Origin of the sequence: Streptomyces sp. enrichment culture, assembly GCF_964273255.1 — a bacterium.
Classification (GTDB): Bacteria; Actinomycetota; Actinomycetes; order Streptomycetales; family Streptomycetaceae; genus Streptomyces.
Genome location: NZ_OZ186835.1, coordinates 6,345,330 through 6,401,190, shown reverse-complemented (window position 1 = coordinate 6,401,190; position 55,861 = coordinate 6,345,330). Strand labels below are relative to the sequence as shown.

At 74.1% G+C, this 55,861-nt stretch carries 49 protein-coding genes and 3 pseudogenes (2 of these 52 only partly in view); 19 read left to right on the top strand and 33 right to left on the bottom strand.

The genetic code is table 11. From position 1 onward, the window contains the following. Positions 1–1,088 carry the 5' portion of a TerD family protein gene (locus ACSU53_RS27970; protein WP_437033452.1) on the bottom strand. 181 nt of this gene lie to the left of the window's left edge, so 1,088 of the gene's 1,269 nt are visible here — the first part of the coding sequence; its start codon is at positions 1,086–1,088; its stop codon lies off the left edge, out of view. Between the two features lie 295 nt (positions 1,089–1,383). Here ACSU53_RS27970 and ACSU53_RS27965 point away from each other — a divergent pair, with 295 nt between their 5' ends. The 3 genes from ACSU53_RS27965 (at position 1,384) to ACSU53_RS27955 (ending at position 5,460) form a co-directional block, all read left to right on the top strand. Continuing rightward, positions 1,384–1,818: a DUF6643 family protein gene (locus ACSU53_RS27965; protein WP_437032169.1), complete on the top strand. Its 435-nt coding sequence runs from the start codon at positions 1,384–1,386 to the stop codon at positions 1,816–1,818. 56 nt (positions 1,819–1,874) lie between these two features. Beyond that, on the top strand, positions 1,875–2,720 hold the full coding sequence (locus ACSU53_RS27960) for an MOSC domain-containing protein (protein WP_437032167.1): 846 nt from the start codon (positions 1,875–1,877) through the stop codon (positions 2,718–2,720). Positions 2,721–3,003: 283 nt separating this feature from the next. Further along, complete coding sequence (locus ACSU53_RS27955) at positions 3,004–5,460, top strand: right-handed parallel beta-helix repeat-containing protein (RefSeq protein ID WP_437032165.1); 2,457 nt, start codon at positions 3,004–3,006, stop codon at positions 5,458–5,460. On the opposite strand, the gene ACSU53_RS27950 is transcribed toward ACSU53_RS27955, so the two are convergent. Then, on the bottom strand, positions 5,430–7,913 hold the full coding sequence (locus tag ACSU53_RS27950; protein WP_437032163.1) for a hypothetical protein: 2,484 nt from the start codon (positions 7,911–7,913) through the stop codon (positions 5,430–5,432). The two genes, ACSU53_RS27955 and ACSU53_RS27950, sit on opposite strands and share 31 nt — an antisense overlap. Before the next feature lie 290 nt (positions 7,914–8,203). On the opposite strand from ACSU53_RS27950, the pseudogene ACSU53_RS27945 reads away from it, so the two are divergent. Beyond that, positions 8,204–9,028, top strand: a pseudogene (locus ACSU53_RS27945) (DeoR/GlpR family DNA-binding transcription regulator); the annotation flags it as partial. Positions 9,029–9,430: 402 nt separating this feature from the next. Here ACSU53_RS27945 and ACSU53_RS27940 read toward each other — a convergent pair. Continuing rightward, a complete protein-coding gene (locus ACSU53_RS27940; protein ID WP_437032161.1) occupies positions 9,431–10,555 on the bottom strand; it encodes a PLP-dependent cysteine synthase family protein in 1,125 nt (374 codons plus the stop codon). Positions 10,556–10,880: 325 nt separating this feature from the next. Between ACSU53_RS27940 and ACSU53_RS27935 the strand changes: the two genes are divergently transcribed. Both ACSU53_RS27935 and ACSU53_RS27930 read left to right on the top strand, forming a co-directional pair. Beyond that, positions 10,881–11,204, top strand: coding sequence for a hypothetical protein (locus tag ACSU53_RS27935; RefSeq protein ID WP_362100624.1), 324 nt, complete (start codon positions 10,881–10,883; stop codon positions 11,202–11,204). 195 nt (positions 11,205–11,399) lie between these two features. Then, positions 11,400–11,951 (top strand): ATP-binding protein, encoded by a 552-nt coding sequence (locus ACSU53_RS27930; protein ID WP_437032159.1) that lies wholly within the window; start codon positions 11,400–11,402, stop codon positions 11,949–11,951. Positions 11,952–12,431: 480 nt separating this feature from the next. Here ACSU53_RS27930 and ACSU53_RS27925 read toward each other — a convergent pair whose 3' ends face one another. The 5 genes and pseudogenes from ACSU53_RS27925 to ACSU53_RS27905 all read right to left on the bottom strand — a co-directional run bounded on the left by ACSU53_RS27925 (position 12,432) and on the right by ACSU53_RS27905 (position 16,346). Further along, positions 12,432–12,704 carry an SHOCT domain-containing protein gene (locus ACSU53_RS27925; RefSeq protein ID WP_437032157.1) on the bottom strand — a complete coding sequence of 91 codons (273 nt, stop codon included), beginning with the start codon at positions 12,702–12,704 and terminating at the stop codon, positions 12,432–12,434. A gap of 172 nt (positions 12,705–12,876) precedes the next feature. Then, the gene (locus ACSU53_RS27920; RefSeq protein WP_437032155.1) at positions 12,877–13,299 is read right to left on the bottom strand and encodes a PPOX class F420-dependent oxidoreductase; all 423 of its coding nucleotides are present in this window, start codon (positions 13,297–13,299) and stop codon (positions 12,877–12,879) included. 83 nt (positions 13,300–13,382) lie between these two features. Continuing rightward, positions 13,383–14,270 (bottom strand): annotated as a pseudogene (locus ACSU53_RS27915) (NAD(P)-dependent oxidoreductase); the annotation flags it as partial. A 150-nt stretch (positions 14,271–14,420) separates the two neighbouring features. Then, positions 14,421–15,659: an ROK family protein gene (locus ACSU53_RS27910; RefSeq protein WP_437032154.1), complete on the bottom strand. Its 1,239-nt coding sequence runs from the start codon at positions 15,657–15,659 to the stop codon at positions 14,421–14,423. A gap of 36 nt (positions 15,660–15,695) precedes the next feature. Continuing rightward, positions 15,696–16,346, bottom strand: a complete 651-nt coding sequence (locus ACSU53_RS27905; RefSeq protein WP_437032152.1) for an alpha-ketoglutarate-dependent dioxygenase AlkB family protein — start codon at positions 16,344–16,346, stop codon at positions 15,696–15,698. Positions 16,347–16,413: 67 nt separating this feature from the next. On the opposite strand from ACSU53_RS27905, the gene ACSU53_RS27900 reads away from it, so the two are divergent. Beyond that, complete coding sequence (locus ACSU53_RS27900; RefSeq protein ID WP_437033449.1) at positions 16,414–17,547, top strand: methyltransferase; 1,134 nt, start codon at positions 16,414–16,416, stop codon at positions 17,545–17,547. A 36-nt stretch (positions 17,548–17,583) separates the two neighbouring features. On the opposite strand, the gene ACSU53_RS27895 is transcribed toward ACSU53_RS27900, so the two are convergent. Together ACSU53_RS27895 and ACSU53_RS27890 are read right to left on the bottom strand one after the other, a co-directional pair. Continuing rightward, complete coding sequence (locus ACSU53_RS27895) at positions 17,584–18,453, bottom strand: class II fructose-bisphosphate aldolase (protein WP_437032150.1); 870 nt, start codon at positions 18,451–18,453, stop codon at positions 17,584–17,586. An 82-nt stretch (positions 18,454–18,535) separates the two neighbouring features. Beyond that, positions 18,536–19,417, bottom strand: coding sequence for an SIS domain-containing protein (locus ACSU53_RS27890; protein WP_437032148.1), 882 nt, complete (start codon positions 19,415–19,417; stop codon positions 18,536–18,538). A 400-nt stretch (positions 19,418–19,817) separates the two neighbouring features. On the opposite strand from ACSU53_RS27890, the gene ACSU53_RS27885 reads away from it, so the two are divergent. Together ACSU53_RS27885 and ACSU53_RS27880 are read left to right on the top strand one after the other, a co-directional pair. Further along, entirely contained in the window at positions 19,818–20,597 is a 780-nt protein-coding gene (locus ACSU53_RS27885) for a DeoR/GlpR family DNA-binding transcription regulator (RefSeq protein WP_437032146.1), read from the top strand. An 82-nt stretch (positions 20,598–20,679) separates the two neighbouring features. Further along, positions 20,680–22,629, top strand: a complete 1,950-nt coding sequence (locus tag ACSU53_RS27880) for a glycoside hydrolase family 15 protein (protein ID WP_437032144.1) — start codon at positions 20,680–20,682, stop codon at positions 22,627–22,629. 134 nt (positions 22,630–22,763) lie between these two features. Here the strand turns inward: ACSU53_RS27880 and ACSU53_RS27875 are convergent, their stop codons facing one another. Then, on the bottom strand, positions 22,764–23,813 hold the full coding sequence (locus ACSU53_RS27875; RefSeq protein ID WP_437032142.1) for a hypothetical protein: 1,050 nt from the start codon (positions 23,811–23,813) through the stop codon (positions 22,764–22,766). A 268-nt stretch (positions 23,814–24,081) separates the two neighbouring features. On the opposite strand from ACSU53_RS27875, the gene ACSU53_RS27870 reads away from it, so the two are divergent. After that, complete coding sequence (locus ACSU53_RS27870) at positions 24,082–24,756, top strand: phosphatase PAP2 family protein (RefSeq protein ID WP_437032140.1); 675 nt, start codon at positions 24,082–24,084, stop codon at positions 24,754–24,756. A 372-nt stretch (positions 24,757–25,128) separates the two neighbouring features. On the opposite strand, the gene ACSU53_RS27865 is transcribed toward ACSU53_RS27870, so the two are convergent. Next, complete coding sequence (locus ACSU53_RS27865) at positions 25,129–25,833, bottom strand: class F sortase (protein ID WP_437032138.1); 705 nt, start codon at positions 25,831–25,833, stop codon at positions 25,129–25,131. Between the two features lie 118 nt (positions 25,834–25,951). Further along, complete coding sequence (locus ACSU53_RS27860; RefSeq protein WP_437032136.1) at positions 25,952–26,491, bottom strand: hypothetical protein; 540 nt, start codon at positions 26,489–26,491, stop codon at positions 25,952–25,954. 328 nt (positions 26,492–26,819) lie between these two features. Here ACSU53_RS27860 and ACSU53_RS27855 point away from each other — a divergent pair, with 328 nt between their 5' ends. After that, the gene (locus ACSU53_RS27855) at positions 26,820–28,043 is read left to right on the top strand and encodes an MFS transporter (RefSeq protein WP_437032134.1); all 1,224 of its coding nucleotides are present in this window, start codon (positions 26,820–26,822) and stop codon (positions 28,041–28,043) included. Between the two features lie 144 nt (positions 28,044–28,187). After that, entirely contained in the window at positions 28,188–29,069 is an 882-nt protein-coding gene (locus ACSU53_RS27850) for an SDR family oxidoreductase (protein ID WP_362100655.1), read from the top strand. A 169-nt stretch (positions 29,070–29,238) separates the two neighbouring features. Here the strand turns inward: ACSU53_RS27850 and ACSU53_RS27845 are convergent, their stop codons facing one another. The 4 genes from ACSU53_RS27845 to ACSU53_RS27830 form a co-directional block, all read right to left on the bottom strand. Then, positions 29,239–29,628: a MarR family winged helix-turn-helix transcriptional regulator gene (locus ACSU53_RS27845; protein ID WP_437032132.1), complete on the bottom strand. Its 390-nt coding sequence runs from the start codon at positions 29,626–29,628 to the stop codon at positions 29,239–29,241. 241 nt (positions 29,629–29,869) lie between these two features. Next, on the bottom strand, positions 29,870–30,535 hold the full coding sequence (locus ACSU53_RS27840) for a response regulator (protein ID WP_437032131.1): 666 nt from the start codon (positions 30,533–30,535) through the stop codon (positions 29,870–29,872). Beyond that, complete coding sequence (locus tag ACSU53_RS27835) at positions 30,532–31,668, bottom strand: sensor histidine kinase (RefSeq protein WP_437033447.1); 1,137 nt, start codon at positions 31,666–31,668, stop codon at positions 30,532–30,534. The genes ACSU53_RS27840 and ACSU53_RS27835 overlap by 4 nt, the downstream gene beginning before the upstream one ends. 557 nt (positions 31,669–32,225) lie before the next feature. Beyond that, positions 32,226–32,951, bottom strand: coding sequence for a TetR/AcrR family transcriptional regulator (locus ACSU53_RS27830; RefSeq protein ID WP_437032129.1), 726 nt, complete (start codon positions 32,949–32,951; stop codon positions 32,226–32,228). Positions 32,952–33,378: 427 nt separating this feature from the next. Here ACSU53_RS27830 and ACSU53_RS27825 point away from each other — a divergent pair, with 427 nt between their 5' ends. Next, positions 33,379–33,837 (top strand): nitroreductase family deazaflavin-dependent oxidoreductase, encoded by a 459-nt coding sequence (locus tag ACSU53_RS27825; RefSeq protein ID WP_437032127.1) that lies wholly within the window; start codon positions 33,379–33,381, stop codon positions 33,835–33,837. A gap of 316 nt (positions 33,838–34,153) precedes the next feature. On the opposite strand, the gene ACSU53_RS27820 is transcribed toward ACSU53_RS27825, so the two are convergent. Beyond that, positions 34,154–35,410 carry a geranylgeranyl reductase family protein gene (locus ACSU53_RS27820; RefSeq protein ID WP_437032125.1) on the bottom strand — a complete coding sequence of 419 codons (1,257 nt, stop codon included), beginning with the start codon at positions 35,408–35,410 and terminating at the stop codon, positions 34,154–34,156. A 213-nt stretch (positions 35,411–35,623) separates the two neighbouring features. Between ACSU53_RS27820 and ACSU53_RS27815 the strand changes: the two genes are divergently transcribed. Beyond that, positions 35,624–36,985, top strand: coding sequence for a dipeptidase (locus ACSU53_RS27815; protein ID WP_437032123.1), 1,362 nt, complete (start codon positions 35,624–35,626; stop codon positions 36,983–36,985). Positions 36,986–37,331: 346 nt separating this feature from the next. Here ACSU53_RS27815 and ACSU53_RS27810 read toward each other — a convergent pair whose 3' ends face one another. The 3 genes from ACSU53_RS27810 to ACSU53_RS27800 all read right to left on the bottom strand — a co-directional run bounded on the left by ACSU53_RS27810 (position 37,332) and on the right by ACSU53_RS27800 (position 39,998). Next, positions 37,332–38,375 carry an NUDIX hydrolase gene (locus ACSU53_RS27810; protein ID WP_437032121.1) on the bottom strand — a complete coding sequence of 348 codons (1,044 nt, stop codon included), beginning with the start codon at positions 38,373–38,375 and terminating at the stop codon, positions 37,332–37,334. 142 nt (positions 38,376–38,517) lie between these two features. Next, positions 38,518–38,712 carry a hypothetical protein gene (locus ACSU53_RS27805; RefSeq protein WP_437032119.1) on the bottom strand — a complete coding sequence of 65 codons (195 nt, stop codon included), beginning with the start codon at positions 38,710–38,712 and terminating at the stop codon, positions 38,518–38,520. 332 nt (positions 38,713–39,044) lie between these two features. After that, the gene (locus tag ACSU53_RS27800) at positions 39,045–39,998 is read right to left on the bottom strand and encodes an ROK family protein (protein ID WP_437032117.1); all 954 of its coding nucleotides are present in this window, start codon (positions 39,996–39,998) and stop codon (positions 39,045–39,047) included. Between the two features lie 218 nt (positions 39,999–40,216). Between ACSU53_RS27800 and ACSU53_RS27795 the strand changes: the two genes are divergently transcribed. Beyond that, on the top strand, positions 40,217–41,311 hold the full coding sequence (locus tag ACSU53_RS27795) for a LacI family DNA-binding transcriptional regulator (RefSeq protein ID WP_437032115.1): 1,095 nt from the start codon (positions 40,217–40,219) through the stop codon (positions 41,309–41,311). A 13-nt stretch (positions 41,312–41,324) separates the two neighbouring features. Beyond that, positions 41,325–42,119: a hypothetical protein gene (locus ACSU53_RS27790; protein WP_437032113.1), complete on the top strand. Its 795-nt coding sequence runs from the start codon at positions 41,325–41,327 to the stop codon at positions 42,117–42,119. Here ACSU53_RS27790 and ACSU53_RS27785 read toward each other — a convergent pair. The 4 genes from ACSU53_RS27785 to ACSU53_RS27770 form a co-directional block, all read right to left on the bottom strand. Beyond that, positions 42,065–43,765, bottom strand: coding sequence for a serine/threonine-protein kinase (locus ACSU53_RS27785; RefSeq protein WP_437032112.1), 1,701 nt, complete (start codon positions 43,763–43,765; stop codon positions 42,065–42,067). The two genes, ACSU53_RS27790 and ACSU53_RS27785, sit on opposite strands and share 55 nt — an antisense overlap. Positions 43,766–43,814: 49 nt before the next feature. Further along, complete coding sequence (locus tag ACSU53_RS27780; RefSeq protein WP_437032110.1) at positions 43,815–44,063, bottom strand: helix-turn-helix domain-containing protein; 249 nt, start codon at positions 44,061–44,063, stop codon at positions 43,815–43,817. After that, positions 44,063–44,560: a DUF2975 domain-containing protein gene (locus tag ACSU53_RS27775; RefSeq protein WP_437032108.1), complete on the bottom strand. Its 498-nt coding sequence runs from the start codon at positions 44,558–44,560 to the stop codon at positions 44,063–44,065. The genes ACSU53_RS27780 and ACSU53_RS27775 overlap by 1 nt, the downstream gene beginning before the upstream one ends. Before the next feature lie 105 nt (positions 44,561–44,665). Next, positions 44,666–45,997 carry a DUF6986 family protein gene (locus tag ACSU53_RS27770; RefSeq protein WP_437032105.1) on the bottom strand — a complete coding sequence of 444 codons (1,332 nt, stop codon included), beginning with the start codon at positions 45,995–45,997 and terminating at the stop codon, positions 44,666–44,668. A gap of 257 nt (positions 45,998–46,254) precedes the next feature. On the opposite strand from ACSU53_RS27770, the pseudogene ACSU53_RS27765 reads away from it, so the two are divergent. Beyond that, positions 46,255–47,194, top strand: a pseudogene (locus tag ACSU53_RS27765) (endonuclease/exonuclease/phosphatase family protein). A gap of 24 nt (positions 47,195–47,218) precedes the next feature. On the opposite strand, the gene ACSU53_RS27760 reads toward ACSU53_RS27765, so the two are convergent. From ACSU53_RS27760 to ACSU53_RS27745, 4 genes are all read right to left on the bottom strand, one after another. Then, positions 47,219–48,181 carry an electron transfer flavoprotein subunit alpha/FixB family protein gene (locus tag ACSU53_RS27760; protein ID WP_437032104.1) on the bottom strand — a complete coding sequence of 321 codons (963 nt, stop codon included), beginning with the start codon at positions 48,179–48,181 and terminating at the stop codon, positions 47,219–47,221. Between the two features lie 63 nt (positions 48,182–48,244). Beyond that, positions 48,245–49,033 carry an electron transfer flavoprotein subunit beta/FixA family protein gene (locus tag ACSU53_RS27755; protein WP_437032102.1) on the bottom strand — a complete coding sequence of 263 codons (789 nt, stop codon included), beginning with the start codon at positions 49,031–49,033 and terminating at the stop codon, positions 48,245–48,247. A gap of 214 nt (positions 49,034–49,247) precedes the next feature. Continuing rightward, positions 49,248–49,760 (bottom strand): flavin reductase family protein, encoded by a 513-nt coding sequence (locus tag ACSU53_RS27750; RefSeq protein ID WP_437032100.1) that lies wholly within the window; start codon positions 49,758–49,760, stop codon positions 49,248–49,250. Between the two features lie 201 nt (positions 49,761–49,961). Next, positions 49,962–50,267 carry a TlpA family protein disulfide reductase gene (locus ACSU53_RS27745; RefSeq protein ID WP_437033445.1) on the bottom strand — a complete coding sequence of 102 codons (306 nt, stop codon included), beginning with the start codon at positions 50,265–50,267 and terminating at the stop codon, positions 49,962–49,964. Between the two features lie 388 nt (positions 50,268–50,655). Between ACSU53_RS27745 and ACSU53_RS27740 the strand changes: the two genes are divergently transcribed. Then, complete coding sequence (locus ACSU53_RS27740) at positions 50,656–51,384, top strand: lysophospholipid acyltransferase family protein (RefSeq protein ID WP_432058847.1); 729 nt, start codon at positions 50,656–50,658, stop codon at positions 51,382–51,384. 150 nt (positions 51,385–51,534) lie between these two features. On the opposite strand, the gene ACSU53_RS27735 is transcribed toward ACSU53_RS27740, so the two are convergent. The 3 genes from ACSU53_RS27735 to ACSU53_RS27725 are packed head-to-tail and all read right to left on the bottom strand — an operon-like array spanning position 51,535 to position 54,787. Further along, entirely contained in the window at positions 51,535–52,608 is a 1,074-nt protein-coding gene (locus tag ACSU53_RS27735; RefSeq protein ID WP_362099423.1) for a threonine aldolase family protein, read from the bottom strand. Continuing rightward, positions 52,605–53,351, bottom strand: coding sequence for an SDR family NAD(P)-dependent oxidoreductase (locus tag ACSU53_RS27730; RefSeq protein WP_437033443.1), 747 nt, complete (start codon positions 53,349–53,351; stop codon positions 52,605–52,607). The genes ACSU53_RS27735 and ACSU53_RS27730 overlap by 4 nt, the downstream gene beginning before the upstream one ends. Positions 53,352–53,389: 38 nt before the next feature. Continuing rightward, a complete protein-coding gene (locus ACSU53_RS27725; RefSeq protein ID WP_437032098.1) occupies positions 53,390–54,787 on the bottom strand; it encodes a DUF6421 family protein in 1,398 nt (465 codons plus the stop codon). 253 nt (positions 54,788–55,040) lie between these two features. Between ACSU53_RS27725 and ACSU53_RS27720 the strand changes: the two genes are divergently transcribed. Beyond that, positions 55,041–55,724, top strand: coding sequence for a glycerophosphodiester phosphodiesterase (locus ACSU53_RS27720; protein WP_437032096.1), 684 nt, complete (start codon positions 55,041–55,043; stop codon positions 55,722–55,724). Positions 55,725–55,727: 3 nt separating this feature from the next. On the opposite strand, the gene ACSU53_RS27715 is transcribed toward ACSU53_RS27720, so the two are convergent. Next, positions 55,728–55,861: the 3' portion of a GNAT family N-acetyltransferase gene (locus ACSU53_RS27715; protein ID WP_437032094.1), read on the bottom strand. 409 nt of this gene lie beyond the right edge of the window; the window shows 134 of its 543 coding nt (coding positions 410–543); the start codon falls outside the window, past its right edge; the stop codon is at positions 55,728–55,730.

The following is a 55,861-nucleotide window of genomic DNA, read 5'->3' as shown; positions in this document are numbered from 1 at the left end:
AGCGAGAAGTCGATCGGGGCGCCGTTCTGCGGCCGGAGGGTCACCGTGGCGTTCAGGTCGGCGAAGGAGCGCGCGCCCTCGTAGATGGTGACGAAGACCAGGATGCGCCGGAAGGCCTGCTTGTGGTCGAGGTTGACCGTGAGGTTCTCACCGCTGGAGACGGCGCCGGTGCGGTCGTCGCCGTCCAGGTGGATGTACGGGGGCTGGTGCAGCGAGCCGAAGGCGTTGCCGAGGGCCTGGACGACGCCCTTGCGGCCGTCGGTGAGCTCGTAGAGGGCGCACAGGTCGAGGTCCAGGTCGGAGTGGGTGGCGACCGCGCGGCCGAGCTTCGCGGCCCAGCCCGAGAACTGCTTGCGCACTTCCCAGTTGAGGTTGACGTGCAGGGCGCCCGAGGTGCCGCCCTGCTTGGTGAGCGAGACCGAGGGGGCGGCCTTGGTGAGCGTCACCTTGGTCAGCCGCACGGGTGCCGCGGCGGGCGCGGCGGGCGCGGGCGGCGGCGTCACCGGCCGGGCCGCGGCGGGCGCCGGGGCGGCGGGCGCGGGCTGGGGCGAGGGCGCGGGCGCGGCCTGCTGGGGTTCGTCGACGGTGATGCCGTAGTCGGTGGCGAGGCCCTCCAGGCCGCTGCTGTACCCCTGGCCGACGGCACGGAACTTCCAGGCGCCCTGGCGGCGGTAGAACTCGCCCAGGACGAACGCCGTCTCGGTGGTGGCGCCGGTGCTGTCGTACCGGGCAGCGACGGTTCCCCCGGCGTCCTGCACCTCGATGTAGAGGCCGGGGAGCGCTCCGAAGGTGCCGCCGTCGCAGGAGGCGGCGAGGATGACGGTCTCGATGGCGGGTTCCACCCGGGTGAGGTCCACCGAGAGGGTGTCGGTGACGCGGTCCCCGGCGTTCCGCTTGCCCTCGTGCCGCACGGCGCCCGAGGCGTGGGCCGGCTGGTTGTAGAAGACGAAGTCGTCGTCGGAGCGGACCTTTCCACCGACCAGCAGGAGCGCCGAGGCGTCCGCGTCCGGCACCCCCGGGCCGGAGCGCCACCCCAGCTCCACCCGCAGCGCCGCGGTCGGCACCGGTGTGTTCGATCCCTTCGGCATGGACATGTGCGCCCCCATCACGGGTCATCACGCCAGGTCGGGCCCCGGCACGCGTGGTCTTCTCGTCCGCCCCCACTATGCCCGGTGGGCCGCGGACGTGAGGAGCGGCCCGTCATGACCGGGAGTCAACCGGCGGTAACACGCCCGGAACTCGGGCTTTACCAGAATGTCAGCCGCCCGGACGCCCCTTTTCGGGGAGTTCACTCCCATTAGTGCTGCCACGCCACTGCGGGCACGGAAAAGAACCGTCTTACCGGTCTCCCCAAAAACACATCGTGGGCTTAACTTATGTGCCATGACCTCCCCCCGCTCCACTTATGGCGGCGGTTACTACTCCGCCTCCTTCCCGGACACTCCGATCTACGACTCGCTCGTGGCCGAGCGGGGCACCCCGCAGATCGCCCCGATCCGGGTCCCGTCCGCTTACGAGGCGCCGGGCAGTCATCTGCCCGCGCTTCCCTCGGCGTTGCCCGCCCTCCCGGCGGCACCCTCCCAGCACGGCTACGGCTACCCGCAGGCCCCGCAGCCCGCACCGCTGCAGCAGGCGCCCGCGGCCTACATCCCGCAGCAGGCCACCGCGCCGCGCGGCTATCCCGGCCCGCAGCCGCAGCCGCCGCGCCCGGTGCCCCCGGGCGGGGGCTACGAGGCGATGCGCCCGGCGGCGGCTCCGCGGCCCGGTCCGGCTCCGTACCAGGACCCGTACCAGAGCCAGCAGTACCGCGGTTACTGAGCACCGCTGACCGAACCTCCCCACGGAGCCGTCCGGCCGTCCGGCAGGATGGCTCCATGGGGAACGCGCGTCTGCACTCGATCCACATTCATCCGGTCAAGGCGTTCCGGAGCGTGCCGCTCACGGAGGTCGTCGTAGAGCCCTGGGGGCCCGCCGGAGACCGGCGCTGGATGCTGATCGACGACGGGGGCCGGGTCGTCACACAACGTCAGCAGCCGCGCCTGGCAACCGCCGCCGCCGAGTTGTCGCCCGGCGGCGGCGTGCGGCTGTCCGTGCCGGGGACGGAGCCGCTGACCGTGCCCGTCCCCCGGGCCGGCACGACGATCACGGTCGAGCTGTTCGACGACAAGGTGGAGGCGCTGCCCGCCGACGACCCGGCCGTGCGGGAGTGGTGCCGGGACCGCTTCGGCACCGGCTACCGCCTCGTGCACCTGGACGACCCCGCCACCCGCCGCCGGATCGACCCGGCGTACGCGGAGCCGGGTGACACCGTCACGTTCGCGGACGGCTACCCCCTGCTGCTCACCACCACCGCGTCCCTCGACGCCCTCAACTCCCTGATCGCGGCGGGGGACCACGCCCACGAGGGGCCCCTGCCCATGAACCGCTTCCGGCCGAACCTCGTGGTGGCGGGCACCGGCGCCTGGGCGGAGGACGACTGGGAGCGCATCGCGGTGGGCGAGGTCGCCTTCCGGGTCGCCAAGCCCTCCGGCCGGTGCGTGGTGACCACCACCGACCAGCACACCGCCCGGCGCGGCCGGGAACCGCTGCACTCCCTGGCGCGGCACCGCCGGCACGGCGGCCGGCTGCTGTTCGGCCAGAACCTGATCCCGCTCACCACCGGCACCGTCCGCACCGGCGACCCGGTCCGCGTCCTCGCCCGCCGGACCGCCCGACCGTGACCGGCGGACCGCCCGCCGCACCACGTGACCGGCCCAGCGGCCCGGCCGGCGGCGGGCTCGTCCACGGGCGGCGGCCCGGCCGCGCGGTCCGCCCCGCGCGCGGTCCGGGGCACCGGTTCGCTCCCCGGACCGTGCGGGCGCCCGACCGGTACGGACGCGGCACGGACACCTCGGGCGGCCTTCCGGCTCCGGTCAACCCGCCCGCCCCGCGCACGCTACGGTGGACCGGGCCGAGGCACTCGGCGACAACCCGCGTACAACGAGGTGGGGGCACAGTTACGCCATGGCACAGGGCACGGTCCAGGTGACGCACACCGGCACCTCGCGGTGGCGGCGCCGCACGGGTGAGTACGCATCGCTCGCCGCCGCTCTGGAGGCCGCGGCCGACGGTGACGTCCTCACCGTCGCCCCCGGCACGTACCGGGAGAACCTCGTCGTGGAACGGGCCGTGACCCTGCGCGGGCCCGACGGCTCCCCCGGTTCGGTGCGCATCGCGCCCGCCGACGGCGTGCCGCTCACCGTGCGGGCCTCGGCGGTGGTCCAGGACCTGCACGTGGAGGGCCAGGACGCCGCCGCCCCCGCCGTACTCGTCGAGGACGGCACCCCGGAGCTCCGCGACATACGGATCGTCACCCGCTCCGCCGCCGGCATCGAGGTGCGCGGCAGCGCCCGGCCCACCGTGCGCCGCTGCACGGTCGACAATCCCGCCGGCGTCGGCATCGCCGTACTCGACGGCGGGGGCGGGGTGTTCGAGGAGTGCGAGGTCGTCTCCGCCGGGCAGGCGGGCGTCGCGGTGCGCGGCGGGGGCCACCCGCGCCTGGAGCGCTGCCGGGTGCACCACGCCGCCGGTTCGGGCCTCACCGCGACCGGGGAGAACTCGGCGCTGGAGGCGGTGGGGTGCGAGGTGTACGAGGTGCGCGGCAGCGGTGTCCAGGTCACCCACCGGGCCGCCGCCCACCTCACCGACTGCGACGTGCACCGCACCACCGGCGACGGGGTCACCCTCGACACCGACGCGGTGCTGACGCTGGCCGACTGCCGGATCCACGACATCCCGGAGAACGCGGTCGACCTGCGCTCCCGCTCGGTGCTCACCCTCACCCGCACCACCGTGCGGCAGTTCGGCCGCAACGGCCTGTCGGTGTGGGACCCCGGCACGCGCGTGGACGCCAACCAGTGCGAGATCTTCGACAGCACCGGTGACTACCCGGCGGTGTGGGTGAGCGACGGAGCCACCGCCGTCCTGGACTCCTGCCGGGTGCACGACGTGCCGGACGCCCTGTTCGTGCTCGACCGCGGGTCCCGCGCCGACGTGGTCGACAGCGACCTGTCCCAGGTGCGCAACACCGCGGTGTCGGTGAGCGACGGCGCCACCGCGCAGCTCGACGACTGCCGGATCCGCGAGGCGGCGACGGGCGCCTGGTTCCGCGACCACGGCAGCGGCGGCACCCTCAGCAACTGCACCCTGGACGGCACCCAGACCGGTGTCATCGTCACCAAGGGCGCCGACCCGACCGTCGAGCGCTGCACCGTCGACTCCCCCGCCGAAGCGGGCGTGTACGTCTCCGCGGGAGGCCGCGGCAGCTTCCTGAACTGCCGGGTCACCGGCAGCGGGGGTTACGGCTTCCACGTGATCGACGGCAGCCGCACCACACTGCGCAAGTGCCGCACCGAGCGCTGCGCGCGCGGGGGCTACGAGTTCGCGGAGGGAGGCACGGACGGGGCCGGAGCCGGCGGCCCGCTGGTCGAGGACTGCACCAGCGACGAGAGCGGCGGCCTGCGCCCCGCGGCCACCGCGACCACCGAACCGGCGGTGCAGACCGCGGACCGCTCGCCCGGCCTGCTGGGCGCCGTCCCCGTGCAGCGCCCCGAACCGGTGCCCTCCGCCCCGGTGCCCCCCGAGCCCGCGGCGGCGTCCGGGCAGGAGGTCCGCGAGTCGAAGGCCGTGCTCGGCGAACTCGACGCGCTGGTGGGCCTGGAGAGCGTCAAGCGCGAGGTGCGGGCGCTGATCGACATGATCGAGGTGGGCCGCGCCCGGCAGCGGGCGGGCCTGAAGGCGGCCTCGGTGAAGCGGCACCTGGTGTTCACCGGCTCCCCCGGCACCGGCAAGACCACCGTCGCCCGGCTGTACGGCGAGATCCTGGCCTCCCTCGGGGTGCTGGAGAAGGGGCACCTGGTCGAGGTGTCGCGGGTGGACCTGGTCGGCGAGCACATCGGCTCGACGGCGATCCGCACCCAGGAGGCGTTCGAGAAGGCCCGCGGCGGTGTGCTGTTCATCGACGAGGCGTACGCACTGTCCCCGGAGGACGCCGGGCGGGACTTCGGCAAGGAGGCCATCGACACGCTGGTGAAGCTGATGGAGGACCACCGGGACGCCGTCGTGGTGATCGTCGCGGGCTACACGGCGGAGATGGAGCGGTTCCTGTCGGTCAACCCCGGGGTGGCGTCCCGTTTCTCACGGACCATCACCTTCGGCGACTACGGTCCGCAGGAACTTCTGCGCATCGTGGAGCAGCAGGCCGAGGAGCACGAGTACCGGCTCGCCCCCGGCGCCGCCGAGGCCCTGCTGACGTACTTCACGGACATCCCCAAGGGGGCGGCCTTCGGCAACGGCCGCACCGCGCGCCAGACGTTCGAGGCGATGGTGGAGCGGCACGCGGGCCGGGTCGCCCAGCTCGCGGAGCCGAGCACCGACGACCTGACCCTGCTCTACGGCGAGGACCTGCCGGCACTGCCCTGATCCACCGCGCCGGACGCGGGTTCGGACACGGGTTCGGCCAGGGGTTCGGACGCCGGCCCGGGTACCGCACCGGACGGCGGCCCGGTGGGGCGCGGCCCCGGCACCTCGGGCCGCAGCCGGGCCAGGAGCCGGCGCCGTTCCTCGGCGAAGACCGGGTCGGCCCGGTAGTCGGAGTGGCCCAGGATGGGCGCGGGCAGCGGGTGGGCGCGGGTGCGGCCGTAGGCGAGGGGGTCCTTGAGCGGCGGGCGGTCCACCGGCGGGCCGTCGTCGCCGGACAGCCGCACGGGACCGCCGATGGGGTCGGTGAGCCGGTACAGGTTGGTCCAGCAGTCGGCCTCCCGGTGCAGCCGGCCGAGGGCCTCCGGCCCGAAGTGGGCCGGGAACCAGCGGCCGTAGAGGCGTTCCAGCGGGGACCCGTACGTCAGCAGCGCCACCCGCTTGCGGGTCGCGGGCGGCAGCTGCCAGGCCGCGGCGGCGGCCAGCACGCTGCCCTGGGAGTGGCCGGAGACGACCAGCCGCCCGCCGGTCTCCTGCGTCCAGGTGGCGATCCGCCAGGTCAGGTCCGGCACCGCACGCTCCGCGTAGCAGGGCGGGGCGAAGGGGTGGGCGGCGCGCGGCCAGAAGGTGCCGACGTCCCAGAGGATGCCGATGGTGCGCCGCGCGGAGGCGTCCTGGTAGGCGCGCCGCCCCCAGGTGACGAACAGTATGAAGCCCAGGCCGATCAGCCACGAGCCGAGGGCCTGCGCGGTCTCGGCGGCGCCGTGGACGACGGCGTACGAGCCGCGGGCGGCCTCGCCGGGCGTCCGGTCGGTGACCAGGGCGCCGACGAGGGCGCCCGCGCCCAGCAGCAGGGTGGCGCCGGAGGTGACGGCGACGATGCGCGGACCGCGGTCGGTGAGGGCGGCCATGGCGCGGGCGTAGGCGATGCGGCGGGTGCGGGCGGCGTCCGCCTGTTCGCCGGGGTAGTCGCGGGCGACGGCGGCGCGCTCCTCGCGGGCCAGCAGCCAGGCCCGCCGGGCCAGCCAGCCGGCCAGCACCAGGAGCAGGACCAGCAGGGGCGGGATCACGGAGGCCTGCCAGGTCAGCACGACGGGCGGCCCGGGCATCGCGGTGCCGGTGCCGTCGAGCCAGTCCGCCACCCGTTGGGCGACGCCGCCGGACATCACGCCGCCCAGGGCGCAGGCCAGCATCGCCACGGCCGGCCCGGCGAGTCCGCGCAGCGCGGCACGGCGGTCGGGGTCGCTGCGGTGCAGCACGCGGGCGGCCACGCCCAGGGCGATCACCAGCAGCCCCTGGGCGAGGCCGAGGGCACCGAACGTCTCGTCGCCCGGGAGCCTGCCGGAGGACACCCAGCCGGGCCGTTCCCACCCGGCGTACAGCACGCTGAGCACGAGCAGGGCGAGAGCGGTGAGCGGCAGCCACCGCACCAGGTGCCGGTCGAGCGCGCCGTCGGCCCGGCGCTCGGCCCGGCCCCGGCGGCACACCACCCACACGACGACGGCCGCGGCGGCGGCCAGCGCGGCCTCCAGGAGGAGGCCGAGCAGCGCGGGCACGGCCGGCTCGGCGGCCTCGCGGTCGTGACGGGCGGCGGCGGAGCCGACCGCGGCGGCGACCGTCAGCAGCCCCGCCGCGGTGTGCGCGGCGCGCAGCCGGGCGCCGAGGCGGCGGCCGTACCAGAAACCGGGGCGGCCCAGCGCGGTGCCGCCGTCCCCGTCCCCTCCCCCGGGTCCCCCGGGGCCCCCGGGGGACCCGGAACCGTCGGGGCCGGCGGTGTGGTCCCGGGACAGCGGCTGCTGGGACTCGTAGGCGCTCCAGGTGCGCAGGGAGAGGTACCACAGCAGACCGGTCAGCGCGGTGGGCACCAGCGCGGCGAGGGCGAGGCGGCGGCCGGGCATGCTCCACCAGCCGCCGTCGGAGGTCTCGGGCGACAGGAAGCCCAGCCAGGAGTGGCGGGCGGCGCACGCGCCGGTGCCCGCGCACTGCCAGGCGGCCAGGTCCAGGGCGACCTCGCAGGCGGCGGCGACGAGCAGCACCGTCAGGCTCAGTCCGGCCAGCCGCAGCAGCACGCCGTACAGCCGCACCGTGCGGGGGCGGCCGCGGGCGGTGGGGCGCATCCAGTGGGCGAGGTTGACGACCATGAACGGCAACAGCAGCAGCCACAGGGCGCGGGTGCCGTTGCCGGAGGTGAGGTTGCACCAGACGTACGCCTCGGGAACCGGCCCCTCGCGCCGCCCGGAGGGCCGCCGCTCGGCGTCGGCGTCGTCGGCCCGGCGGAAGACGGCGGCCACGTCGTCGCCGGTGACGCGGACCGTGCGCGGGTCATCGAGCATCGCCTCGGGGGTCGTGCCGCCCACGCCGTGGACGAGGAGTTCCAGGGCCGCGCCGGGTTCCCCGGGACCTGCGGCGGGGGCCCCGGCGCCCTCCGCCGGTCCGCGTTCCTGCGCCCGTTCCACTGCTCGGCACTCCCCCCGGTGACACGCCGTCGGCTCGGTCCGTGCGGGCACAGGATGTCCGGCGGCGGCCCCCCTCACACCTCCCGTCACGCAATCTCCCCGGTCCGTGTGACCGGGGGCGGACGGACGGGGCGGGAGTGACGTGTGCGCGACGTTCCGCCGGTGGCGCCCGGCGGGTGGCGTCGTGGGAGGATGGAACGTCCGTGCACCGGGGCCGGGTGGATCGCGCTCGCCGCGGCGGGAGTGCCGGGCGGGTCGGACGGTTGAGCGGCGAAAGGACCGGAGCGTACGTGAGCGAGAATCAGAACCTCCTCGCGGAGCAACGACGCACCCTCATCCTGGACGAGGTCCGGCGCCGGGGCGGGGTCCGGGTCAACGAGCTGACCCGCAGGCTCGGCGTGTCGGACATGACGGTCCGCCGCGACCTCGACGCGCTGGCCCGGCAGGGCGTGCTGGAGAAGGTGCACGGCGGCGCGGTCCCGGTGGTGGAGGCCAGCACCCACGAGCCCGGTTTCGAGGCCAAGTCGGGTCTGGAGCTGAGCGCCAAGGAGGACATCGCGCGGGCCGCCGCCGAACTGGTCCCGCCGGGCGCCGCGATCGCGCTCTCGGGCGGGACGACGACGTTCGCGCTGGCGCACCGGCTGCTGGAGGTGCCCGATCTGACGGTGGTCACCAACTCGGTGCGGGTGGCGGACGTCTTCCACGCGGCGCAGCGCACGTCGGGTCCGCGTCCGGGTGCCGCGACGGTGGTGCTGACGGGCGGGGTGCGGACCCCGTCGGACTCGCTGGTGGGGCCGGTGGCCGACCAGGCGATCGCCACGCTCCACTTCGATCTGCTGTTCCTCGGCGTGCACGGGATATCCGTCGAGGCGGGCCTGTCGACGCCGAACCTCGCGGAGGCCGAGACCAACCGCCGGCTGGTGCAGTCGGCGCGGCGGGTCGTGGTGGTCGCCGACCACACCAAGTGGGGCACGGTGGGCCTGAGTTCGTTCGCCTCCCTGGACCAGGTGGACACGCTGGTGACCGACTCCGGACTGCCGGCCCGGGCGCGGGAGCAGGTCGCGGAGCGGCTGCGCCGGCTGGTGGTGGCGGGCGAGGGCGGGACGTCCGCGGAGACCGGGGCGGGGCAGGAGGAGGCGGTGTCCGGCGACGGGACTCCCGCAGCCACCTCCGGCCCGGCGTCCGATGCCGGTGACGGCTCCCGCCCGGCCGCCGACGGTGGTGACGGCTCCCGTCCGGCCGCCGGTGCGGGTGACGGCTCCGCCCCCGATGCCGGTGGCGGCTCCGGCTCCGCCGAAGAGTCCGAAGAGTCCGCGGAGGAATCCGCGGAGGGGGCCTCGGAGTCCGCGGAGGGGTCCGCGGAGGGCGACCGCGTCTCCTGAGCTGCCGGGGCCCGGGACGGCCGGGATCCGCGCCGGGCGGAGAGGCGTGCGCGGGGCGTACGACGCCCCCTCGCGGACCACACCGGGGTCCTCGCCCGTCGACCGCGACGGCGCGCTTCCGACGGGGCCGTGGTGTCAGTCCGGCCAGACGCCGGTGGTCAGCAGGGTGTCGATGACCGCCGCGTACGGGGTGATGTCCAGCCCCTGCCCGGTCAGCCAGGCGTCCGAGTAGTAGCGGTCGAGGTAGCGGTCCCCCGGGTCGCACAGCAGGGTGACCACGCTGCCCTCCCGCCCGGCGGCCACCATCTCCGCGACGATCCTCAGCGCGCTCCACAGCCCGGTGCCGGTGGAGCCGCCCGCCCGGCGCCCGATCGCCTTCTCCAGGGCGCGGACCGCGGCGACGCTGGCGGCGTCCGGCACCTTCATCATCCGGTCGATGGCACCGGGCACGAAGCTGGGCTCCATTCGGGGCCGGCCGATGCCCTCGATGCGCGACCCCCGGTCGCAGGTGACGTCGCCGTCACCGGTCGTCCAGCCGTCGAAGAAGCAGGAGTTCTCGGGGTCGGCGACACAGATGCGGGTGTCGTACTGGAGGTAGTGGACGTAGCGGGCCAGCGTCGCGGAGGTGCCGCCGGTGCCGGCCGTCGCGACGATCCACTCGGGTTCGGGGAACCGTTCCCGTTCGAGCTGGCGGAAGATCGACTCGGCGATGTTGTTGTTGCCCCGCCAGTCGGTGGCCCGTTCGGCGTAGGTGAACTGGTCCATGTAGTGGCCGCCGGTCTCCGCCGCGAGTGCGGCGGACGCCTCGTACATGGTGCGGGGGTCGTCCACGAAGTGGCACCGGCCGCCGTGGAACTCGATCAGGCGGCACTTCTCGGCACTGGTCGTGCGGGGCATGACGGCGATGAAGGGCACCCCGATCAGTTGCGCGAAGTACGCCTCGGACACGGCCGTGGAGCCGCTGGACGCCTCGATCACCGGGCGGTCCGGACGGATCCAGCCATTGCACAGCCCGTAGAGGAACAGCGACCGGGCCAGCCGGTGCTTGAGGCTGCCGGTGGGGTGCGTGGACTCGTCCTTGAGGTAGAGGTCGACGCCCCACCGTTCGGGCAGCGGGAAGCGCAGCAGGTGGGTGTCGGCGGAGCGGTTGGCGTCCGCCTGGACCCGGCGGACGGCTTCTTTCAGCCAGTCGCGATAGGCGGAATCGGTTCGGTCGACGTCGAGGGTGACGTCCGCCGGGACGAGGGGGGAAGTGCTCACGGCGGGGCTCCTTACGCTGAGCACCGACGGCGTCTCACGCGGCCGGTGCACCGATCATAAGCACCTCGCGCACCCCTTTTCACCTGCATAAACGCTTCTTTGGGCGCCTCAAAGGGGCCCCTGGGGACGGGGGCGCGAAGGCGTGGGGGCGCACGGACCGAAGTGCTTCGCGCGCCTCCGGAAGGGGGAGCGCGCGTACTGGTGCTCGACGGCGCACGGGGGCACACTGCACCGGCGGGAGGAACCCCGGAAGGGGAGACTGGTGGTGGACGCGCCGGACCCGGGCGGGTCCGGCACACCGACGCACGACGAGGGGGCGTGGGACATGGCGGAGCCGGAGTTCACGGCCACCGGCGTGCGGATCGGCAGGCGACTGCGGTCGCTCACCCGGGCCGGCCAGGTCCGGATCAGCGACGGCCGCCTCGAACTGCTCACCAGCTACGGCACGGAGATCGACAGCGCCCCGGTGCAGGCCGTGCGCGCCTCCCGACCCTGGTTCGCCCCGGAGGACAGGGCGTTGGCGGACGTCAACGGCACCCGCTACTCGCTCACCCTCGGTGACCACGATCCCGCCCCGGGCGAGCCCGGCCCGCCGGCGGCACGCCGCTTCATCGAGGCCGTGCGGCGGGCAGCGGGGCGCGGCGACTGAGATGTCCGCGAGTTGCGCCGCCTCACCCCGTGCGTCACGCTGGTCACACGTCACTCTGGGTTTACCGGCGATAACGCTGCGAACCAGCCCGCCGGCCACGACAGCAGGCGGCAGCGTCACGCAGGCATCCTGCTGGATCCGTACTCCGTGTTCTTCCGGACTCCGATCCGGACCTGACATCGGGGAGTCGCAGCCGTGATCAGTCACCCAAGCAGACAGTGCACGGTGGAGCTCCAAGCCCTGCCGTCGCGGATCGGACAGGTCCGCAGAATCGTATCTGCGCAGTTGCGCTACTGGCATATGGACTGCCTGATCGACCGGGCCTCGCTCGGCGTGACGGAATTGCTGTCCAACGTCCACCGGCACGCCCGGCCCGACAAGACCTGCACCGTCGAGATGGAGCTCCTGCTCGACCGACTGAAGGTCTCGGTGCACGACCGCGATCCCCGCCTGCCCGTCGTGTCGGACGCGAGCCCGCTCGCGACCTGCGGCCGGGGGCTGGCGATGGTGGCCGCGATGAGTGAAAGCTGGGGCGCCCTGCCCGAGGGCGACGACGGCAAGGTCGTGTGGTTCACCCTGCCGACGCCCGCCGTGACCGCCGCTCCCGTCCCGGCCCGCCTGCCGCGGCTGAACGGGGCGGAGCCCTCGCCCCGGATCACCGAGGTCGCGGAGGTCGCCCTGGTCGAACGCGTCACCGAGGGCCACCGCGCCGAACCCGCTCCCGCCCGGTCCGCCGTTCCCGGCTGACCGGGCGGTGACCTCGTCACCGCCGCGGTCGCGGTCCTGGCCGTACCCGTCACGACGCGGGGTCCGTCGGGACGCCCCTCGCGGGCGGACGGTGGGCGGGCGGAAACCGCCCGGCGGGCACGGCCGCCCGCCGGGCAGGGGCGGCCGCCGGGCAGGGGCGGCCGCCGGGCAGGGGCGGTCGGCCCGGGGAGGCGCGATCACGGGTGTACCGGGGACCGCGGGGTGGTTTGGGGTCGCGTGCGGGCAGGGCCGGCGTCCGTGAGTCTCCGTGTGTGTCCACGGCCGGCAGCCGGGCTGTCTCCCGGGGGACGTCGTGGAGACGCCCGGCCCGCCGGTCGTCCCGTGGGCCGGACGTCCCGTCGTCCGGTCCTGCCGTCGTCCGGCCCTACGGTCGTCCGGTTCTCCGGTCTCCGGCCGTCGGGTCGTCCCGCCGTCTGCCGTCCGCCGTCCGCCGTCCGCCGTCCGCCGTCCGCCGTCCGGTCAGCGTGGGCCGGAAGGCCCGAACTGTTCGTCCAGGACGGACAGTCGGCGCCAGTACTCCTCCTCGTCGATCTCGCCGGAGGCGAACCGGCGGCCGAGCACGGTCAGGGGCGAGTCGTCCCGGGCGGGGGGCCGTCCGGGGCCGCGTCCCGTGTGCCGGGCCGTGCGGCGCAGCAGGGTGAGGCCGGCCCCGATGGCCAGGGCCCAGAAGAGGGGCAGGAGCAGGATCCACGGGCCGGGCCCGCCGTCGCCGAAGTGCGCCAGGGTCTGCATCGTCGTTCAACTCCTCGGAAGCGGTGCTGTCATGCACGCCGGTCTCTTCCGAGGGTGGTCCCGCGAGGCCCCGGGGGCGTCGTACGGCCGTCGGCCGTGGCGCTGCTCCCCGGGGAGTACGCGGAGACCCGCGCGGCTGCTCCTCCGGCGGGCGGCAGCCGCGCGGGCCCGGTCAGGACGAGGGCTGGGCGGTGTCCTTCATCCGTCCCCAGCCGTGCCAGCGCTCGACCTCGACCCAGGCGCTGATCCGGCCCCGCTCCCGGTTCGGGTACGGGTCGCCGGTGTAGTGCCGGGCGAGGCGGTCGATGTCGGCGAGGTCCTCGTCGTCCCGCCACTCGGCCACGCGGCCGATGAGGGTGACGTGGGTGTACCAGTCGTCCTCGGCCAGGACGGTGAGGGTGACGCGCGGGTCGCGGCGCAGGTGCTTCAGGCGGACGCGGCCTTCGTCGAGGTTGAGCAGGACCCGCCCGTCCTCCCAGAGGTACCAGGTGGCCGTGGACACGGGTGCGCCGTCGGAGCGCACGGTGGCCATGACGCACGGGTTGGGGCGGCGCAGCAGGTCGACGGCCTCGGCGGGCAGCGGGGGCTCGGACACGGGGATCTCCTCCGGTTGACGGGTGGGGCGGGGGTCGGGGGGCCGTGCCGGGGCGGCACGGGCGGGGTGGCCGGACGGCCTGGTCAGTCCGGGAAGCTGGCGTAGTACGCGGCGGCCATGTCCTCGTCGCCGTGGCCCTGGGCCGCCGCGCGTTCCAGGCGCTCCGCGCTCGCCGCGGCCACGTCCAGGCGTGCGCCGTGCTGTTCACCGGCCTTCACGATCAGCCGGGCGTCCTTGGCGGCCGTGGTCACGGCGAACGAGGCCGGGGTCAGCCGGTTCGCGCGGATGAGGCCGGCCTTGGCGTGCAGGTAGCCCATGTCGAGGGGGCCGCCCCGGACGAGGTCGAGGAAGCCGTCGGGGTCGACGTCCAGGGCCTCGGCGAGGGCCAGCGCCTCGCCGACGGCGGAGGTGGCCGCCAGGACCCAGCTGTTGACCACCAGTTTCAGGCGGGTGGCGCTGCCGGCGGCGCCGTCGTCGCCGGTCCACACGGTGCGGGCGCCGACCGCGTCGAAGACGGGCGTCACCGTGTGCCGGCCCTCGGCGGGACCGGCGGCGAGCACGGTCAGCTGCCCGGCCTCGGCGGGCTGCCGGGTGCCGAGCACGGGGGCGTCGTAGAACAGCAGACCGTGTTCACGGGCGAGAGCGGCGAGTTCGGTGACGCCGTCGAGTCCGGCGGTGGTGGACTGCGCCCAGACCGTGCCGGGCCGCAGAGCGGGCACGGCCTGCCGCATGACATCGAGGGTGACGGGGCCGTCGTGCAGCATCGTCAGCACGACGTCGGCCGGGGCGACCGCGTCGGCGGGCGTGTCCGTGACGTGCGCGCCGTCGGCGGCCAGGGGTTCGGCCTTGGCGCGGGTCCGGTTCCAGGCGCGGACGGCGTGTCCGGCGCGGGCGAGGTTGCGGGCCATCGCGGCGCCCATGATGCCGGTGCCCAGGACCGCCACGGTGAGCTGCTCGTCGGTCATGCCGTCCGCCTTCCGTCGTCGGGCCGGGCCGCCTTCCGGCCCCCGTGTCCTGTACCCGGTTCCGCCGGGTGCGTGCGCGTGCCGTCCGGGGGCTCCTCCGACGGCCGGAGGGCCCGCCGCGGCCCTCGGCCTCCCGGCCACGGGCCCGGTCCGGGATTACGCGAGGGCGCCCAGCGGGTCGTCCAGGACGGGCTGCCAGGCGAGTTCGGCCGCGCCGACCAGGCTGTTGTGGGCCAGGGTGCAGGGCAGGATCGGGACGCTGCCGCTGCGGCCCCACAGGCTGCGGTCGGCGACGACGGCGCGCAGCCGGTCCGGGTCCGCGTCCAGCAGCGTGCCGTGCAGGCCGCCGAGGATGATCCGGTCGGGGTTGAGGATGTTCACCAGCCCGGCGAGGCCGAGGCCGAGGCGGTCGATCAGGTGCTCGGTCGCGGCGCGGACGGCCGGGTCGTCGTAGTGCTCGCGGATCAGGGTGTCGGCGTGCTTCAGCAGGGAGACCTCGGGGCCCGGAGCCCGGCCGGCGGCGGTCAGGAAGGCCAGCGGGTCGGTCTCGACGTCGAGGCAGCCGCGGCTGCCGCAGTGGCAGGGGCGGCCCTCCGGGTGGACGGGGAGGTGGCCGACCTCCAGGGCGAGCCCGGAACTGCCGGAGTGCAGGCGGCCGTCGAGGACCAGCGCGCCGCCGACGCCGCGGTGGCCGGTGGCCACGCACAGCAGGTCGCGGGAGCCCCGTCCGGCGCCGTGCCGGTGCTCGGCGAGGGCGGCGAGGTTGACGTCGTTGGCGGCGAAGGCGGGGCCGTCGAGTCCGGCGGCCCGCACCTGCTCGGTGAAGATCTCCCGCACCGGCGCCCCCGCCGGCCAGGCCAGGTGCAGCGGGTTGAGCGCCAGCCCTTCCGGTTCGGCGACCGCGGACGGCACGGCGAGCCCCGCTCCCACGCACCGGCGCCCGGTCTCGCGGAGCAGGTCGGCGCCGGCCGCCACGACGGAGCCGAGCACCTTCGCCGGGTCGGCGTCCACGACCTCGCAGCCGGGCGTCGTGGCGACGATCCGGCCGCCGAGGCCGACCAGGGCGGCACGGAACCCGTCGGCGTGCACCTGTGCGGCGAGGACCACGGGGCCGTCCTCGGCGACCGCGAGCCGGTGGGAGGGGCGCCCCTGCGAACCGGCGGCGGCTCCGGGGCGGGCATCCACCCGGATCAGGCCCAGCGCCTCCAGTTCGGCCGCGACCGCCCCCGCGGTGGCCCGGGTCACGCCGAGCTCGGCGGTGAGCACCGCGCGGGTGGGCGCCCGGCCGGTGTGGACGAGCTCCAGGGCGGGGCCGAGCGCGCCGCGCCCCCGGTCCAGCCGCGCCCTCGTGGTGGTCCCTTTCCCCGGCGTCCCGGGGTCCGCGTTGCCGCTCATGAAGGAGAGTGTTCCATGATCCGTCCAGGTGGCCGACTACAGGCCGGACACCCGCAGCGTGATGTTCAGCCGTCCCTCCAGCCCCAGCTGAGGCGGTGCGGTGCCGGCGTGCACGCGGGGCACCCCGTGGTACGCGAGCCGGGACGGCCCGCCGAAGACGAACAGGTCGCCGCTCCGCAGTTCGACGTCGGTGTAGGGGCGGGTCCGGGTCTCGGTGTTGCCGAAGCGGAAGACGCAGGTGTCGCCGAGGCTCAGGGACACCACGGGCGCGTCCGCGCGCTCGTCGCTGTCGCGGTGCATGCCCATCCGGGCGTCGGCGCCGTAGAAGTTGACCAGCGCGATGTCGTAGTCCGCTCCCCCGGCCGCGCCGGTGCCCAGGGCGTCGGCCACCGCGCGCCGGCCCAGGCGGCCGAGGAGGTCGGGGAACGGTTTGACCGGGGCGCCGTCGCCGTCGACGACGGTGCGGGCGTACCCGTAGGGGTACCAGTGCCATCCCAGGCACACCTGGCGGGCGGACATGGTGCCGCCGCCGGGGGTGCGGACCGTGCGCAGCCCGGCGGGCGGCCGGGCCCACTCCCGGCAGGCAGCCAGCAGCTCGCGCTGCGCGTCGGCATCGAGCCAGCCCGGCACGTGCACCGCGCCGGGCGCGATCCGCGCGCGGGGCCTGGGGAACAGCTCGGGGTCCATGCCCCCATCCTGCCGGACCGGGCCTGAGCTGCGGCTCGGCTAGCCTGTGGGCACGATGGACGACCGTATGACGACGCCGTGGGGTGCTCCGGCGCTGACCCGCTTCCCCGAGGATCCGCGTGACCGGCTGCGCGCCTGGGACGCCTCCGACGCCTATCTGCTCCGGTACCTGGACCGGGAGGGGATCGCTCTGTCCGGGACCGTCGTGGTGCTCGGTGACCGGTGGGGCGCGCTGGTCACGGCGCTGGCGGCGCACCGGCCGACGCAGATCACGGACTCCTGGCTGGGGCAGCAGGCGACCCGGGCCAACCTGGCGCGCGACGGGGTGGAGCCCGGGGCGGTCCGGCTGCTCACCACGCAGGACGCGCCGCCGGGCCGGATCGACGTGCTGCTCGTGCGGGTGCCCAAGAGCCTGGCCCTGCTGGAGGACCAGCTGCTGCGGCTGGCCCCCGCCGTGCACGCGGACACGGTGGTGATCGGCACCGGCATGGTCAAGGAGATCCACACCTCCACGCTGCGCCTGTTCGAGCGGATCCTCGGCCCGACCAGGACCACGCTCGCCGAACAGAAGGCGCGGCTGATCCTGTGCACGCCGGACCCGGACCTGGAACGGCCGGACAACCCCTGGCCGTACCGCTACACGCTGCCCGAGGACATCGGCGCGGTGTCCGGCAGGCCGGTCGTCAACCATGCGGGCGTGTTCTGCGCGGACCGCCTCGACATCGGCACCCGGTTCTTCCTGCGGCACCTCCCGGCCGCCGGTGACGGGGCCCGGGTGGTGGACCTGGGCTGCGGCAACGGCGTGGTCGGCACGGCGGTGGCGCTGGCCCAGCCGCGGGCCGAAGTGCTGTTCACGGACGAGTCGTTCCAGGCCGTGGCGTCCGCCGAGGCCACCTACCGGGCGAACGGCGTGCCGGGGCACGCGGAGTTCCGGGTCGGCGACGGGCTGACGGGCGTGCCGGACCGGAGCGTCGACCTGGTGCTCACCAATCCGCCCTTCCACTCCCACCGGGCGACCACGGACGCCACCGCCCGGCGGATGTTCGGGGACGCCCGGCGGGTGCTGCGGCCGGGCGGCGAGCTGTGGGTCGTCGGCAACCGGCACCTGGGGTACCACGTACGGCTCCGGCGGCTGTTCGGCAGCAGCGAAGTCGTCGCGTCCGACCCGAAGTTCGTGGTGCTCAGGGCCGTCCGGCGGTGACCGGCCGCCGGGGCCGGTGACACCCCCGCGGGGCGTTCACCGCGCGGAGGGCACCCTGGGGCCCAGGGCCCGGACGATGCCGGCGACCGTGCGGGCCATGGCCTCGCGGCCCACCGTGAGGTAGCGGCGGGAGTCCACGGCCTCCGGGTGGGCGGCCAGGTACTGCCGGATCGCGCCGGTCATGGCGATGTTCAGCGCGGTGCCGACGTTGACCTTGGCGATGCCGCCGGCGACGGCGGCGGCGAGTTCCTCGTCGGGCAGCCCCGACGAGCCGTGGAGGACGAGGGGCACGTCCAGCCGGGTGGCGAGCCGTTCGAGCAGGGCGTGGTCGACGGCGGCGGTGCGCGTGGTCATGGCGTGGGTGGTGCCGACGGCGACGGCCAGGGCGTCCACGCCCGAGTCGGCGACGAAGGCGCGGGCCTGATCGGGATCGGTGCGGGCACCGGGCGCGTGGGCGTCCAGCGGGGGCCGGCCGTCCTTGCCCCCGATGTCGCCCAGTTCGGCCTCGATCCACAGCCCGTGGGCGTGGGCCCAGTCGGCGGCGGCCCGGGTGGCGGCCAGGTTCTCGTCGTAGGGCAGCCGGGCCGCGTCGTACATCACGGAGCCGAATCCGGCGTCCGGGGCCTGGCGCAGCAGGGCGTCGCTCTGGACGTGGTCGAGGTGCAGCGCCACGGGGACGGCGGCGCGCTCGGCGGCGGCGACGGCGGCCCGGGCCAGCGGGAGCAGCCGGCCGTAGCGGAACCGGACGGCGTTCTCGCTGACCTGGAGGACGACGGGGGCGTCCACCGACTCGGCGCCCGCGATGACGGCCTCGACGTGTTCCAGCGTGATGACGTTGAAGGAGGCGACCGCCGAGCGGGACTCGGTGGCGCGGGAGACGAGCTCGGCGGTGGTGGCGAGGGGCACGGCCGGTCCTTTCCGGGTGGGCGAGTCGGTGCCGGGGCGCCCGGGGCGCGGGCGCCGCGGCGGGCGTGCTCCGCGGGACGGCTCAGGGTTCGAGGACGACCGAGCGGGTGAGGTGGCGGGGGCGGTCGGGGTCGAGCCCGCGGGCGGCGGCGACGGTCACGGCCAGGCGCTGGGCGCGGACGAGTTCGGCGAGCGGGTCGAGGGTGCCCTCGACCCACAGGGCGCCGGTGTCCCGGACCTGCCGGGCCAGGCCGTCCGGGGCGGTGCCGAACATCCAGGTGGCCGTGCCGCCGGTGCTGACGCTGATCGGCCCGTGCCGGTACTCCATCGCCGGGTACGCCTCCGTCCAGGCGAGGGCCGCCTCCCGCATCTTCAGTGCCGCCTCACTGGCCAGACCGACGGTCCAGCCGCGGCCCAGGAAGGTGAACTGGCCGCAGTCCGGGAGCCCTTGGGGCAGGGGCTGCGCGAGCGCGGTCCGGGCGTCCTCGGCCACGCGGTCGGTGTGCAGGCCGAGATGGGCACGGAGCAGCGTGAGGGCCGTGGTCGCGAACCGGGTCTGCACCACGGACCGTTCGTCGGCGAAGTCCAGGACGACCAGGGCGTCGGCCACCTCCCGCACCGGGGTGGCGGGGTCCGCGGTCAGGGCGGTGGTGCGGGTGCGGCCCTTCAGCGCGGCGAGCAGGTCGAGCACTTCGGTGGTGGTGCCGGACCGGGTCAGGGCGACGACCCGGTCGTAGCGGCGGGCGGACGGGAACTCCGAGGCGGCGAAGGCGTCTGTCTCCCCCTGACCCGCCTCCTCGCGCAGGGCCGCCACGGCCTGGGCCATGAAGTACGACGTCCCGCAGCCGACGATCGCGACCCGCTCCCCCGGCGCCGGGAGCACCGGCCGGTGTTCCGCAGCCCCGTCCGCGGCCCGGACCCAGCACGCGGGCTGGCTGTTCAGTTCGTCCTCGACATGCGTCACGGCCGGAGCACCCCCACCTGATGGATGATTGTTCTTGCAAGATAGAGCCTGGTTTCGAGCAGAATCAAGCACGGAAGGGCAGTTCCCCTCTTCCCGGTGGGCTAGGGTCGCCCTCGGACGTCGGGGCGGCGGGCGCGGCTGAGGCGGTTGAGGCGGCGGGAGCGGCTGAGGCGGCCGGCGGCGCTCACGCCGGGCACGCCCGGCACTCCGGTCCCGGCGGACACTCCGGGCCCGGCGGACACGACGACTTGTCGACACATCGGCAGATCGGCCCATCGGCCCATCGGTGCGGCGGGGCAGTGAGGCGGAACGGTGCGGTGGGATGGCCGTCCGGCGGTGCGGCACGGCCGTGCGGTACACCGGTACGAATCGAGTCGTAGGAAGACGGACGGGAGGGCGGATGGCGCGGGACGCCCGCTGGCAGACGCTGCTGGAACTGCTCGGGGAGCGCGGTCGGCTGGACGTCGAGGAGGCGGCCGTGGAGCTGGCGGTGTCCCCCGCGACGATCCGGCGGGACCTGGACCGGCTCGCCGAGCAGCGCATGCTGGTGCGCACCCGGGGCGGCGCCGTCGCGCACGGCGTGTCGTACGAGCTGCCGCTGCGCTACAAGACGGCGCGGCACGCCCCTCAGAAGCAGCGGATCGCCCGTGCGGTGGCGGATCTCGTCACGCCGGGCCAGGCGGTCGGGCTGACCGGCGGCACGACGACCACGGAGGTCGCCCGGGCCCTGGCCGTCCGCTCGGACCTGGCGTCCGGCACACCGGCGCTGACCCTGGTGACGAACGCGCTGAACATCGCCAACGAGCTCGCCGTCCGGCCGCAGTTCAAGATCGTGGTGACGGGCGGCGTCGCCCGCCCCCAGTCCTACGAGCTGACCGGACCGCTGGCGGACGGCGTACTGGACCAGGTGACCCTGGACGTGACGGTGCTGGGGGTCGTCGCGTTCGACGTCACGCACGGTGCCGCCGCGCACGACGAGGCCGAGGCCGCGGTCAACCGGCGGCTGTGCGAGCGGGCGGGGCGGGTGGTGGTGGCCGCCGACTCCAGCAAGCTGGGGCGCCGGGCGTTCGCCCGGATCTGCGCGGCACAGGCCGTGGAGACGCTGGTCACCGACGCGGCGGCGGCCCCGGAGGCGGTGCGCGCGTTCGAGGAGGCGGGACTCCGGGTCGTCGTGGTGTGAGCGCCGTGCACCGGGCCGGGTACGTCCCGGCCGCCTAGGCTGGCAGGCAGCGCGACACACGCCGGCGGGCCAGGAGGCTGCGATGGGCGGAACGGACGGGGACCGCGGGGCCGCCGGGGACCACCCGGCCGCCGAGGGCCACGAGGCCGCCGCGCAGCACGGGGGCGGCAGGGACGGCGGGCCCGGCACGGGCGACGGCCACGGCACGGGCGACGGCCCGCGTGGCGGCGCCGGCCGGCGCTACGTGCCGATCGCGGACCACGGACTGATCGGCGATCTGCGCACCGCGGCCCTGGTGGCGATCGACGGCACCATCGACTGGTACTGCTCCCCGTCCTTCGACGCGCCCAGCGTGTTCGCCGCCGTGCTGGACGCCGACCGCGGCGGCTGCTTCGAACTGGCGGCGGCCGTGCCGGCCCGTACGAAGCAGTTCTACTTCCCCGACACCAACGTGCTGATCACCCGTTTCTACACCGCCGACGGCGTCGGTGAGGTGCAGGACTTCATGCCCGTCTCGGAGGATCCGGCCGAGACCGGCAGGCACCGGCTGATCCGGCGGGTGCTGTGCGTGCGCGGGACCGTGCCGTTCCGGGTCCGGGTGGCACCGCGCTTCGACTACGGCACCCGGCCGCACACCGTGCGCCGGGCGGGGGACGTGACGGTGTTCGAGTCCGAGCGCCTGTCCCTCGGGCTCACCTCGACCGTTCCGGTGACGCCCGACGGGGACGACGTGCGGGCCCGGTTCGACCTCACCGAGGGCGCCACGGCGGTCCTCGCCCTGGACCATCTGGCCGAGGGCGTGACTCCGCGCGGCTGCGCGCGGGACGAGGCGGAGAACGCGTTCGCCACGACGGTCCGCTACTGGCGGCGCTGGCTGTCCTCCTCGCGGTACCGGGGCCGCTGGCGGGAGATGGTGCACCGCTCGGCCCTCACCCTGAAGCTGCTCACCTACGCGCCGACCGGGGCCATCGTGGCCGCGCCGACGACCAGTCTGCCGGAGGAGATCGGCGGGGAACGCAACTGGGACTACCGCTACGTCTGGGTGCGCGACGCGGCGTTCTGCGTGTACGCGTTGCTGCGGCTGGGGTTCACGCAGGAGGCGGAGGCGTTCATGGGGTTCGTGTTCCGGCACGTCAGCCCCGGGGACGGCGACCCGACCGGCCCGCTGCAGATCATGTACGGCATCGACGGCCGCACCGACCTGTCGGAGACCGAGCTGGGCCACCTGGAGGGACATCTCGCCTCCGCGCCGGTGCGGGTCGGCAACGCGGCCGCCGAGCAGTTGCAGCTCGACATCTACGGGGCGCTGATCGACTCGATCTACCTGTACGACAAGTGGGCCGAGCCCGTCTCCAGCGACCAGTGGGACCACGTGTGCGCCCTGGTGGAGTGGGTGGGCGGGCACTGGGACCAGCCGGACGAGGGGATCTGGGAGACCCGGGGCGGGCGCCGGAAGTTCCTGTACTCGCGGCTGATGTGCTGGGTGGCGATCGAGCGCGCCATCCGCATGGCCCACCGGCGGGGCCTGCCCGCCGACCTGCCCCGCTGGCAGGCCTGCCGGGACACGATCTACCGGCGGATCATGAGTCACGGCTGGTCGGAGCAGCGGGGCGCGTTCGTCCAGCACGAGGACGGGGACGTACTGGACGCCGCGGTCCTGATGATGCCGCTGACGAAGTTCATGGCGCCGACGGACCCGAAGTGGCTGCGGACCCTGGACTCGCTCACCGAGGACCTGGTGTCGGACTCGCTGGTGTACCGGTACGACCCCGGTGTCAGTCCGGACGGGCTGCGGGGCGGTGAGGGCACGTTCTCCATCTGCTCGTTCTGGTACGTGGAGGCGCTGACGCGGGCGGGGCGGCTGGACGAGGCGAGCCTCGCCTTCGAGAAGATGCTGACCTACGCCAACCACCTCGGCCTGTACGCCGAGCAGATCGGCCACGGCGGCGAGCAGCAGGGCAACTTCCCGCAGGCGTTCACGCACCTGTCGCTGATCAGTGCCGCCTTCAACCTGGACCGGGCGCTGGGCTGAGGGCCCCGGCCCTCGCCCGAGTTCACGCCCGGTCCACAGCCGTCGTGGGGACCGGCCGGGGGGCGCGGGGTGCCTTCCGGGGCGGGGCCGGCGTCACGGGGTGGAGCCGGTACCCCGGGAAGGGGGCCGGCCGGTCAGTGGCCGTGTCCGTCGGCGGGGTCGTGGCTCTCCTCGGGTGCCTCGCTCCCGGAGTGCTCGGGGCGTCGGGAGTGCTCCGGCGTCGCACCGTCCGGCTCCGTGGCACCGGGGTCGGGGGCGTCGCCGTGGGCGTCCGGCGTTCCCGCGTGCACCGTGAAGGCCGCGGTGCGCACGACTCCGTCGTGGCGGAAGTCCAGGAAGAGGCGATAGCTGCCGCTGCTGGGTGCCGTGGCCGTGAAGGAGACCGCCGGTCCGGGCTTCGTGGTGCCGTCGCCGGGCTCGCCGTTCGGATGGACGTGCAGGTAGGCGAGGTCGCCGGAGCGCAGCGCGACGAGGTGGCCGTAGGCGCCGAGGTAGGGCTGCAGGTCGGTGACGGGCCTGCCGTCCCGGGAGACGGTGAGCTCCAGGTCGCTCGCCCGCCCCGGGCTCAGGGTGCCGGTCAGCCGGACCTCGTAGCCGTCGACGCGGGCGGTGGCGTGGGCGTCCGGCAGGGTGCGCGGGCGGTAGGGGCCGGAGACGGCGAGGTCGGCGCCGAGGGTGAGGCCCCGGGCGCCCTGCCGGGCCGGGGTGAAGTCGGCGAAGATCCGGTAGGCGCCGGCCCGGGGGAGGTCGGCGGTGGTGGTCCAGGTGCCGTCGCCGGAGCGGGACGGGTGCAGGTGACGGTAGGTCCGCAGGTCGCGCGAGGCCACGATGAGGTGGAGTTCCTTGTCGTGCTCGGGGCGGAAGCGGGTGACCGTCCTGCCCTGCTCGTCGCGGATGCGGAAGCGGAGTTCGGCCGGTTCCCCGGCCTCCGCGTGCGGCGTGTCCAGGTCGAGGGTGTAGCCCTGTTCGGAGATCTGCAGTCCGCCGGCGGGGACGGTCCCGTGCCCGCCGTGGCCCTCGCCGTCGCTCCCCTCCGGATGGCGTGCGGCGGAGGCGTGTCCCGCGTCGTGTTTCGGGGGCCGTTCGGCGACCGCCGGGTCCAGGCCCTGTCCGACGCCGTAGGCCGTGGCGAAGGCTGCGGCCAGGGCGGCGGCGAACGCGGTGATCCTCAGTCCGGTGTTCATGGCCGTCTCTCCTCGGGGTCGGCGCCGGGGCCCGCGGCCGAGCCCCGGCTTCCACCCTCCGAGTACATACCCCCCTGGGGTATGGAGTCAAGTCGGAACCCCGGCCGATTCGATACGGGTCAGGGGTATACCGACCAGCGCGGTGTCCGCCCGGTGTGGATCATGCGTACGGTGGGCACCTGGTGATTCCCGGCCCCCGGCGCGGGTACGCCGAGCACGCGGCCCCGTCCGCGCCCCCTGCTCACAGACGCCACCGCGGGAGAGAGAGATGAGCGAGCCGACCCCCAGCGACCAGGACCTCACCCGTCCGCTCACCCGGCCCGTCCCTCCCTCCGACGGACTGCGCAGGGTCGCCTCCGCCGTACTCGGCGACCTCCGGGCCGTGGACGGCGCCCTGTACGCGGCGGTCGCCGCCACGCCCACCCCCACCCTCGACCGGGCCCTGCGACGGCTCTCGCACGCGGCCGACCACTCGAAGATCTCCTTCGCCATCGCGGGCGCCCTCGCGCTGAGCGGCGCCCGCCCTCGCCGGGCCGCGCTGGCCGGCGTCGGCGCCATCGCGGTGGCCTCCGCCTCGGCCAACCTGCTCGGCAAGCGGCTGGTGCACCGGGACCGGCCGGACCGGGAGGCGGCCCGGGTGACCGTGGACCGGCACGTGCGGATGCCGACGTCGGCGTCCTTCCCGTCCGGGCACACCGCGTCGGCGGTGGCGTTCGCCACCGCCGTCGGCACCGTCATGCCCGCCGCCTCGGTCCCCCTCGGCGCGCTCGCGGGCGCGGTCGGCTACTCCCGCGTGCACACGGGCGTCCACTACCCGGGGGACGTCGCCGCCGGTGCCGTCCTCGGCATCGCCAGCGCCGCCACCGCGCTCGCCGCGGCCTCGGCACGCCTCCCGGCGTCCTTCGGTTCCCGGCGGTTCCGGTGGGCGGAGCCGGGCCGCTGACAGCCACTCACCCGCCGGCACCGCCCGGCCTCGACCGGCACCCCAACGCGTCGGGTGCCGCCGCGGGCCGCCCTCAGGCGAGCGGACCGCGCGCCGGGGCCGGGTGAACCGGCTCCGGGGACGGGCGAGCGAGGCAGGGGAGCCGGACGGCCCGGACGCGCGGGCGAAGGATCGGGCGACGGACCGCCCGGGGAAGCGGATGCAGCACGGAGAGACGGACCGTCCGGAGGAACAGAAGGCGGGCCACCCGGAGAACAGGTACTGCCCGGGGGCGAGGATGCCCCCGGGCAGTGTCGTCCCGTCCTGCGGCACCGTGGCGGCTCCGGTCATCCCCTGGACCGGGGCCGCCACGGTGGCCGGGCCCGCGTCCCGTCACCGGAGGTGGGCGAAGACCACCAGGTTCTCGGTGTAGTCCTTGGCGGAGTGGTCGTAGTCGCCCGAGCAGGTGATGAGCCGGACCTGGGCGTCCGGGGTGTCGGCGTAGACCCGCTCGTCGGGGAAGTCGTCCTTGTCGAAGGACTCGGCGCCGTCCACCACGAAGGTGGCCGTACGCCCGTCGGCCCGCGCCACCTGGAAGGTGTCCCCCTTCTCCAGTTCACCGAGGCGTGCGAACACCGCCGGGGACGTCTTGGTGTCCACGTGCCCGGCGATGATCGACGTGCCGAGTTCACCCGGGGACACGCCCTTGGCGAACCAGCCGACCAGGTTGGTGTCGTCGGCGGGCGGCGGTTCGAGCCGGCCGTCCTTGCCGATGGCGAGGTCGGTGAAGGGCGCGTCGACCTTGATGTCGGGGATGCGCAGCCGGGTCGGCTCGGACGGCGGCAGATGCTTGGGCGACTCGGCGCTCGCGGACGCCGACGCCCTGGGGGCCGGGGTGGTGGCGGTGGCGGTGGCCGGGACGGCGGGCGGAGCGTGCGGCACGTGCGCGTCGTCGGGGGGACTCTCCCGGCCGCCGAGCAGGCTCACCGCCAGCACCAGGGCAGCCGTGCCCCAGAAGACCGCCGTCGTCACGGCGCGCAGTCGTCGTCTGGGCGGCCGCTCGTCGCTTGTGCGGGGGGACAGAGGGCTGGCTGCCATCGGGAAGACCACCTCACTGGAACACGGCAGCGGACACATCGGGTGAACGGGCGAGCGGGGCCGCCGACGCGTGGAACACGCGTGCGGCGACCCCGGCTGCTATGTCATCGGGCATGGCTCACGCCACGTTTCCGGACGCCTTCTTGCGCCGCAGCGCGTAGGCACCCGTGCCGAGGACCGCCAGTGCGGCCAGGCCGGCGGCGCTGACGCCCGGTTCGGCCAGGCCGCCGCCACCGGTGTGCATGCCACCGCGCGGCTTCTCGTGCTTCCAGTCCTTGTCCTTGTCCTTGCCGCTCCAGGACTCCTCGCTCTGCGAGTCGCCCTTGTCCTTGCCCTTGTAGGTCTCCGGGTCGTACTTCGGGTCCTTCGCGTTGCCCCAGTCCCCTTCGTTCACCGCGGCGAGAGCGCCACCGCCGGTGTGCATGCCGCCCTCGGGCTTGTCGTACTTGCCGTGCTTCTCGTGCTTGCCGTGCTTGCTCTCCTCGTCGTACTTGCCGTGCTTGTCGTGCTTGCTCTCCTCCTTCTCGTACTCCTTGCTGGTGGAGGAGGACTTGTCGTGGTCCCAGTCACCCGTGTGGTCGGCGTAGGCTGCGGGCGCCGCGATCGCGAGGGCCGCGGTGGCCGTCGCGGTGGCGAGCACCAGGCGGGCAGAGCGCATCTGGACTTTCCTTCCGTCTCGGACGGGCTGCTGACTTCGCGTCAGCACGAGGGACCCGGCCTTGACGTGAACCACCGTCAGTCAGACCGTCCGCGCCCACCATCCGGGACGATCACACGGGTTAACGGCGCACCCGTCCGGGGGGACTCGGCAGCCGCCACCCGGGTACCGGACGGCGCTGCCCCTTGCGCTCGCGGGCCGCGGGACACGTCCCCCCGGGAGACCTCCGCCCACCGCCCCCGAAGACCGCCGCCCGCCTGCTCCGCCCCGCTCCGCGAGAGCCGCCGGCCGCTTGCCCACGCGCCCGGAGCGCCCGTAGCCTGAATTTGTGCCGCTCATAAACAAAACCCGGCGGCAGCGTGTCGCGCCGGGTCCCGACCTCGTCCGCCTCCGTGTCGCCCTCACCGCGTTCTTCGCCCTGGACGGCTTCCTCTTCGCCGGCTGGGTGGTACGCATTCCCGCCATCAAGGCACAGACGGGCGCCTCCGCGAGCGACCTCGGTCTCGCGCTGCTGGGGGTCTCCGCCGGGGCCGTGATCACCATGATGCTGACCGGCCGCCTCTGCCGCCGCTACGGCAGCCACCCCGTGACCGTCGCCTGCGCCGTCCTGCTCTCCCTGAGCATCGCCCTGCCGCCGCTCACCCACTCCGCCCTCGCGCTCGGCACCGTGCTGCTCCTCTTCGGCGCCGCGTACGGCGGGATCAGCGTCGCCTTCAACAGCGCCGCCGTCGATCTGGTGACCGCGCTGCGCCGGCCGATCATGCCCGGCTTCCACGCCGCGTTCAGCCTCGGGGGCATGCTCGGCGCGGGGCTGGGCGCCCTGGTCGCCGGGTCCCTGTCACCCACCGCGCACCTGTGGGGGCTGGCCCTGGTGGGGCTGACGGTGACCGCCGTGGCCGGGCGGGTGCTGCTGCGCTGCGACCCGCCGGTCGCGGCACCCCCGGCCCGGTCCGCCGGGGAGCCCCCTTCCCGCCGTGACGGCCGCACCCGGGCCCTGGTCGTCGTCTTCGGGCTCATCGCGCTGTGCACGGCCTACGGAGAAGGGGCGCTGGCGGACTGGGGCGCCCTGCACCTGGAGGAGGACCTGGGAGCCTCGCCGGGCACGGCGGCCCTCGGCTACTCCTGCTTCGCCCTCGCCATGACGGTCGGACGCCTCAGCGGCACCACCCTGCTGGAGCGAATGGGCCGCACCCCCACCCTGGTCGCGGGCGGCAGCACCGCCGCCGTCGGCATGCTGCTCGGGGCGCTCGCCCCCTCGGTGGGCCTCGCCCTCGCCGGTTACGCCGTCACCGGGCTCGGCCTGGCGAACCTGTTCCCCGTGGCCGTCGAACGGGCCGGGGCGCTGGCCGGCCCCAGCGGCGTCGCCACCGCCTCCACGCTCGGCTACGGCGGCATGCTCCTCGGTCCTCCGGCGATCGGCTTCATGGCCGACTGGTTCGGTCTGCCGTCCGCCCTCACCAGCGTGGCGCTGCTGGCCGCGGTCGCCACGGTGATCGCCTTCGCGACCCGCCGTGCGGGTGAAACCCGACGGGACGTCCCCCAGGTGGGCTGATCGGCGGTCCGACGGGTGGGTACCCGAGGTCCGGCGCCCGTCGGGGAACGTGTGCCGCCGCCGGGTGTCCGCCCGCCGACGGCACACGTTCCCCGGCCGGCCGCCGCCCACCCGACCGACCGCCCAGGGAGAGGGAGCAGCACTGTGAGCGAGCAGCAGCAGAACCCGACCGACCAGCACCCGACGCCCGACTTCCCGGCCCAGGACCAGCCGCACCCCGGCTGGACCGGCCCGATGGACCCGCCCCCGGACCACGGCGAGGACTCGTACCGCGGCACCGGGCGGCTCACCGACCGCAAGGCGGTGATCACCGGCGGGGACTCCGGCATCGGCCGGGCCGTGGCCCTGGCGTTCGCCCGCGAAGGGGCGGACGTGCTGTTCACCTACCTGGACAGCGAGAAGGAGGAAGCCGACGAGACCACCCGCTGGATCGAGGAGGCCGGGCGACGGGCCGTGGCCGTCCCGTGCGACGTGCGCGAGGAGGAGAACTGCCGCGCGCTGATCGACCGGGCGGTGTCCGAGTTCGGCCGGATCGACATCCTGGTCAACAACGCCGCGTACCAGATGTCGCAGCCCGACGGCATCGAGGCGATCACCACCGAGCAGTTCGACCGGGTCGTGCGGACCAACCTCTACGGCATGTTCTGGCTGTGCAGGGAGGCCGTGCAGCACATCCCGGAGGGCGGCAGCATCATCAACTCAGCCTCCGTGCAGGCCTACAAGCCCAGCCCGCACCTGCTCGACTACGCGACGACCAAGGGCGCCATCGTCACGTTCACCCAGGGGCTGGCGCAGATGCTGATCGAGCGGGGCATCCGCGTCAACGCCGTGGCTCCGGGCCCGGTGTGGACGCCGCTGATCCCGGCGACGCTGCCGGACACCACCGAGTTCGGCAAGCAGGCACCCATCGGGCGGCCCGCGCAGCCCGCCGAGATGGCTCCGGCCTACGTCTTCCTGGCCTCGCAGGAGGCGTCGTTCATCACCGCGGAGATCGTCAACGCCACCGGAGGGACGCCGCTGCCGTAGGGCCGCCGTGCGGGGCGGGCCCGGGGCGCTGTGCGGGCCGGGTGCGGGTCGGGCCCAGGGTCGGCCCTGCGGGTGGGGCCCAGGGCCCGCCGTAGGGGGTCGAGCTCAGGGTCCGCCGTGCGGGGGCCCGGGGCGCTGTGCGGGTCGGGTGCGGAGCCGGTGGGCGGAGTCAGCTCGCGAGCATGCGGGCGAGGACGGCGCGCTGGACGGGGAGCACCTCGTCGTGCAGCGCGCGGCCCTTCGCCGTCAGCGAGACCCGCACCCCACGCCGGTCCTCCGGGCACGTGCCGCGGTCGACGAGCCCCTCACGCTCCAGTCGTGCGATCAGGCGGGACAGCGCGCTCTGGGTGAGGTGGACCCGTTCCGATATCTGCTGGATCCGGAAGGCCCGGCCGTTCCGGGCGGAACCTTCCGCCAGTATGTCCAGCACCTCGAAGTCACTGGCGCACAAACCGTGTTCGTGCAACACGCGGTCGAGTTCGCAGTGGGTGCGCGCGTGCAGCGCCAGCATGTCCCGCCATTGTTGAACGAGCGCCTGTTCGGCCTGCTTCGCCGCCATGGCCCGCACCGTAGCAGAGGGGTACGCAAGCGCCGGGCGCACGCGTGTCCGCCTCGGCCGGGGTGACGCGCCGGGTGCGGGACGGTCGCCGCCGTGCTGCTTCCCGGCAACCGTTCGCCACGACACCCGAAGCCTGCAGCGTCCGCCCCCTACGGCACCCGATCCCTACGGCACGCGAACCCCTACGGCACCCGATCCCACCCCTACGGCATCCGGCCGGGGCCGTGACCGGCCGTGACGGTCAGCCGAGCCAGCCCGGCCGTACCAGTCCCGACTCGTACGCCAGGACGACCAGTTGGGCCCGGTCGCGGGCGCCGAGTTTGACCATGGTGCGGCTGACGTGGGTCTTGGCGGTGAGGGGGCTGACGACGAGGCGGCGGGCGATCTCGTCGTTGGACAGTCCCATCCCGACGAGCGCCATCACCTCCCTCTCCCGCTCGGTGAGTTCCGTCAGGGCGTCACCGGCGGCCGGTGCCTTCGAGCGGGCCGCGAACTCGGCGATCAGGCGACGGGTCACGCCGGGTGACAGGAGGGCGTCGCCCGCCACCACCGCCCTCACCGCGCGCAGGAGTTCCTCCGGTTCGGTGTCCTTCACCAGGAAGCCGGAAGCGCCCGAGCGGAGGGCCTCGAAGACGTACTCGTCGAGTTCGAAGGTGGTGAGCATGACCACCTTCACCTCCGCGAGATCCGGCTCCTGCGTGACCCGGCGGGTTGCCGCCAGACCGTCGACCCCGGGCATCCGGATGTCCATCAGCACCACGTCCGGCCGCAGTTCACCCGTCAGCCGCACGGCCTCGGCACCGTCCGCCGCCTCCCCGGCCACCTCGATGTCCGGCTGCGCGTCCAGCAGCGCACGGAAGCCCGCCCGGACCAGTGACTGGTCGTCGGCGAGCAGCACGCGGATCATCTGAGCTCCTCCTCGGACTCGAGCGGCAGTACGGCCAGCACCCGCCATCCTCCGTCGGGGCGCGGCCCCGCCTCGATCGTGCCGTCCAGCGCGGCGGCCCGCTCCCGCATCCCGGCCAGCCCGTTGCCGCCGCCACCCGCGTCCGCACCCGTCGCCGGACCGTCGTCGTCGATCCGCAGCCGCAGGTGTCCGCCGCCGCGCTCGACGCGGACGTGCGCACGCCGCGAGCCGGAGTGCCGCAGCACGTTGGTGACCGCCTCCTGGACGATGCGGAAGGCGGCGAGATCGGCACCCGGCGGCAGGTCCGGCGCCTCGCCGTCGACCGTGACCGTGAGCCCCGCGCCCGCGGCCTGGTCCACGAGTTCGGGCAGCCGCCCGAGGCCGGGCGCCGGGGCCCGGGGCGCGGTTCCCGGAGCGCGCAACGTGTCCAGCACCTGGCGCACCTCGCCCAGCGCCTCCTTACTCGTGTGCTTGATGGTGGTGAGCGCCGTGCGGGCCTGTTCGGGGTCGCTGTCCAGGAGCGCGAGACCGACACCGGCCTGGACGTTGATCACGGAGATGCTGTGCGCGAGCACGTCGTGCAGCTCGCGGGCGATCCGCAGCCGTTCCTCGTCCGCCCGCCGCCGGGCCGCCCGGGCGCGCTCGGCACGCTCCCGTGCCCACTGCTCCCGGCGGACCCGCCCCAGTTCGGACAGTGCCGCCACGGCCACCACCCAGGCGGCGGCCGCGAGCTCCTGGTTCCAGGAGGCGGCCGTGTCACCGGGGGGCGGCAACCACCGGTGGAGCACGTGGGTGAACAGCAGGTGCCCGGCCCACAGCACCCCCAGGGCCGCCCACGCGGCACGGCGGTGCCCCCGGACGACGGCACTGAAGCAGGCCACGGCGACCGTGAGGAACACCGGCCCGTAGGGGTAGCCCAGGGCGAGGTAGGCGAGGGTCAGTACGACGGTTCCGCACACCGCGATGACCGGATGTCTGTGCCGCCACAGCAGCAGGAGCCCGGACGCCAGGAGCAGCAACTGGGCCGGCACGTCCGGGGCGACACGCTCCCCGTGCTGGGCATGGGCGGCGAAGCCGGAGCCGACCAGGACGAACGCCGTGACCAGCAGGGTGGAACGCCAGGGCCACCGCACGTCTGGGTCGGCCTCGGGAGTGGTTATGGGGGCGGCATCGGGAGCGGCCTTGGGGTCTGCATCGGGAGCGGCCTCGGGAGCGGCCTTGGGGTCGGCGTCCGGGCCGGCACCAGGGCCGGGGGCGGGATCGGGGCGCTGGTCGGGATCGGGGCCGGGGTCGGCGCCGGGGGTGGGTCCGCCTTCCCCGCCGGTCCACCATGCGGGCGGACGGCGCCGCCTGCTGCGTTCGGCGGGGAACCGTGCGGGCCGTTCCCCGTCGTCGGCCCCGCCCGCAGCCGCACCGCGGCGCCACCGGCGCAATGGGTGCCACCGACGGCCCGGACGACCGCCGGGCAGCCGGGGCCCGCTCCGTCCGGCTCCGTGCCCGCGCTGCTCGTCCATGCGGCCACGCTAGACGCGACGGACGGCACACGGCGTCACCCGGGCGCGGTGGTCGCGCCTACTCCCGGCGAAGTACGCCGAGCGGAGTCCGGCAGGCCGGGCCGCGTACCTGGCCGGCCTCCCGGGGGACAGCGCGGTCCTCCCCAGGTCGGCCGTGGCGAGCGACCCGGACGGACTCAGGCGCCGTCCCGGCTCGCGCCCTGCTGCTTGTACACCAGGCCGACACTGTGGGCGAGTTGTCCGGCGGCATGCCGGAAGAACCGCTCGCGGTCCTCGACGATGCGGTTGAACTGGCCGAACAGCTCGAACCCGACCAGCCCGAAGAGCTGTGCCCAGGCCGCCACCATGGCGACGGCCACCTCGGGCGGCAGATCGGGCGCGAGGTCGGCGGCCAGCCGCTCCGCCTCAGGCCGCAGTTCGGCGGGCAGGGAAGGCTTGGCCAGACCGAGGCCCCGATGGGCCTCCCGGAGGATGCCGATGAGCACCAGTCCCACCCGGGAAGCGGCCGCCACGGTGGTCCGGGGTGCCGTGTAGCCGGGGACCGGGGTGCCGTAGATCAGCGCGTACTCGTGCGGATGCGCGAGCGCCCAGCTGCGCACGCCCTCGCACACCGCGGTCCAGCGCCGCACCGGCCCGGCGTCCTCGGCCCCGGCGTGGGCCGCCTCCGCCGCCTCGCCGATGGAGTCGTAAGCATCGATGATGAGCGCGGTCAGCAGGTCGTCGCGGCTGGGGAAGTAGCGGTACAACGCGGACGAGGCCATGCCGAGCTCGCGGGCCACGGCACGCAGGGACAGCTTGCTGGCCCCCTCCGCGGCCAACTGCGCTCGGGCCGTCTCCTTGATGGCCGCGGTGATCTCGATTCTGGCCCGGGCGCGGGCGCCTTGTGGCGTCGACGTACTCATGCGGGACAGTGTGACACCGAATGGAGAGCACTGTGCACAAGCGAGAGCACCGCACTCGAACGAGAGCGATGTACGCCGCCCTCAGCAAACTTGCCCGTCGACCAGACCACCCCGTGCCACAGCGCCGCCGCCTGCGACACCGCACCGAACCAGCAGGTGACGACAAGAGCACAGCCGACCACACGGGAGGCCCCCTCCACCAAGAGCAGCGCACACAAACAAGAGCAGTGCTCTTGCTTTCGAGCGGTGATCTCATGCAGACTGACTTCAACAGCGAGAGCACTGCTCGCAAACGTGAGCGCCGATCTCTGCCGTGGTGCGGCGGACCGCCACCCTCAAGCCGCCGGAGCTCTGTGCAGCAGCACGCACCCCAGCCCGCCCAATCCCACCTCGCCCCATCCCGTCCATCCCGTCCAAGGAGGCCCTCATGTCCACTCCCACACCGCACGTCATCAAGCCCGGCCGGTTCACCGTGGGTGTCGTCAACCGCGGCGTCGCCTGGCTGATCCGCCGGGGGTTCGGCGTCTGGGGTTCCCGGATCCTCGCCGTCCGGGGGCGCAAGTCCGGCGAGTGGCGGACGACGCCCGTCAATCTGCTGACGGTGGACGGGGCCCACTACCTCGTCGCCGCCCGCGGTCACGTCCAGTGGACCCACAACATGCGCGCGGCCGGCGGCGGGGAGCTGCGCCTGGGCAAGCGCGTCGACACCTTCACCGCCGTCGAGGTGTCCGACGACGACAAGCCGCCGCTGCTGCGCGCCTACCTCAAGCGCTGGAAGGCCGAGGTCGGTGCCTTCTTCAAGGGCGTGGGTCCGGACTCCTCCGACGACGAGCTGCGTCGTATCGCTCCGGACCACCCGGTCTTCCGGATCACCTTCACGAGCTGACAGCGTGCGCCCGCTTCACTCCCGCCGCTTCACCACGTCCGCCCCGCTCGCCCCGCCGACTCCGCACCCCCTCCGCGTGGCCCCCTCGGTGAGCTCCGGCCGGCCGGAGCACCGGTCGGCCGAACGCCCGCCCCGCCCACGTCGGCCGATGGGCAGCAGGCAGGCCCCCACGGCTGAGCGCTCACCCTGCCCGTCGGGGCCGCTGCGCCCCGAGGCCTGTGCGCCCCGCCCCTGCGTGCCTCTGCCGCCCCCGCCGCAGACACCAACCTCCTGGAAGCATCGGCCCCTTACCGGAGCAAGTACCTCCGCCGGGGACTCACTGCCCCGAAGCGTCGCCCCTGCGTTCCGTCGTGTCGGCGTCCGCCGGGCGTCGGTCGAAGGCCAGCAGGGCACGGTGTGCCAGGGGGTGCGTGCGGACGAGTTCGCCGAGGGTCGTCGAGCCCTGGGTGATGTCCTTGAACGCCTTCCAGGCCGGGCGGAAGCCGGTGAGGACCGCATGGAAGACGCCCGGGCGCCGTTCGAAGGCGGCCAGCATGCGCTTGCCCACGCTCATCTCGACGCCCAGTCCCGCCTTGACGGCGAAGGCGTAGTTCAGGGCCTGGCGCCGGGTGTCCACGGCGTCGTGCGCCTCCGCGATACGGACCGCCCACTCCCCCGCGAGCCGGCCCGAACGCAGCGCGAAGGAGATGCCCTCGCGGGTCCACGGCTCCAGCATCCCGGCCGCGTCCCCGCACACCAGCACGCGCCCCCGGGACAGCGGCGAGTCGTCGGCCCGGCAGCGGGTCAGGTGCCCCGAGGAGATGCTCGGTTCGAAGCCGGCCAGGCCGAGGCGGCCGATGAAGTCCTCCAGGTACCGCTTCGTCGCGGCGCCTTCCCCGCGCCGGGAGATCACGCCGACGGTGAGGGTGTCACCCTTGGGGAAGACCCAGCCGTAACTGCCCGGCATGGGGCCCCAGTCGATGAGCACCCGGCCCTTCCAGTCCTCGGCGACGGTGTCCGGGACGGGGATCTCGGCCTCCAGGCCCAGGTCGACCTGGTCCAGCTTGACGCCGACGTGGGCTCCTATCCGGCTGGCGCTGCCGTCCGCGCCGACGACGGCCCGCGCGAGCACGGTGTCGCCGCCCTGGAGGACCACGGCGACGGTGCGCCGGTCCGGCACGGCCGAGCCGTGCTGCTCGACCCGCTGCACGGTGGCGCCGGTGCGCAGCTCGGCGCCCGCCTTCTGCGCGTGCTCCACCAGCTGCTGGTCGAACTCGGGCCGGTTGATCAGGCCGAACAGCATCTGCCGGGAGCGCCGCGTCCGGCTGAAGCGGCCGTTGTGGGAGAAGGTGACCGCGTGCACCCGGTCCTTCAGGGGGAGGTCGAAGCCCGGCGGGAGCGCGTCGCGGGTGGGGCCGATGATGCCGCCGCCGCAGGTCTTGTAGCGCGGCAGCTCCGCCTTCTCCAGCAACAGCACGCTCCGTCCCGCGACCGCCGCCGCGTAGGCGGCCGAGGCCCCCGCGGGTCCCGCGCCCACCACGACGACGTCCCACACCTGCCGCACGTCGTCCGCTGAAGAGTTCTCGCTGCTCACGATGGTCTACTGCTCCCGATCCAGCCGCCTGCCGCTCTTGACCCCCGCATCCTACGGCGACGATCACCAGGGGCCGCTGTGGGAGGATCGGCGGCATGGGTGGCCCGTACACCGGACGCCTCCCACACCGCACGAACAGCTCGTACGGGGAGCCCTCCCCCGCCACGGGGGAGTTCACACCCCTACAACGTCGCACCCACAAGGAGCGTGCCCATGTCGTCGCATTCGGTCGCCGCGACCGTCGCCTCGCTGATGCCGAGGGCGAAGGAGGAGCTCACCGAACTGGTGGCCTTCAAGTCGGTGGCGGACTTCGGCCAGTTCCCCCGCAGTGAGAGCGAGGGAGCCGCCCGCTGGATCGTCGACGCGCTGACCGCCGAGGGCTTCCAGGACGTCGCGGTGCTCGACACCCCGGACGGCACCCAGTCCGTGTACGGGTTCCTGCCCGGCCCCGAGGGCGCCAGGACCGTGCTGCTGTACGCCCACTACGACGTGCAGCCGCCGCTGGACGACGCCGGCTGGACCACCCCGCCGTTCGAACTGACCGAGCGGGACGGCCGCTGGTACGGGCGCGGTACCGCCGACTGCAAGGGCGGCCTGATCATGCACCTGATGGCCCTGCGCGCCCTGAAGGCGAACGGCGGCGTTCCGGTGCACGTCAAGGTGATCGTCGAGGGCTCGGAGGAGCAGGGCACCGGCGGCCTGGAGCGGTACGCCGAGGAACACCCCGAACTGCTGCGCGCGGACGCGATCGTCATCGGCGACTCGGGCAACTTCCGTGCGGGTCTGCCCACCGTCACCGCCACCCTGCGGGGGATGACGCTGGTGCGCCTGCAGATCGACACCCTGGAGGGCAACCTGCACTCGGGGCAGTTCGGCGGAGCCGCGCCCGACGCGCTGGCGGCCCTGGTGCGGGTGCTGGACTCGCTGCGTGCCGAGGATGGCAGCACGACCGTCGACGGGCTGACCGGTGACGCGGTGTGGGACGGCCTGCAGTACGACGACGACCAGTTCCGGCAGGACGCCCACGTACTGGACGGCGTGCAGCTGATCGGCTCGGGCACGGTCGCCGACCGCATCTGGGCGCGCCCGGCGGTCACGGTCCTCGGCATCGACTGCCCGCCGGTGGTCGGCGCCACGCCGTCGGTGCAGGCCAGCGCGCGTGCGCTGATCAGCCTGCGGGTGCCGCCGGGCACCGACGCGGCCGAGGCGACCAAGCTGCTGCAGGCCCACCTGGAGGCGCACACGCCGTGGGGTGCCCGGGTGAGCACCGAGCAGGTCGGCCAGGGCCAGCCGTTCCGGGCGGACACCGACAGCCCGGCCTACCGGGCCATGGCCGACGCGATGGCAGTCGCCTACCCGGGCCAGGAGATGAGCCAGGCCGGCCAGGGCGGTTCGATCCCGCTGTGCAACACCCTGGCCGCGCTGTACCCGCAGGCCGAGATCCTGCTGATCGGACTGAGCGAGCCGGAAGCCCGGATCCACGCGGTGAACGAGAGCGTCTCCCCCGACGAACTGGAGCGCCTGTCGGTCACGGAGGCCCTGTTCCTGCGCAACTACGCCTCCGGCACGAGCTGACCCCGCCCGCTCCTGCCATCTGCTCGGGCCATCTGATCGGACCGCCGTGCGGGCCGACGCGCGGGCCGACGCCCGGGCCGACGGTCCGCGGGCGGGCACCGGGCACCAAGCGCCGAACTCCCGTCTGAGGGCCGACGCCAAGTCCCCGCCCCCGGGCGGGGACCGGTCACCCCCGCCGGTCGGGCCGACACTCCCCGGCCGCCGCATGCAGACCGGCCCGGGACCGACAGGACCGACAACCCCGTCGCCGAACGCGGGCCCGCGGCCGGCATGCGTCGGCCCCTGCCGCCGGGCGGCCGGCCAGGCGGCCCGCCGGTGAGCCGACCGCCCGTCGCCGGCCCACCGGTCAGCGGCCCACCGGCGTGCCCGCCTCCAGGTACATGGCCCGGCCGCGTTCCCGTGCCCGCAGGGCCCGGCGGAGGCGTTCGTAGCGCACCGGGGGCAGCAGCTCGGCCGCTTCCGCCTCGGACGCGAAGCGCCAGTCGCGCAGTTCGGGGCCGGGCAGCAGCAGCCGGCCGGCCTCGGCGGCCGGGAGGCGGCCGCCGTCGAAGAGGAGCCGCAGGCCGCCGTAACCGGGCGGTGCCGGCGGCTCCCAGTCGACGACGAGCAGGGCCGGCACCTCCGCCAGGCTGATCCCGGTCTCCTCGGCGACCTCGCGCATGCCCGCCCGCGCCGGTGCCTCGCCGGGTTCGACGACCCCGCCCGGGAACTCCCAGCCGGGCTTGTAGGTGGGGTCGACGAGGAGGACGCGGTCGTGCTCGTCGAAGAGCAGGACGCCGGCGGCGACCGTCTCCGCCGTGGGTTCCGGGGTCTGCACGATGTCGCAGGCGGGCACCGACCCGGCGGCGACGGCCTCGGCGATCCGTACGGCGGTGTCGTACGGGCTCAGCGCGCCGTTGTCGACCGGGTAGGCGTCGGCGGTGAGCCAGGAGGCGAGGGCTCCGCGGTACGGCTCGATGTGGTCGTAGGACCACTGGCGGACCCGCACCTCACCGTCCGGAAGGCCCTCGGGGACCTCCCGGCCCGCTATTCGCTCGCGCAGGATCGTTTCCGCCGGAGCGAGGAGCACATGCCGGACCGCGATGCGGCGAGCGGCGAGACCGCCGAAGATCTCGTCGCGGTAGTCCTGGCGCAGCAGGGTCATGGGGATCACGAGGGTTCCGCCGAGCTCCGCGAGCATGGCCGCCGCCGTGTCGATCACCAGGCGGCGCCAGATCGGGAGGTCCTGGTAGTCGCCCACCTCCGCGAGGTGTTTGGGCGGGAGCAGGTGGCTCAGCGACCCGCCGACGATCTCGGGGTCGAAGAGCGTGCTGTTCGGGATCAGTTCGATCAGTTCCCGTGCGGTGGTGGTCTTCCCCGCACCGAACGCACCGTTGATCCAGACGATCACGGTTCCCCCTCTTCCGTTGGCCCCCTGTGGCTTGCCCGCTCCACCCTGCCACGGAAACCAGATCGGGCTCAGAACGGCGAAACGACGGCGCCGGCGCCCTCGGCGTGAGGGCACCGGCGCCGCGCCGTCCGGCCAGGGGGCGTCAGTCGTCGCCCTGCGCCAGGTCACCCGCGGGGGCCAGGCTGTCCGAGGCGACAGCCACCTGGTCGAGGGAACTGAGGGTGTCGTCGACGCTGACCCCGGCGAGGTCCTCGCCGAGGGCGTGGGACGGCGTGACGGCCGCGACGACGAAACCGGTGGCCAGGGAGGCGATGGCGAGCATGCTGCGCTTCTTCATGCCCCGCTCAACTGCCGCCACCGCCCCGGGGTCACGCCCCGGACGGAAACCGGCCGGGACTGATCCGGCACACGCGCGCCCCTCAGCGCTCCGCCACCCCCCACCCTCGGACGTCGCCGAGACAGTCCCCCGAAGTCGCGACCACGGGCCCGGCAGTCTCAGCCCCGGCCCCACGCCCGCAGGCCCCCGAGGGCGACGGCCCCCGGCCCGCCCCACCCACGGCTCAGGCGCCCCCATGGCCCAGGCCCGGACGGCCACCACGTCGCCGGACGCCCCGCCCCAGCAGCACTCACACCCGCACGACACCCGGCTCACCGCGCCCCGCCCTTCCCTCACACCCCCGCGACCGCCGGGTCCTCCCGTCGGGCCAGGGCCGCCGCCGCTGCGCCCACCAGACCGGCGTCGGTGCCCATGCGGGCCGGGGTGACCGCGAGTCGCTGGACGAAGGAGAGGGTCGCGTACTCGGTCAGCGCCCGGCGCAGCGGGGCGAGCAGGACCTCGCCGGACTTGGCCACTCCCCCGCCGATCACCGCGATGTCGATCTCCACGAGCGTGGCGGTGGCCGCGATGCCCGCGGCCAGGGCCCGGGCGGCCCGGTCGAAGGAGGCCACGGCCACCGGGTCGCCGGCCCGGGCGGCGACGGCCACCGCGGCGGCGGAGGTGTCGCCGTCGGGGCCGGGCCGCCAGCCGTTCTCCAGGGCCCTGCGGGCGATGTTGGGGCCGCTGGCCAGGCGTTCCACGCATCCGCGGGCGCCGCAGGGGCACGGGTCGCCGTCGAGGTCGACACTGATGTGGCCGATGTGACCGGCGTTACCGGTGGGGCCGGGGTGGAGCCGTCCGCCGAGGACGAGTCCGCCGCCGACCCCGGTCGAGACGACCATGCACAGCGCGTTGTCGTGGCCGCGGGCGGCGCCCTGCCAGTGTTCGGCCGCCGCGATGGCCACGCCATCCCCGATGAGTTCCACGGGCAGGTCCCCGGTCACCGCGCGGACGCGGGCGACCAGGGGGAAGTCCCGCCAGCCGGGGACGTTCACCGGGCTCACGGTGCCCGCGGAGGCGTCCACCGGGCCGGCGCTGCCGATGCCCACGGCGGTGACGCCCGGCCACAGCGGGGACGCGGTGAGCTCCGCGAGCACCTCCTCGACCGCGCGCATGACGGTCCCGCCGTCCTGCCGCGCAGGGGTGGGACGCTGGGCGCGGACCAGCAGGCCGCCCCGGCCGTCCACCAGGGCCCCGGCGATCTTGGTGCCGCCGATGTCGAGCGCGGCCACGAGGTCGGTGTGCATCAGTGTCGGATCTCCCCGTCAACCATGAGACGAATCATGAGACAAACCATGAGACAAGTACCGAGCAGGAACCGTGTGAGACCAACGGGCACACACGGGACGCATCACAACCCGGTCTCGCGGTGGGGTACGGGCCGGAGTGCACGGTGGACAGTGTCTCCCGACCGTGACAACGTTGTCCAGGTTCTATGCTCGACGCCACATCCTCATACAACCCCATGGACGTACGCATCCCCGTGGACGACAGGACAGGACACCGCACCGTGCCGGACACGCACCGCCGCACCCACCACCTCCCCGGGGCCCGCTACGGAAACCGTCCGACGATGAAGGACGTGGCCGCCCGCGCCGGTGTGGGACTGAAGACGGTCTCGCGGGTGGTCAACGGCGAGCCGGGCGTCACCGCGGAGACGGAGCGCCGGGTGCAGGAGGCCATCGAGGCGCTGGGGTTCCGCCGCAACGACAGCGCGCGGGTGCTGCGCAAGGGCCGCACCGCGAGCATCGGGCTGGTGCTGGAGGACCTCGCCGACCCGTTCTACGGGCCGCTGAGCCGCGCGGTGGAGGAGGTGGCCCGCGCGCACGGCGCGCTGCTGATCAACGGCTCCAGCGCGGAGGACTCGGAGCGCGAACAGGAGCTCGTGCTGGCCCTGTGCGCCCGCCGGGTGGACGGTCTGGTGGTCATCCCGGCCGGGGACGATCACCGGTACCTGGAGCCGGAGATCAGGGCGGGGGTGGCCACGGTGTTCGTGGACCGTCCGGCCGGCCGGATCGACGCGGACGTGGTCGTGTCGGACAATTTCGGCGGGGCCCGGGACGGTGTCGCCCACCTCATCGCCCACGGGCACCGCAGGATCGGGTTCATCGGCGACATGCCCCGCATCCACACGGCGGCCGAGCGGCTGCGCGGCTACCGGGCCGCGATGGAGGACGCGGGCATACCGGTGGCGCCGTCGTGGATGTCGCTGGGTGTCACCGACCCGGAGCGGGTGCGCCGGGCGGCCGAGGACATGCTGCGGGGGCCCGACCCGGTCACCGCCGTCTTCGCGGGCAACAACCGGGTGACGGTCACGGTCATCCGGGTGCTGGCCGAGCAGGCGCGCCGGGTGGCGCTCGTCGGCTTCGACGACATCGAGCTCGGCGATCTGCTCCAGCCGGGCGTCACCGTCGTCGCGCAGGACGCCGCGGCCCTCGGCCGGACGGCCGCCGAGCGGCTGTTCCGCCGGCTCGACGGGGCCCTGCCCTTCCCCGAACGCATCGAGCTGCCGACCCGGCTGATCACCCGCGGCTCGGGCGAGTTGGCTCCGGCGGACTGAGCGGCGGGCCGCCATGGAGGACCGCACCCTTCGGGCGCTGGGGCTCGCCGGAGTCCCGCGTGAGGATCCGCTGCTGTACCCGGGGGCCTGGCCGGCCGGCTCGGGACTCCTCGACGGCGACCGGCTGCTGCCGCTGGAGGAGCTGGTGCACCCGGACCGGGAGCCCGTCCTCGCCGTCGGTTCCAACGCCTGTCCCGGTCAACTGCGCCACAAGATGGCCGAGTCGGGGATCGTCGCCACGGTGCCGATGGTGCGGGCGCGGGTGACGGGCGTCGACGTGGGTGTCTCGGCGCACGTCAGCCGCGCGGGGTACGTGTCCGCGTCGCCGGTCGAAGCCCCGGGGACGGTACGGGAGCTGTTCGTGCTCTGGCTGGATCCCGCGCAGCTCGCGGCCGTCGACGCCAGCGAGGGCGCCGACCGGACGGACGGCAACTACGCCCGCGCCTGGCTGCCGGCTCCCGCCGTGCGCATCGACCTCGCCGACGGGACGTCGCTGCCGGGGGCTCACGTCTACGTCAACCGGCACGGCGTGCTGCACGACGGCACCGGCGTGCCGCGGGTCCACCCCGGGCAGCGGGAGCTGCTCACCGAACTGCTCGTCGGTTCCCCGGCGTTGCGGGAACTGTTCGGCACCACCGCCGAGGAGTTCTGCGCCCGGGCCCGCGCGGACCGGTGGCTGTGCGCGCGGGGGACGCGGCTGTTCGCCGAGGAGAAGCAGGTGACGGACTCCGGGCTGGAGCGGTTCCTGGACGGTCAGCAGACGGGGAGTCCGGGGACCGGTCCGTCGTTGGCGCCGCCCCGCACGTAGACGACGCTGACCCAGACGTCCTTGTTGCCGCTGTCGTCGTCGGTCCGGGCCCACCAGACGTTGGTCCACTTGCGGTAGGTCTCGCGGCGGCCGAGGTTCTGCTGGCAGTAGAAGTAGTTGGTGCCCTCCTTGAGGACGCCCTTGCGGGTGCCGGCGGCGGTGTAGGAGGCGGCGGTGCGTCCGACGTGGCAGTTGTACCGGCCGCCGCCGATGGCGTGGCAGGCGGGCGCCCCCGCGCCCGGCACCTCGCCGGAGGAGGGCCCGGTCGCGGTCGGCACGGGTGTCGCGGGGGCGGTGGGTTCGGTGGGGCCGGCGCTGTCCCGGGCCGGGGTGTCCGTGCCGCTGCCGCTGTCGCGTCCGTCGTCGCGGCTGCCGTTGCCCTTGTCGCCGTCGCCGTCGTCGCCGGCCGCCTCGGGGGTGCGCAGGGGGTCGGCTCCGGTGCGGCCGGGTCCGGGGGTGGTGGCGCCGGTGCGCGCGTCCGCCCGGCCGCCGTCCGGGAGGCCGACCAGGGCGACGGTGACGCCGGCGGTGGTCAGGACGACGACCGCGGCCACGGCGGCGAGCAGGAGGCGGCCCTGGCGGGGCCGCGGTCCCGGCGCGGCCTGGGCGGCGGCCCCGGGGCTGAGGTCGCGGGCCTGCGGCGGGCCGGACGGGGGCACCGGGGGCGGCGGGGGTGTACGGACCGCACGGGCGGCGGGCACGTCGAGTTCCGTCTCGGTGCGCTCGGCCGGAGCGGCGGGCCGGTGCGGGGCAGCCGTCGGGCCGGGGGCGGCCGTGGCGTCCGGGCCGGCGGCTCCCGCGACCGAGCGCAGCAGGTCGCGGGCCTCCTCGGCCCGGGGGCGGGCGTCGGGCGCCTTCTCCATCAGCCGGTGCAGTACGGGCGCGAGCGGTCCGGCGCGGCCGGGCTCGGGCAGCGGGTCCTCCACGATGGCGGTGAGGGTGGAGAAGGCGGAGGTGCGGCGGAAGGGCGCGGTGCCCTCGACGGCCGCGTACAGGGTGGCGCCGAGGGCCCAGACGTCCGAGGCGGGGCCGGGCTCGGCGCCGCGGGCGCGTTCGGGGGCCAGGTAGTCGAGGGAGCCGACGAGTTCACCGCTGCGGGTGAGGTGGGTGGCGGACCCGTCGCCGGGGTCCTCCATGGTGGCTATGCCGAAGTCGGTGAGCACGATGCGGCCGGAGCGGTCCAGGAGGATGTTGCCGGGCTTGACGTCCCGGTGCACCACGCCCGCGCGGTGGGCGGCCGCCAGCGCGTCCATGACCTCCGCGCCGATCCGGGCCGCCTCCGGCGGCTGCAGGGTGCCGCGCTCGTGGAGGACGTCGTCGAGGGAGGGGCCGTCGACCAGTTCCATGACGATCAGCGGGCGGCCGTCCACCTCGGCGACGTCGTGCACGGCGATGACGGCCCGGTGGCGGACCCGGGCGGCGGCCCGGGCCTCGCGGCGCATCCGCAGCCCCAGTTCGGTCAGTTCGGGGGCTGCGGCGTCCGTGTAGGTGCGCAGTTCCTTGACGGCCACCTCGCGGCCGAGGACCTCGTCGCGCGCCTGCCAGACGACCCCCATGCCGCCGCGCCCGAGCTGCCGCACGACCCGGTAACGTCCCGCCAGCAGCCGCCCGGTCCCGTCCGGCCGCCCCTCATCCCCCGCCGACACCGCTGCCCCGTTCCTGTCGTGACCCGCCACCCCGTGTGTGGCGTACAGCCTAGAGGGCTTCGGAGGCGGGCACGGACTCGGGCGCGGGGGCCGGGTCGGGTTCCCAGCGCAGCAGGTCGCCCGGCTGGCACCGAAGGACCTCGCAGAGCGCGGCGAGGGTGGTGAAGCGCACGGCCTTGGCGCGGCCGTTCTTCAGCACGGCCAGGTTGGCGGGGGTGATGCCGACGCGTTCGGCGAGTTCGCCCACGGACATCTTGCGCCGGGCCAGCATGACGTCGATGTCGACGACGATCGGCATCAGATCACCTCGGCGAGTTCGTCCCGCATCCGGGCCGCCTCGACGTCCCGGGCCACGGCCTGGGCGAGCAGCATCCGCAGGACCAGGACGACGAGCGCCACGCCGAGCACGGCCAGGCCGGCCCCGCCGATCAGCAGCACGATGCCGGGTGCCACGGCCTCACCGGGCGCGAGGAGCGCGCCCAGGGCGAACACCAGCAGGGCGGCGGCCACGAACGCGCCGATCACGACGTGCACGTAGCGGAAGGCGGCGTGGGAGAACACGGTGCCGCGCCGGACCATGGTGACGAGCCGCCAGACGCAGACCAGGACCACCTGGGCCGCGAGCACGCCCAGCACCACGATCAGCAGCAGCGGGAAGCGCAGGTACGCGTAGCTCTCGTCGAGGCCCTCCAGATCGCTCGCCAGCAGGGGCACCAGCAGGCCCTGCACCCCGGCCGAACCCGTCAGCAACGCCGCCAGTACGGCGCGCAGCGCGAACACCGTCACCTGTCCCATCACGTCCCCTTCCATCGAACGGCGATGGGAACCTATCGAAATTCGATAGGTACGGCAAGCGCGTCGGCCAGGGCAGCCGGCCGGGGGCCGCCGCGGTCCGCCGGATCAGTGGGCGGAGGCGGTCAGGCCGCCGCGCCGGGGAGCGGCGAAGTGCTCCAGGTCGGCGCGGGTCAGACCGGCCGGGCCCGCCGCCTCGGCCGGGTCCAGGGCGCCGCAGTCGAGACCGCGCAGCAGGTACCCGGCGAGGGCCTTGGCGGTGGCCGGTTCGTCCATCACGTCGCCCCCGGACCGGTCGGCGTACCGGGCGAGCCGGGCGGCGGCCCGGGCGCAGCCCTCGCGGTAGAAGGCGAAGACGGCGGCGTACCGGGTCGGGAGGTGGCCGGGGTGCATGTCCCAGCCCTGGTAGTAGGCACGGGCCAGGGCACGCCGGGTCAGGCCGTAGTGCAGGCGCCAGGCGGCGTGCACCTGCTCGCGCGGGCCCACGGGCAGGACGTTGGTGGAGCCGTCCGAGACGCGGACGCCGGTGCCCGCCGCCGCGACCTGCATGACGGCCTTGGCGTGGTCGGCGGCCGGGTGGTCACTGGCCTGGTGGGCGGCGGAGACGCCGAGGCAGGCGCTGTAGTCGAAGGTGCCGTAGTGCAGACCGGTGGCGCGGCCCCGGGCGGCGTCGATCATGCGGGCGACGGTGGCGGTGCCGTCGGCGGCGAGGATGGCCTGGCTGGTCTCGATCTGGATCTCGAAGCCGATCCGGCCGGGCGTCAGGCCGTGCGCCTTCTCGAAGGACTCCAGGAGCCGCACCAGGGCGGTGACCTGCTCCGGGTAGGTCACCTTGGGCAGGGTGAGCATCAGGCCGTCCGGCAGTCCGCCGGCGGCCAGCAGGCCGGTGAGGAAGACGTCCAGGGTGCGGATGCCGCGGTCGCGCACCGCGGCCTCCAGGCACTTCATGCGGATGCCCGCGTACGGGGCGGGGGTGCCGTTCCCGGCCGGCGGCCGGCCGGCGCCCCGGGCGTGGCCCGCGGCGATCAGGCGCGCGGCGCGGGCGGCGTGTTCGTCCTCCTCGGCGTCGGTGCGGCCGCCGTAGCCGTCCTCGAAGTCCACGCGCAGGTCCTCGACCGGCTCGCGCTCCAGCTTGGCCCGGACGCGGCCGTGGACGTCCTCGGCCAGGGCGGGCTCCAGCCCGAGGGCGGAGGCGAACGAGGCGGCGTCGGGGGCGTGCTCGTCGAGCAGGGCGAGCGCGCGGTCGCCCCACGTCCGGGGGGTGTCGGCGGCGAAGTCCTCGCCGGGGACGTAGACGGTGTGGACGGGCTGGCGGGTGCCCGGGTCGCCGGGGTAGCGGCGCTCCAGTTCGGCGTCGACCGGTGCGAGGAGGGCCCCGATCTCCTTGCCGACGGCCTCCGCGAGGCTCGTCGCCACCCGCTCCTGCTGACCCTCGCCCATCCGGCACCCCTTCGCAGCACCCCGCACCGCTTTCTTCCGCGATACGGAATCAACAATCCGTAGAACGAAGTTATCCGGCGGCCTTTCACCGGGTCAACACCCTTCACGGCGCGTTCCGCTCCCCCATCTCGGCATGTTCACGACTTTCTGGCACCGTCGTCCCGAGGGGGACCGGCCGTCCCGTCCCGCACCGGCCCTCCCGCGAGCCGCCCGCACACCGCCCGCACCGAGCCGCCCACCGCGCCGAAGGAGCACTTGTGCCGCACAGCGCCCGCGTCCCGCGCCGCCTCGGACTGAAGACCGCACTCGCCGCCTCCGTCGCCCTGCCCCTGTCCAGTACAGCACTGTCCCCGGCACCGGTCGCGGCCGAGCAGGGGGCGCGCCGCCCGCTGGAGGTGATGTCCTTCAACCTGCGCTTCGCGAGCCCCGCGGAGCCCAACAGCTGGTCCCGGCGCAGACCCGTGATGCGCCGGCTCCTGGGCGGCGAACGCCCGCACGTCGTGGGCACCCAGGAGGGCCTGTACGGGCAGCTGCGCGACATCGCGGCGGACCTGGGCCCCCGCCTACGACTGGATCGGCACGGGCCGGGCGGGCGGCAGCCGCGACGAGTTCATGGCCGTCCTGTACGACACGCGCCGGCTGGCCCCGCTGGAGTACGAGCACTTCTGGCTGTCGGACACCCCGGACGTGATCGGCTCCAACACCTGGGGCAACGCCCACATCCGCATGGTCACCTGGGTCCGCTTCCGCGACCTGGGGGACGGCGGCCGGCAGCTGTGCGTGCTCAACACCCATCTGGACAACGCACGCCCGTCCGCCCGTGAACGGTCGGCCGCCCTGATCGCCGCCCGTGTCACCGCCCTGGCCCGCTCGCAGCCGGTGATCGTGACCGGGGACTTCAACGCGGCCGCGCACCGCAGCACGGTCCACAGCACGCTGCTGCGGGCCGGGCTCGTCGACACCTGGGACGCGGCGGACCGGCGCGGGCCGTCGTACGCGACCTTCCACGGCTACCGGCCGCTGGTGCCGGACGGCGACCGCTTCGACTGGATCCTGACCACCCCGGGCGTGCGGGTGCACCGCGCGCGGCTCAACACCTTCGCGCCGGGCGGGCAGTTCCCCAGCGACCACCTCCCGGTCCAGGCGTCCCTGACCCTGGGACACGCCGAGGCCCCCACGACCGGCGGGGGGTCGTGAGGGCCTCGTGCGGAGTGCGGAGGATCAGCCCTTGCGGGTCTTGATCTCCTCGGTGAGCTGCGGGACGACGTCGAAGAGGTCGCCGACCACGCCGTAGTCGACCAGCTCGAAGATCGGGGCCTCGGCGTCCTTGTTCACGGCCACGATGGTCTTCGAGGTCTGCATGCCCGCACGGTGCTGGATCGCGCCCGAGATGCCGGCGGCGACGTACAGCTGCGGCGAGACGCTCTTGCCGGTCTGGCCGACCTGGTTGGTGTGCGGGTACCAGCCGGCGTCCACCGCGGCACGCGAGGCGCCCACGGCCGCACCGAGCTGGTCCGCCAGCGCCTCGATCACCGCGAAGTTCTCCGCGCCGTTGACACCGCGGCCACCGGAGACCACGATCGCGGCCTCGGTCAGCTCCGGACGGCCCGTCGACTCACGCGGCGTACGGCCGGTGACCTTCGTCCCGGTCGCCTGCGCGGAGAAGGACACCTCCAGCGCCTCGACCGCGCCCGCGGCCGGAGCCGCCTCGACGGCCGCGCTGTTCGGCTTCACGGTGATGACCGGAGTGCCCTTGGAGACACGGGACTTGGTCGTGTACGAGGCGGCGAACACCGACTGCGTCGCCACCGGACCCTCGTCACCGGCCTCCAGGTCGACGGCGTCGGTGATGATGCCGGACCCCAGGCGCAGCGCCAGACGGGCGGCGATCTCCTTGCCCTCGGTGGAGGACGACACCAGCACCGCGGTCGGGGAAACGGCCGCGTGGGCGGCCTGGAGGGCGTCCACCTTGGGCACCACGAGGTAGTCGGCGTACTCGGCGGCCTCGTGGGTCAGAACCTTGACCGCACCGTGCTCGGCGAGCGTGGCGGCGGTGTCGGCGGCGCCGTTGCCGAGCGCGACCGCGACGGGCTCACCGATCCGGCGGGCCAGCGTCAGCAGCTCCAGGGTCGGCTTGCGGACGGCGCCGTCCACGTGATCGACGTAGACGAGAACTTCAGCCATGGGACTTCTTCTCTCCTGCTTGCGAAGTGTGAAGGGGGCGGGAAGCGAGCCGAGCCGTGCGGCTCAGACGAACTTCTGGCTCGCGAGGAACTCGGCGAGCTGCTTGCCGCCCTCGCCCTCGTCCTTGACGATCGTGCCCGCGGTACGGGCCGGGCGCTCGGACGCCGACTCCACCACCGTGTAGGCGTTCTCCAGGCCGACCTCGTCCTCGTCGATGTCCAGGTCGGACAGGTCCCAGGACTGAACGGGCTTCTTCTTGGCCGCCATGATGCCCTTGAAGGACGGGTAGCGGGCCTCTCCGGACTGGTCGGTCACCGACACCACCGCCGGCAGGGAGGCCTCCAGCTGCTCGGAGGCGGCGTCGCCGTCACGACGGCCCTTGACCGTGCCGTCCTCGACCGACACCTCGGACAGCAGCGTCACCTGCGGCACGCCCAGACGCTCCGCGAGCAGCGCCGGGACGACGCCCATGACACCGTCGGTGGAGGCCATGCCGGAGATGACCAGGTCGTAACCGGCCTTCTCCACGGCCTTGGCCAGCACCAGCGAGGTGCCGATGGCGTCGGTGCCGTGCAGCTCGTCGTCCTCGACGTGGATCGCCTTGTCGGCACCCATCGACAGCGCCTTGCGCAGCGCGTCCTTGGCGTCCTCCGGACCCACCGTCAGCACGGTGACTTCCACGTCGTCGTCGGAGTTCTCCGAGATCTGCAGCGCCTGCTCGACCGCGTACTCGTCCAGCTCGGAGAGCAGACCGTCCACATCGTCACGGTCGACGGTCAGGTCATCGGCGAAGTGCCGGTCGCCAGTGGCGTCGGGCACGTACTTCACAGTGACAACGATCCTCAAGCTCACGCCGGCTCTCCTACTGCATCGTCATTTCTGGCTGCCTGCCTGCAGGCAGCATAGGCGCCTGAAGCGGCCGATCCCGGTCGGGGCGACCCACGCTCCGAACGAAATATTACTCGTCAGTACACCCAGTTCATTCCCGCTAAGCAAGCGCTTTGAACTGTGACCTTCGCAACGCAGCGTAACCGGAACCGGACCACCGCGCAGCGCGGAGGCCCGTTCAGTCACGCAGCCCCGTGAACCGCCCCTGGTGGTACAGCAGCGGCCGCCCGGAGCCCGCCGGATCGCCCAGCAGCACCTCGGCGAGCACGATGCGGTGGTCGCCCGCCGGGACCCGGGCCACCACGCGGCACACCGTCCAGGCGAGCACGCCGTCCAGCAGCGGTACGCCCTCGGGCCCGTCCCGCCAGGCGGTGGCGGGGCCGAAGCGGTCGGCGCCGCTGCGCGCGAAGGTGGCGGCCAGCTCCCGCTGGTGCTCGCCGAGGACGTGGACCCCGACGTGGTCGCCGGCCGCGATCGCGGGCCAGGTCGAACCACCGGTGCCGACCCCGAACGAGAGCATCGGCGGGTCGGCGGAGACGGAGGCCAGGGAGGTGGCGGTGAAGCCGACCGGCCCCCGGCTGCCCCGCGCGGTGATCACCGCGACACCCGCGGCGTGCTTCCGGAAGACGGAGCGCAACAGGTCGGGTGAACCGGGCAGGGCGGTGGTGCGGAGGTCGGAGGGGGCCGTCATGAACCGTCCTTCTGCGGGTGGGAACCGGGGAGTTGCGAGGGAGCGCGGCAGTTCACCGGGCCGGTCCGCGCGGCGGTGCGACGCGTCCGGGCGCCGCCGGACGGCCGGGTACCCACTCGGGGCGAAGGAGATCCGACATGATGTCAGGCTGACGATAGGTGGCACACACCGTCAAGCCGGTCCGCGGTTGTGGGAGATGCGTCACGACGCCCCGCTCCGGACGCCGACGGCCTCCCCCAGGGCGGCGATCACGTCGGCCGTCCTCGGCTGTCCGGCGGCCCGGCGCACCTCGCGGCCGTCCGCGTCGAGGACCAGCACGGTGGGGGTGCGGACGATGTCCAGCCGGCGGACGAGTTCCAGGTGCGCCTCGGCGTCGATCTCCACGTGCGTCACCCCCGGGACCATGCCGGCCACCTCGGCGAGGATCCGCCGGGTCGCGCGGCAGGGCGCGCAGAAGGCGCTGGAGAACTGCACGAGGGTGGCACGCCCGCCCAGACGCGCGCCGATCGCCGCCTCCCAGGGCGGCCCGGCTCCGGTGACCCCGGGCGGCCCGTCGACGCCGCGCTCCCGCTCAGGCACCTGTTCGTTCCCTCCTCCGCCGCCGGCGCGGCACCTCGGACGTCGTCACTGTCTGCAGCGTCCGCGGGGACACGATGATTCCCGCCTGCTCCGCCCTCGGGGGACGGCAGGGGCGCCCGCGAGGTAACGGCGGCGCAAAAGCACGAGGTGGATCAGGGCGCGGACGTGACGAGAATCTCGCGGCAAGCGGGCACCAGGGCTGGTTCCCGGCCGGTTATTGGGGCACCATCAGCCACGAGCCGTAAACCTACGGCTGCGTAACTTCGACTGGGAGTTCCTCCTTCCCAGGCAGAGAAGGAAGGTTTCCACCCCGCTCATGGCAGAACTCGTCTACCGTCCCGTGATCGGTTTCGCCCAGACACTGTTCAAGGTGTGGGACCTCAAGATCGACTGCCGGGGTTCGGAGAACATCCCGCGCTCGGGCGGAGCGGTGCTGGTGAGCAACCACATCAGCTACCTGGACTTCGTCTTCAACGGCCTGGCGGCGCTGCCGCAGAAGCGGCTGGTGCGTTTCATGGCGAAGGAGTCCGTCTTCCGCCACCGCATCTCCGGCCCCCTGATGCGCGGCATGAAGCACATCCCGGTGGACCGCGCGCAGGGCGACGCCGCCTATGCGCACGCGCTGGACTCGCTGCGCTCGGGCGAGGTCGTCGGTGTCTTCCCGGAGGCGACGATCTCCCCGTCCTTCACGCTCAAGAGCTTCAAGTCGGGCGCCGCACGCCTGGCCCAGGAGGCCGGGGTGCCGCTGGTGCCGATGGCGGTGTGGGGCACGCAGCGCCTGTGGACCAAGGGCCACCCGCGCAACTTCAAGCGCAGCCACATCCCCATCACCATCCGCGTGGGCGAGGCCCTGGAGGCGTCCAGGGACAAGTACGCGGGCGCCATCACCCGCCAGCTGCGCGAGCGGGTCCAGGAGCTCCTGGAGGCCGCGCAGCGCGCCTACCCGGTGCGTCCCAAGGGCCCCGAGGACACCTGGTGGATGCCCGCCCACCTGGGCGGCACGGCACCGACGCCGGAGCAGGTCCGCGCGGCCGAGGCCCGCTGACGCCCGGCCCCTTCCCGAGGCCCGCTGACGCCCGGCCGCGCCCGGCCCCGTCCCGGGGACCGCGGTGCGGCCGGGCGCCCGCACACGACACGGCGGCCGGCCGGGGACGTGGTCGTCCCCGGCCGGCCGCCGTGCGTTCGCGCGGCACCGCTACGCGCGGGCCATCTCCTCCTTGAGCGCCGCCACGAAGGTGTCCACGTCGTCCTCGGTCGTGTCGAAGGCGCACATCCAGCGGACGTCGCCGGCGGCCTCGTCCCAGAAGTAGAAACGGAACCGCTGCTGGAGCCGCCGGCTCACCTCGTGCGGCAGTCGCGCGAAGACCGCGTTGGCCTGCACCGGGTGGAGGATCTCCACGCCGTGCACCGCGCGGACGCCCTCGGCCAGGCGCTGGGCCATCTCGTTGGCGTGCCGGGCGTTGCGCAGCCACAGGTCCCGGGCCAGCAGGGCCTCCAGCTGCACCGACACGAAACGCATCTTGGACGCGAGCTGCATGGACAGCTTGCGCAGGTGCTTCATGTGCCGGATGCCGTCCGGCTCCAGCACGACGACGGCCTCACCGAACAGGGCGCCGTTCTTGGTGCCGCCCAGCGAGAGCAGGTCGACGCCGACGGCGTTGGTGAAGGTGCGCAGGGGCACGTCCAGCGTGGCGGCCGCGTTGGCCAGCCGGGAGCCGTCCACGTGGACCTTCATGCCGTGCGCGTGCGCGTGCTCGCAGATGGCCCGGATCTCGTCCGGGGTGTACACCGTGCCCAGTTCGGTGGCCTGGGCTATGGAGACCACCTGCGGCATGGCGCGGTGCTCGTCGTCCCAGCCGTACGCCTGCCGGTCGATCAGCTCGGGGGTGAGCTTGCCGTCCGGGGTCGGCACGGTGAGCAGCTTGATGCCGCCGACCCGTTCCGGGGCGCCGCCCTCGTCCACGTTGATGTGGGCGCTCTCGGCGCAGATCACCGCGCCCCAGCGGTCGGTGACCGCCTGGAGGGCGACCACGTTGGCGCCGGTGCCGTTGAAGACCGGGAAGGCCTCGGCGGTCGGGCCGAAGTGGCTGCGGACGACCTGCTGGAGGTTCTCGGTGTAGGCGTCCTCGCCGTACGCCACCTGGTGCCCGCCGTTGGCCAGGGCCAGGGCGGCGAGCACCTCCGGGTGGGCGCCGGCGTAGTTGTCGCTGGCGAAGCCGCGGACGTCCGGGTCGTGATGACGACGCGCGTCGGTCCTCGGCGGGTTCACGGCTTCTCGGTCAGCCACAGACGGTTTCCGTTCACTTCCGCGGCGGGCTTCTCCCAGACCCCGACGATGGCCTCGGCCAGGTCCTTGACGTCCGTGAAGCCCGCGAACTTCGCGTTGGGGCGGTCGGCGCGCATCGCGTCGTGCACCAACGCCTTCACCACCAGGATCGCAGCCGCCGATGTCGGCCCCTGCTCGCCCCCGGCCTTGCGGAAGTAGTCGGCCATGGCCAGCGTCCACGCCTCGGCCGCGGCCTTGCCGGCTGCGTAGGCGGCGTTGCCGGCGGTCGGCTTGGTGGCACCGGCCGCGCTGATCAGCAGGTACCGGCCGCGGTCGCTGCGCTGGAGCGCCTCGTGGAAGGCGAGGGAGGTGTGCTGCACGGTGCGCACCAGCAGCAGCTCCAGGAAGTCCCAGTCGTCCAGGCTCGTCTTGGTGAAGGTCTCGCTGCCCCGCCAGCCGCCGACGAGATGGACCAGGCCGTCGACCCGGCCGAACTCCTTCTCGGTGCGGGCGGCCCACTCGCGGGTGGAGTCCAGGTCGAGCAGGTCGACCGTGTCGCCGGTGACGGTGGCGCCGCCGTGCGCGTAGCGTGCCGCGTCGACCGCCTCCGCCAGCCGTTCCGGGTCGTTGTCCGAGCCGACGACGGTCGCTCCCGCCTCGGCCAGCCTGAGCAGTGCCGCCCGCCCCGCGGGTCCCCCCGCGCCGGCCACCGCGATCACCGCACCGTCGAGCGCCCCGTGCCCCATGTTCCTCGCCTCCTGAGCAGTGGTGTGAACGAGATCGCTCACGCGGCGACCCGCTCGGCGCTGTCCGCCGTGATGCCCTTGGTGGAGGCGATCACGTGCTTCAGCTTCTTGGACAGTGCCTCATAGAACATGCTCAGCGGAAACTCGTCGGGCAGCACGTCGTCGACGAGCTTGCGCGGCGGCTGCGTCAGGTCGAGGGCGTCGGGGCCCTTGGCCCAGGTGGAACCGGGGTGCGGGGACAGGTAGGTGGAGACCAGTTCGTAGCCGGCGAACCAGTGGACCAGCTTGGGACGGTCGATGCCGTCGCGGTAGAGCTTCTCGATCTCGGCGCAGAGCTGGTTGGTGACCTCGGGTGCGCGCTCCCAGTCGATGGTCAGCTTGTTGTCGGTCCAGCGGACCACGTCGTGCTTGTGCAGGTAGGCGAAGAGCAGCTGCCCGCCGAGGCCGTCGTAGTTGCGGACGCGCTCGCCGGTGACGGGGAAGCGGAACATGCGGTCGAAGAGGACCGCGACCTGCACGTCGCGGGCCTGCGGGACGCCCTCGCCGGCCAGCTTGACGGCCTCCTTGAAGGCGGTGAGGTCGCAGCGCAGCTCCTCCAGGCCGTACATCCAGAACGGCTGGCGCTGCTTGATCATGAAGGGGTCGAACGGCAGGTCGCCGTGGCTGTGGGTACGGTCGTGGACCATGTCCCACAGGACGAACGCCTCCTCGCAGCGCTTCTGGTCGTGGACCATGGCGGCGACGTCCTCGGGCAGTTCCAGGCCCAGGATGTCGACGGCGGCGGCGGTGACGCGGCGGAAACGGGCCGCCTCGCGGTCGCAGAAGATGCCGCCCCAGGTGAAGCGCTCCGGGGCCTCGCGCACGGCGATGGTCTCCGGGAAGAGCACCGCGGAGTTGGTGTCGTAGCCCGAGGTGAAGTCCTCGAAGGTGATGCCGCAGAACAGCGGGTTGTCGTAGCGGGTGCGCTCCAGCTCGGCCAGCCACTCGGGCCAGACCATGCGCAGCACGACCGCCTCGAGGTTGCGGTCCGGGTTGCCGTTCTGGGTGTACATGGGGAAGACGACCAGGTGCTGGAGGCCGTGCTCGCGCTGCTCGGCGGGCTGGAAGGCCATCAGCGAGTCGAGGAAGTCGGGCACCTGGAAGCCGCCCTCGGCCCAGCGGACCAGGTCCTTCACCAGGGCCTCGTGGTACGCGCGGTCGTGCGGGAGCAGCGGCGACAGCTGCTGGACGGCCTCGGCCACCTCGCTCACCGCGTTCGCCGCGTCGGAGCGGTCCGGAGCACCCTCGGCGTCGAAGTCGATCGAGCCGTCCTTGGACTGCCAGGGCCGGATCCGCTCCACGGCATCCTTGAGCACGGGCCACGCCGGGTGGTCGACCACCCTGTCCGTCGAAGGAACCTTCTCCTCCGTACCCACCTGCACAAGAATTTCCGTCATCGTCCACACTCCACGGGAGAACCTAGCGTACGACGACCGTATACATACAAGGTTTCACTCAGCAAGGGGTCCTTCGGGAAGTTATCCTGCCTCACCCCCTGCTTCACCGCACTTTTTCCTGTCGATCACGCGTGTGGGCGACGCTGTGAGCGAAGAGGGTTCAGCCTCTGGACGCGGCGGGCACAGGCGATACGGTCCAGGAGGGCCGTAGGGACGCGGCCCCCCGCCGCCGTCGACGGAAGCGAGTCCAGTCTTGAACTTCCTCACCATCGGTCATCGCGGAGTCATGGGTGTCGAGCCCGAGAACACCCTCCGGTCCTTCGTCGCCGCCCAGGAGGCGGGCCTCGACGTCATCGAACTGGACCTCCACCTGAGCAAGGACGGCGTCCTCGTCGTCATGCACGACCCGGACGTCGACCGCACCACGGACGGCACCGGCGCGATCGCCGACCAGACCCTCGCCGAACTGCGCGCCCTGGACGCCGGGGGCGGCGAGCGGATCCCCACCTTCGACGAGGTGCTCGACGCCGTCCGGGCGCCCCTCCAGGCGGAGATCAAGGACGTCCAGGCGGCCCGCGCCCTGGCCGAGGTGATGAACGGGCGGAACCTGGCCGACCGCATCGAGGTGTCCTCGTTCCACGACGAGGCGGTCGCCGAGATCGCGCGGCTGGTGCCCGGCGTCCGCACCGCGCTGGTGGCCAGCCGCTACGGCACGGACGTCGTCGACCGGGCCGTGGAGGCCGGTGCCTCGACCGTGTGCCTCAACATCCGCCGGCTCACCCTGGAGATCGTGGAGCACGCGCGCAAGGCCGACCTGAGGATCATCGGGTGGGTGGTGAACACCCAGGACCACCTCCGGCTGGTGCGCGCCCTGGGCCTGGACGGCGCGACCACCGACTACCCCGAGATCAAGCGCACCGGCCGGTTCACCGCGTGAGGCTCAGACCAGCTCCTTGACCAGCAGCTCGAACCGCAGGTCGTCGCGGCGCGGGATGCCGAAGCGCTCGTCGCCGTACGGGAAGGGGCTCGTCCGTCCCGTACGGCGGTAGCCGCGCCGCTCGTACCAGGCGATCA

What these genes read in the sequence shown, in the direction of transcription:
- ACSU53_RS27965 (WP_437032169.1), top strand. Translation starts at nt 1,384, where the DNA reads ATGACCTCCCCCCGCTCCACTTATGGCGGCGGTTACTACTCCGCCTCC.
- ACSU53_RS27960 (WP_437032167.1), top strand. Translation starts at nt 1,875, where the DNA reads ATGGGGAACGCGCGTCTGCACTCGATCCACATTCATCCGGTCAAGGCG.
- ACSU53_RS27955 (WP_437032165.1), top strand. Translation starts at nt 3,004, where the DNA reads ATGGCACAGGGCACGGTCCAGGTGACGCACACCGGCACCTCGCGGTGG.
- ACSU53_RS27935 (WP_362100624.1), top strand. Translation starts at nt 10,881, where the DNA reads ATGGCGGAGCCGGAGTTCACGGCCACCGGCGTGCGGATCGGCAGGCGA.
- ACSU53_RS27925 (WP_437032157.1), bottom strand. Translation starts at nt 12,704, where the DNA reads ATGCAGACCCTGGCGCACTTCGGCGACGGCGGGCCCGGCCCGTGGATC.
- ACSU53_RS27910 (WP_437032154.1), bottom strand. Translation starts at nt 15,659, where the DNA reads ATGAGCGGCAACGCGGACCCCGGGACGCCGGGGAAAGGGACCACCACG.
- ACSU53_RS27905 (WP_437032152.1), bottom strand. Translation starts at nt 16,346, where the DNA reads ATGGACCCCGAGCTGTTCCCCAGGCCCCGCGCGCGGATCGCGCCCGGC.
- ACSU53_RS27900 (WP_437033449.1), top strand. Translation starts at nt 16,414, where the DNA reads ATGACGACGCCGTGGGGTGCTCCGGCGCTGACCCGCTTCCCCGAGGAT.
- ACSU53_RS27885 (WP_437032146.1), top strand. Translation starts at nt 19,818, where the DNA reads ATGGCGCGGGACGCCCGCTGGCAGACGCTGCTGGAACTGCTCGGGGAG.
- ACSU53_RS27880 (WP_437032144.1), top strand. Translation starts at nt 20,680, where the DNA reads ATGGGCGGAACGGACGGGGACCGCGGGGCCGCCGGGGACCACCCGGCC.
- ACSU53_RS27875 (WP_437032142.1), bottom strand. Translation starts at nt 23,813, where the DNA reads ATGAACACCGGACTGAGGATCACCGCGTTCGCCGCCGCCCTGGCCGCA.
- ACSU53_RS27870 (WP_437032140.1), top strand. Translation starts at nt 24,082, where the DNA reads ATGAGCGAGCCGACCCCCAGCGACCAGGACCTCACCCGTCCGCTCACC.
- ACSU53_RS27865 (WP_437032138.1), bottom strand. Translation starts at nt 25,833, where the DNA reads ATGGCAGCCAGCCCTCTGTCCCCCCGCACAAGCGACGAGCGGCCGCCC.
- ACSU53_RS27860 (WP_437032136.1), bottom strand. Translation starts at nt 26,491, where the DNA reads ATGCGCTCTGCCCGCCTGGTGCTCGCCACCGCGACGGCCACCGCGGCC.
- ACSU53_RS27845 (WP_437032132.1), bottom strand. Translation starts at nt 29,628, where the DNA reads ATGGCGGCGAAGCAGGCCGAACAGGCGCTCGTTCAACAATGGCGGGAC.
- ACSU53_RS27840 (WP_437032131.1), bottom strand. Translation starts at nt 30,535, where the DNA reads ATGATCCGCGTGCTGCTCGCCGACGACCAGTCACTGGTCCGGGCGGGC.
- ACSU53_RS27830 (WP_437032129.1), bottom strand. Translation starts at nt 32,951, where the DNA reads ATGAGTACGTCGACGCCACAAGGCGCCCGCGCCCGGGCCAGAATCGAG.
- ACSU53_RS27825 (WP_437032127.1), top strand. Translation starts at nt 33,379, where the DNA reads ATGTCCACTCCCACACCGCACGTCATCAAGCCCGGCCGGTTCACCGTG.
- ACSU53_RS27815 (WP_437032123.1), top strand. Translation starts at nt 35,624, where the DNA reads ATGTCGTCGCATTCGGTCGCCGCGACCGTCGCCTCGCTGATGCCGAGG.
- ACSU53_RS27805 (WP_437032119.1), bottom strand. Translation starts at nt 38,712, where the DNA reads ATGAAGAAGCGCAGCATGCTCGCCATCGCCTCCCTGGCCACCGGTTTC.
- ACSU53_RS27800 (WP_437032117.1), bottom strand. Translation starts at nt 39,998, where the DNA reads ATGCACACCGACCTCGTGGCCGCGCTCGACATCGGCGGCACCAAGATC.
- ACSU53_RS27795 (WP_437032115.1), top strand. Translation starts at nt 40,217, where the DNA reads ATGGACGTACGCATCCCCGTGGACGACAGGACAGGACACCGCACCGTG.
- ACSU53_RS27790 (WP_437032113.1), top strand. Translation starts at nt 41,325, where the DNA reads ATGGAGGACCGCACCCTTCGGGCGCTGGGGCTCGCCGGAGTCCCGCGT.
- ACSU53_RS27780 (WP_437032110.1), bottom strand. Translation starts at nt 44,063, where the DNA reads ATGCCGATCGTCGTCGACATCGACGTCATGCTGGCCCGGCGCAAGATG.
- ACSU53_RS27775 (WP_437032108.1), bottom strand. Translation starts at nt 44,560, where the DNA reads ATGGGACAGGTGACGGTGTTCGCGCTGCGCGCCGTACTGGCGGCGTTG.
- ACSU53_RS27770 (WP_437032105.1), bottom strand. Translation starts at nt 45,997, where the DNA reads ATGGGCGAGGGTCAGCAGGAGCGGGTGGCGACGAGCCTCGCGGAGGCC.
- ACSU53_RS27760 (WP_437032104.1), bottom strand. Translation starts at nt 48,181, where the DNA reads ATGGCTGAAGTTCTCGTCTACGTCGATCACGTGGACGGCGCCGTCCGC.
- ACSU53_RS27750 (WP_437032100.1), bottom strand. Translation starts at nt 49,760, where the DNA reads ATGACGGCCCCCTCCGACCTCCGCACCACCGCCCTGCCCGGTTCACCC.
- ACSU53_RS27740 (WP_432058847.1), top strand. Translation starts at nt 50,656, where the DNA reads ATGGCAGAACTCGTCTACCGTCCCGTGATCGGTTTCGCCCAGACACTG.
- ACSU53_RS27730 (WP_437033443.1), bottom strand. Translation starts at nt 53,351, where the DNA reads ATGGGGCACGGGGCGCTCGACGGTGCGGTGATCGCGGTGGCCGGCGCG.
- ACSU53_RS27725 (WP_437032098.1), bottom strand. Translation starts at nt 54,787, where the DNA reads ATGACGGAAATTCTTGTGCAGGTGGGTACGGAGGAGAAGGTTCCTTCG.